Source organism: Novacetimonas maltaceti (genome assembly GCF_002906255.1).
GTDB classification, from domain to species: Bacteria; Pseudomonadota; Alphaproteobacteria; order Acetobacterales; family Acetobacteraceae; genus Novacetimonas; species Novacetimonas maltaceti.
This window is the reverse complement of the sequence record NZ_POTC01000009.1, coordinates 1-57,671: the sequence shown is the minus strand read 5'-3', so window position 1 is coordinate 57,671 and position 57,671 is coordinate 1. Positions and strand designations below refer to the sequence as shown.

45 protein-coding genes are annotated in these 57,671 nt (G+C 66.7%); 21 read left to right on the top strand and 24 right to left on the bottom strand.

Features of this window, described 5'->3' with window-relative positions; genetic code table 11:
* Nucleotides 1-62: 62 nt before the first annotated feature.
* Nucleotides 63-1,085: an NAD(P)/FAD-dependent oxidoreductase gene (locus KMAL_RS05205; protein ID WP_110094696.1), complete on the bottom strand. Its 1,023-nt coding sequence runs from the start codon at nt 1,083-1,085 to the stop codon at nt 63-65.
* 224 nt (nt 1,086-1,309) lie between these two features.
* On the opposite strand from KMAL_RS05205, the gene tsaE reads away from it, so the two are divergent.
* The 5 genes from tsaE to trxA all read left to right on the top strand — a co-directional run bounded on the left by tsaE (nt 1,310) and on the right by trxA (nt 9,659).
* The gene (tsaE, locus tag KMAL_RS05200) at nt 1,310-1,849 is read left to right on the top strand and encodes a tRNA (adenosine(37)-N6)-threonylcarbamoyltransferase complex ATPase subunit type 1 TsaE (RefSeq protein WP_110094730.1); all 540 of its coding nucleotides are present in this window, start codon (nt 1,310-1,312) and stop codon (nt 1,847-1,849) included.
* Nucleotides 1,846-2,616: a nucleotidyltransferase family protein gene (locus KMAL_RS05195; protein ID WP_110094695.1), complete on the top strand. Its 771-nt coding sequence runs from the start codon at nt 1,846-1,848 to the stop codon at nt 2,614-2,616. Before tsaE ends, KMAL_RS05195 begins: the two co-directional genes overlap by 4 nt.
* Nucleotides 2,616-5,657 carry a double-strand break repair protein AddB gene (gene addB, locus KMAL_RS05190; protein ID WP_110094694.1) on the top strand — a complete coding sequence of 1,014 codons (3,042 nt, stop codon included), beginning with the start codon at nt 2,616-2,618 and terminating at the stop codon, nt 5,655-5,657. The genes KMAL_RS05195 and addB overlap by 1 nt, the downstream gene beginning before the upstream one ends.
* Before the next feature lie 2 nt (nt 5,658-5,659).
* Nucleotides 5,660-9,244, top strand: a complete 3,585-nt coding sequence (gene addA / locus KMAL_RS05185) for a double-strand break repair helicase AddA (protein WP_110094693.1) — start codon at nt 5,660-5,662, stop codon at nt 9,242-9,244.
* A gap of 85 nt (nt 9,245-9,329) precedes the next feature.
* Nucleotides 9,330-9,659 (top strand): thioredoxin TrxA, encoded by a 330-nt coding sequence (trxA, locus tag KMAL_RS05180; RefSeq protein ID WP_110094692.1) that lies wholly within the window; start codon nt 9,330-9,332, stop codon nt 9,657-9,659.
* Between the two features lie 300 nt (nt 9,660-9,959).
* Here trxA and hpnK read toward each other — a convergent pair whose 3' ends face one another.
* The 5 genes from hpnK to dxs all read right to left on the bottom strand — a co-directional run bounded on the left by hpnK (nt 9,960) and on the right by dxs (nt 16,450).
* On the bottom strand, nt 9,960-10,814 hold the full coding sequence (hpnK, locus tag KMAL_RS05175; RefSeq protein WP_110094691.1) for a hopanoid biosynthesis-associated protein HpnK: 855 nt from the start codon (nt 10,812-10,814) through the stop codon (nt 9,960-9,962).
* An 85-nt stretch (nt 10,815-10,899) separates the two neighbouring features.
* Nucleotides 10,900-12,324, bottom strand: a complete 1,425-nt coding sequence (hpnJ, locus tag KMAL_RS05170) for a hopanoid biosynthesis associated radical SAM protein HpnJ (protein ID WP_110094690.1) — start codon at nt 12,322-12,324, stop codon at nt 10,900-10,902.
* A gap of 95 nt (nt 12,325-12,419) precedes the next feature.
* Nucleotides 12,420-13,598, bottom strand: coding sequence for a bacteriohopanetetrol glucosamine biosynthesis glycosyltransferase HpnI (gene hpnI, locus KMAL_RS05165; RefSeq protein WP_110094729.1), 1,179 nt, complete (start codon nt 13,596-13,598; stop codon nt 12,420-12,422).
* A 69-nt stretch (nt 13,599-13,667) separates the two neighbouring features.
* Nucleotides 13,668-14,333, bottom strand: a complete 666-nt coding sequence (locus tag KMAL_RS05160; protein WP_110094689.1) for an ABC transporter substrate-binding protein — start codon at nt 14,331-14,333, stop codon at nt 13,668-13,670.
* Complete coding sequence (dxs, locus tag KMAL_RS05155) at nt 14,330-16,450, bottom strand: 1-deoxy-D-xylulose-5-phosphate synthase (RefSeq protein ID WP_408887892.1); 2,121 nt, start codon at nt 16,448-16,450, stop codon at nt 14,330-14,332. The genes KMAL_RS05160 and dxs overlap by 4 nt, the downstream gene beginning before the upstream one ends.
* 469 nt (nt 16,451-16,919) lie before the next feature.
* On the opposite strand from dxs, the gene hpnH reads away from it, so the two are divergent.
* A complete protein-coding gene (hpnH, locus tag KMAL_RS05150; RefSeq protein ID WP_110094688.1) occupies nt 16,920-18,101 on the top strand; it encodes an adenosyl-hopene transferase HpnH in 1,182 nt (393 codons plus the stop codon).
* A 189-nt stretch (nt 18,102-18,290) separates the two neighbouring features.
* Nucleotides 18,291-19,580 (top strand): hemolysin family protein, encoded by a 1,290-nt coding sequence (locus KMAL_RS05145; protein ID WP_110094687.1) that lies wholly within the window; start codon nt 18,291-18,293, stop codon nt 19,578-19,580.
* Nucleotides 19,581-19,810: 230 nt separating this feature from the next.
* Here KMAL_RS05145 and KMAL_RS05140 read toward each other — a convergent pair whose 3' ends face one another.
* Both KMAL_RS05140 and KMAL_RS05135 read right to left on the bottom strand, forming a co-directional pair.
* Complete coding sequence (locus KMAL_RS05140; RefSeq protein WP_110094686.1) at nt 19,811-21,784, bottom strand: lytic transglycosylase domain-containing protein; 1,974 nt, start codon at nt 21,782-21,784, stop codon at nt 19,811-19,813.
* A gap of 173 nt (nt 21,785-21,957) precedes the next feature.
* A complete protein-coding gene (locus KMAL_RS05135) occupies nt 21,958-22,848 on the bottom strand; it encodes a uracil-DNA glycosylase (protein ID WP_110094685.1) in 891 nt (296 codons plus the stop codon).
* 123 nt (nt 22,849-22,971) lie between these two features.
* On the opposite strand from KMAL_RS05135, the gene KMAL_RS05130 reads away from it, so the two are divergent.
* A complete protein-coding gene (locus KMAL_RS05130) occupies nt 22,972-24,906 on the top strand; it encodes a tetratricopeptide repeat protein (protein WP_239019952.1) in 1,935 nt (644 codons plus the stop codon).
* The gene (locus tag KMAL_RS05125; RefSeq protein ID WP_110094684.1) at nt 24,903-25,802 is read left to right on the top strand and encodes a 4-(cytidine 5'-diphospho)-2-C-methyl-D-erythritol kinase; all 900 of its coding nucleotides are present in this window, start codon (nt 24,903-24,905) and stop codon (nt 25,800-25,802) included. The genes KMAL_RS05130 and KMAL_RS05125 overlap by 4 nt, the downstream gene beginning before the upstream one ends.
* Nucleotides 25,803-26,013: 211 nt before the next feature.
* Here the strand turns inward: KMAL_RS05125 and KMAL_RS05120 are convergent, their stop codons facing one another.
* From KMAL_RS05120 to KMAL_RS05095, 6 genes are all read right to left on the bottom strand, one after another.
* The gene (locus KMAL_RS05120) at nt 26,014-27,006 is read right to left on the bottom strand and encodes an SDR family oxidoreductase (RefSeq protein WP_110094683.1); all 993 of its coding nucleotides are present in this window, start codon (nt 27,004-27,006) and stop codon (nt 26,014-26,016) included.
* Nucleotides 27,007-27,184: 178 nt separating this feature from the next.
* Nucleotides 27,185-27,763, bottom strand: coding sequence for a YqaA family protein (locus KMAL_RS05115; RefSeq protein WP_110094682.1), 579 nt, complete (start codon nt 27,761-27,763; stop codon nt 27,185-27,187).
* Nucleotides 27,764-27,828: 65 nt separating this feature from the next.
* Entirely contained in the window at nt 27,829-29,595 is a 1,767-nt protein-coding gene (locus KMAL_RS05110; protein WP_110094681.1) for an ATP-binding protein, read from the bottom strand.
* Nucleotides 29,564-30,283, bottom strand: a complete 720-nt coding sequence (locus tag KMAL_RS05105; protein ID WP_110094680.1) for a response regulator — start codon at nt 30,281-30,283, stop codon at nt 29,564-29,566. Before KMAL_RS05105 ends, KMAL_RS05110 begins: the two co-directional genes overlap by 32 nt.
* A 228-nt stretch (nt 30,284-30,511) precedes the next feature.
* A complete protein-coding gene (locus tag KMAL_RS05100) occupies nt 30,512-31,540 on the bottom strand; it encodes a cysteine synthase A (protein WP_110094727.1) in 1,029 nt (342 codons plus the stop codon).
* 142 nt (nt 31,541-31,682) lie between these two features.
* Complete coding sequence (locus tag KMAL_RS05095; protein WP_110094679.1) at nt 31,683-32,810, bottom strand: helix-turn-helix transcriptional regulator; 1,128 nt, start codon at nt 32,808-32,810, stop codon at nt 31,683-31,685.
* Nucleotides 32,811-33,078: 268 nt separating this feature from the next.
* On the opposite strand from KMAL_RS05095, the gene KMAL_RS05090 reads away from it, so the two are divergent.
* Nucleotides 33,079-34,299 (top strand): Hint domain-containing protein, encoded by a 1,221-nt coding sequence (locus tag KMAL_RS05090; protein ID WP_167400049.1) that lies wholly within the window; start codon nt 33,079-33,081, stop codon nt 34,297-34,299.
* On the opposite strand, the gene KMAL_RS05085 is transcribed toward KMAL_RS05090, so the two are convergent.
* Nucleotides 34,263-35,171 carry a DUF2272 domain-containing protein gene (locus KMAL_RS05085; protein WP_110094677.1) on the bottom strand — a complete coding sequence of 303 codons (909 nt, stop codon included), beginning with the start codon at nt 35,169-35,171 and terminating at the stop codon, nt 34,263-34,265. The two genes, KMAL_RS05090 and KMAL_RS05085, sit on opposite strands and share 37 nt — an antisense overlap.
* Before the next feature lie 299 nt (nt 35,172-35,470).
* On the opposite strand from KMAL_RS05085, the gene KMAL_RS05080 reads away from it, so the two are divergent.
* Complete coding sequence (locus KMAL_RS05080; RefSeq protein WP_110094676.1) at nt 35,471-36,487, top strand: aldo/keto reductase; 1,017 nt, start codon at nt 35,471-35,473, stop codon at nt 36,485-36,487.
* A 60-nt stretch (nt 36,488-36,547) separates the two neighbouring features.
* Here KMAL_RS05080 and KMAL_RS05075 read toward each other — a convergent pair whose 3' ends face one another.
* Both KMAL_RS05075 and KMAL_RS05070 read right to left on the bottom strand, forming a co-directional pair.
* Nucleotides 36,548-36,949 (bottom strand): hypothetical protein, encoded by a 402-nt coding sequence (locus KMAL_RS05075; protein WP_110094675.1) that lies wholly within the window; start codon nt 36,947-36,949, stop codon nt 36,548-36,550.
* A gap of 46 nt (nt 36,950-36,995) precedes the next feature.
* Complete coding sequence (locus KMAL_RS05070; protein ID WP_110094674.1) at nt 36,996-38,714, bottom strand: Na+/H+ antiporter; 1,719 nt, start codon at nt 38,712-38,714, stop codon at nt 36,996-36,998.
* Nucleotides 38,715-39,019: 305 nt separating this feature from the next.
* On the opposite strand from KMAL_RS05070, the gene KMAL_RS05065 reads away from it, so the two are divergent.
* Both KMAL_RS05065 and KMAL_RS05060 read left to right on the top strand, forming a co-directional pair.
* Nucleotides 39,020-39,937: a DnaJ C-terminal domain-containing protein gene (locus KMAL_RS05065; protein WP_110094673.1), complete on the top strand. Its 918-nt coding sequence runs from the start codon at nt 39,020-39,022 to the stop codon at nt 39,935-39,937.
* Nucleotides 39,934-40,263 (top strand): chaperone modulator CbpM, encoded by a 330-nt coding sequence (locus tag KMAL_RS05060; protein ID WP_110094672.1) that lies wholly within the window; start codon nt 39,934-39,936, stop codon nt 40,261-40,263. The genes KMAL_RS05065 and KMAL_RS05060 overlap by 4 nt, the downstream gene beginning before the upstream one ends.
* A gap of 107 nt (nt 40,264-40,370) precedes the next feature.
* On the opposite strand, the gene KMAL_RS05055 is transcribed toward KMAL_RS05060, so the two are convergent.
* The gene (locus KMAL_RS05055; RefSeq protein ID WP_110094671.1) at nt 40,371-40,796 is read right to left on the bottom strand and encodes a hypothetical protein; all 426 of its coding nucleotides are present in this window, start codon (nt 40,794-40,796) and stop codon (nt 40,371-40,373) included.
* Nucleotides 40,797-41,166: 370 nt separating this feature from the next.
* Between KMAL_RS05055 and budA the strand changes: the two genes are divergently transcribed.
* The 4 genes from budA to KMAL_RS05035 all read left to right on the top strand — a co-directional run bounded on the left by budA (nt 41,167) and on the right by KMAL_RS05035 (nt 47,571).
* Complete coding sequence (gene budA, locus KMAL_RS05050) at nt 41,167-41,955, top strand: acetolactate decarboxylase (protein ID WP_110094670.1); 789 nt, start codon at nt 41,167-41,169, stop codon at nt 41,953-41,955.
* A gap of 94 nt (nt 41,956-42,049) precedes the next feature.
* Nucleotides 42,050-43,741 (top strand): acetolactate synthase AlsS, encoded by a 1,692-nt coding sequence (gene alsS / locus KMAL_RS05045; RefSeq protein WP_110094669.1) that lies wholly within the window; start codon nt 42,050-42,052, stop codon nt 43,739-43,741.
* 160 nt (nt 43,742-43,901) lie between these two features.
* Complete coding sequence (dld, locus tag KMAL_RS05040) at nt 43,902-45,623, top strand: D-lactate dehydrogenase (RefSeq protein WP_110094668.1); 1,722 nt, start codon at nt 43,902-43,904, stop codon at nt 45,621-45,623.
* 253 nt (nt 45,624-45,876) lie between these two features.
* Nucleotides 45,877-47,571 (top strand): alpha-keto acid decarboxylase family protein, encoded by a 1,695-nt coding sequence (locus KMAL_RS05035; protein WP_110094667.1) that lies wholly within the window; start codon nt 45,877-45,879, stop codon nt 47,569-47,571.
* Nucleotides 47,572-47,828: 257 nt separating this feature from the next.
* Here KMAL_RS05035 and KMAL_RS17180 read toward each other — a convergent pair whose 3' ends face one another.
* Nucleotides 47,829-48,068 (bottom strand): hypothetical protein, encoded by a 240-nt coding sequence (locus tag KMAL_RS17180; protein WP_167400042.1) that lies wholly within the window; start codon nt 48,066-48,068, stop codon nt 47,829-47,831.
* A 40-nt stretch (nt 48,069-48,108) separates the two neighbouring features.
* Here KMAL_RS17180 and KMAL_RS05025 point away from each other — a divergent pair, with 40 nt between their 5' ends.
* Entirely contained in the window at nt 48,109-48,489 is a 381-nt protein-coding gene (locus KMAL_RS05025; protein ID WP_338043481.1) for a GNAT family N-acetyltransferase, read from the top strand.
* 161 nt (nt 48,490-48,650) lie between these two features.
* Here KMAL_RS05025 and KMAL_RS05020 read toward each other — a convergent pair whose 3' ends face one another.
* Nucleotides 48,651-51,302, bottom strand: coding sequence for an AAA family ATPase (locus KMAL_RS05020; RefSeq protein ID WP_110094664.1), 2,652 nt, complete (start codon nt 51,300-51,302; stop codon nt 48,651-48,653).
* Entirely contained in the window at nt 51,299-52,441 is a 1,143-nt protein-coding gene (locus KMAL_RS05015) for a metallophosphoesterase family protein (protein ID WP_110094663.1), read from the bottom strand. The genes KMAL_RS05020 and KMAL_RS05015 overlap by 4 nt, the downstream gene beginning before the upstream one ends.
* A 225-nt stretch (nt 52,442-52,666) precedes the next feature.
* On the opposite strand from KMAL_RS05015, the gene KMAL_RS17175 reads away from it, so the two are divergent.
* Nucleotides 52,667-52,831: a hypothetical protein gene (locus KMAL_RS17175; RefSeq protein WP_167400047.1), complete on the top strand. Its 165-nt coding sequence runs from the start codon at nt 52,667-52,669 to the stop codon at nt 52,829-52,831.
* Nucleotides 52,832-52,980: 149 nt separating this feature from the next.
* Here KMAL_RS17175 and KMAL_RS05010 read toward each other — a convergent pair whose 3' ends face one another.
* Nucleotides 52,981-53,991, bottom strand: a complete 1,011-nt coding sequence (locus KMAL_RS05010) for a phosphotransferase enzyme family protein (RefSeq protein WP_110094662.1) — start codon at nt 53,989-53,991, stop codon at nt 52,981-52,983.
* 48 nt (nt 53,992-54,039) lie between these two features.
* Complete coding sequence (locus KMAL_RS05005; protein WP_110094661.1) at nt 54,040-55,521, bottom strand: carbohydrate porin; 1,482 nt, start codon at nt 55,519-55,521, stop codon at nt 54,040-54,042.
* A gap of 290 nt (nt 55,522-55,811) precedes the next feature.
* Here KMAL_RS05005 and moaB point away from each other — a divergent pair, with 290 nt between their 5' ends.
* Complete coding sequence (gene moaB, locus KMAL_RS05000) at nt 55,812-56,360, top strand: molybdenum cofactor biosynthesis protein B (RefSeq protein WP_110094726.1); 549 nt, start codon at nt 55,812-55,814, stop codon at nt 56,358-56,360.
* A 42-nt stretch (nt 56,361-56,402) separates the two neighbouring features.
* Nucleotides 56,403-56,975, top strand: a complete 573-nt coding sequence (locus KMAL_RS04995) for a DJ-1/PfpI family protein (protein WP_110094660.1) — start codon at nt 56,403-56,405, stop codon at nt 56,973-56,975.
* 102 nt (nt 56,976-57,077) lie between these two features.
* Here the strand turns inward: KMAL_RS04995 and folE are convergent.
* On the bottom strand, nt 57,078-57,671 hold a 594-nt coding region (gene folE, locus KMAL_RS04990), incomplete at its 5' end, for a GTP cyclohydrolase I FolE (protein ID WP_110094659.1).

Sequence of the window (57,671 nt, the reverse complement as noted above, 5' to 3'; positions counted from 1 at the left end):
TCCATGGCGTGGCGGCATAACATTATGTGTCAAAACATGTATGCGCCGTGGGCCAGTCGTGCTCAGGCGGCGGGCACGCCCCGGCTGGTGGAATACTCGAAATGCAGCGCGGTGTCGGGATGGACGATGGGATGGATGGCGTGCGCGGCCATGGCGCATTCGCTGAAGCCCTGCAGGATCAGCTTCAGCTTCCCCGGATAGGACGCGACATCCCCTACGGCGAAGATGCCGGGCATGCTGCTTTCGCAGGTGGACGGCGTGACCGGGATGGTGCCGCGGACGGTGTCCAGCCCCCATTGCGCGATGGGGCCAAGGTCGGTCGCCAGCCCGAAGAACGGCAGCAGCGCCTGGCACGGGACATGCAGCACCTCGCCATCAAGGGTGATGAGGTCCACGCCGTCGAGCACGCCGTCATTCCCGTGCAGGCCGTGAAGCTGGTAGCCGACCAGCTTTTCGATCTCGCCGCGCTCCACGGCCTCGTCCATCTGGCGCAGGCTTTCGGGGGCGGCGCGGAAGCGGTTGCGGCGATGGACGATGGACACGCGCCCCGCCACGTCACGCAGCGACAGCGCCCAGTCCACGGCCGAATCCCCGCCACCGGCAATCAGGACATGCTTTCCGGCGAAATCGGCGCGGCGGCGGACGTAATACCGCACCGCGCCACTTTTCTCGAACGCCTCCAGCCCTTCGAGCGGCGGGCGGTTGGGGCCGAACGCCCCGGCGCCGGCCGCGATGATGACGGCATGGGCGCGAATCGTGTCGCCCGTGCTGGTGCGCAGGGTGAACGCCCCGCGCGTGCCCGACAGTTCCTCCACCCGGCGGCCCAGCAGGCGCGGGATGTCGAACGGCGCGATCTGCCGGTCGAGTGCCGCGATCAGGTCGCCCCCCGCGATGGCGGGGTGGGCGGGAATGTCATAGATCGGCTTTTCCGGATACAGCGCGGTGCACTGCCCGCCGATTTCGTCAAGCGCGTCGATCAGCACGCAGCCCAGCTTGAGCATCGCGCATTCGAATGCGGCGAACAGGCCGGCAGGGCCCGCGCCGATAATGGCGACATCGGTGGAAAGGCTGGCGGTGTCGGTCATTGCTGTCTGTCCTGCAATCCGTGTCTGTATCAGGGTCCTGCTGCGTTGTGCGTTGCATGGCACGCCAGCGCAACCCACAAAAACGGCACAAACCCCGCGAAAATGCGCCGCCGCGTCCGCCGTGGCGCCCGATGTGGCGGGGGAAACGGTGCGCGTGCGGAACAGGTGCGCGGGCCTGCGGCTTCGCCTTGTCTGCGGCCCTGTCATGGGCGCACAATGCCACCATGACACAGACGGATACGACCCCTTGCGCCGCGTCGGGCGTGACGCGCGTCCTCCTGCCCGACGATGCGGCGACGATGGCGCTGGGCCGGGCGCTGGCGCCACTGCTGCGCGCGGGCGATGCGGTGCTGCTGCGCGGCGACCTTGGCGCGGGGAAGACGACGCTGGCGCGCGCGCTGCTGCGCTGCCTGTGCGACGACCCGGCGATGGAGGTGCCCAGCCCGTCCTATACCCTGGTGCAGACCTATGACGCGCCGGGCGAGGGGGGGCAGGAAATGGAGGTGTCGCATTTCGACCTGTGGCGCCTCGATGGGCCGGGCGCCCTGGCCGAACTGGGCTGGGATGACGCGTGCGAGGGGATCGTGCTGGTGGAATGGCCCGAACGCCTCGGGGAACTCACCCCGCCCGGCGCGCGGTATGTCGACCTGGAGGTGCGCGCCGATGGCGGGCGCGACGCCTTCCTGCGCGGGTGGGGGGCACAGGCCGAAGCCGTGGCGCGGTCGGTCGAAGGCGATACGAAACAGGCAGGAGAGCAGGCATGAGTGTGGAGATGCCCGAAACGGCGATGATCTTTGCCGCCGGGATGGGACGGCGGATGCGCCCGCTGAGCGAGACGACGCCCAAGCCCCTGCTGAAGGTCGGGGGACAGGCGATCCTGTGCCATGCGCTTGACCGGCTGGACCGTGCCGGCGTGGGGCGCGTGGTGGTCAACGCCCACTGGCATGCCGACATGGTGGCGGCAGCGCTTGAGGCCCGGCGCGCGGCAGGCGATGGCCCGCGCACCATCCTGCGGCGCGAGGACGAACTGCTGGAGACGGGGGGCAGCGCCGCCGCCGCCCTGCGCGCGGGGCAGGTCGGGCCGGGGCCGTTCTTCCTGCTCAATGGCGATGCGATGTGGCTCAACGGCCCGCAGGCGGCGCTGCGGCGGCTGGCGGCGGCGTTCGACCCGGCGAAGATGGATGCGATGCTGCTGCTGGGTGCGATGACGCGCGCGGTGGGGGAGGTCGGGCATGGCGACTTTGCCGTGGACGCCCACGGCAGGCCGCGCAGGCCGAAGGCCGGGGAACTGACGCCCTATGTCTATACCGGGGTGCAGATCGTCTCGCCCGCGCTGTTCGACGGTGCGCCGGACGGGGCGTTCAGCCTGAACCTGCTGTGGGACCGGGCGATGGCGCGCGGGCGGCTGGGGATGATCGTCCATGATTCGCTGTGGTTCCACCTGTCGCGCCCGCAGGATATCGCGGCGGCGGAGGCCACGCTGCGCAGCACGCTCGACCCCGACCATGACGAAAGCGGGGTGCACGGCTGATGCCGCACCCCACCGCCGCGTCGGCCCCGGTCGTGACCATCGCCCATCACGTCCCTTTCCTGGACCAGTTGGCGGCGCGCTGGATGGCGGAGGTGGATGACGACCCGCAGCGCACCGGCGCCGGCCTGATCCTGCTGCCAAGCCGCCGTGCCGCGCGCGCGCTGACGGAGGCCTTCCTGCGCCGTGCCGATGGCCGCGCGCTGCTGCTGCCGCGCATTGCGCCCATCGCGGCGCTGGATGAGGCGGCGCTCGCCCTGTCGGGGGAAGCCGCGCTCGACCTGCCGCCGGCGGTGGAGCCGCTACGCCGCCTTGCGACGCTGACGCTGCTGGTGTTGCAGGGGGGCGCGGCATTTGGCGACGTGCGCACCGTTGACCAGGCCTGGCCGCTGGCGCGCGCGCTGGCCGACCTGATGGACGAGGCGGAATGGGCGGAATGTGACCTGCGCGAACGCCTGCCCGAAGCCGCCGATGGCGATTTCGCGGAGCATTGGGGCCTGACACTGAAATTCCTGTCGATCGTGACCGGCGTGTGGCCCTCCTGGTTGGAGGAGCAGGGCGTGATGAACCCCGTCGCCCGCCAGGTCGCGCTTTTGCACGCGCAGGCCGCGCACTGGCGCGAAAACCCGCTGCCGGCGGGGCAGCGGCTGTGGGCGGCGGGGTTTTCGGATGCCGTGCCCTCCACGGTGGCGGTGCTGCGCACGGTGCTGGACATGCCCGGCGGGCGGCTGGTGCTGACGCCGGTGGACATGAACATGGACGCGGACACATGGTCCGCCCTGCCGCCGGGGCACCCGCAGGCGGGCACGGCGCGCATGCTGTCCGACCTCGGGGTGGCGCGTGACGACCTCGTGGTCTGGGACGACCTGCCCGCGGGCTGCATGGCGGCGGCCCCGCCGGGACGCGCGACGCTGCTGTCGGACGCGCTGCTGCCCGCCCCGGCGCTGGGGCAGTGGCTGGCGCCCGCGCCTGCGCCGGAAGTGCAGGGGCTGTCGGTGCTGCATGCCGCCGACCAGCAGGAGGAAGCGGCCGCCATCGCCCTGATCCTGCGCCAGGCGATCGAACGTCCGGGGCAGTCCGCGGCCCTTGTCACGCCGGACCGTACGCTTGCGGGGCGTGTGGCGACCGAACTGGCGCGCTGGGGCGTCATTGCCGATGACAGCGCGGGGGAGGGGCTGGCGACCACGCCGCAGGCCACGTTCCTGCGCCTGATCGTGCAGGCCGTCGATGGCGGGCTGTCGCCGGTCGCACTTTTGTCGATGCTCAAGCACCCGCTGGCCGCCTGCGGGCTGTCGCCGGGGAACTGCCGTGCGTCGGCCCGCCTGCTGGAACGCGCGGTCCTGCGCGGTCCTGCGCCGCCACCGGGGATCGCGGGGCTGCGCGCCGCCCTGTCGCGCGCGGGGCAGGATGAACATGGCGCGCTGGCCGATGCGCCGGACGCGCCGCAGGAACTCTCCGCCTTCCTCGACCGGCTGGAACGCGCGCTTGACCCGCTGCTGTCGCGCGCATCCGGCGTGGCGGAGGTCGTGGACCTGCTCTCCGCCCTTGTGGAGTCGGCGCAGGCGCTGGCCGCGACCGATACCGGGGACGGGGCCACGCGCCTGTGGTCGGGGGAGGAAGGCAACGCGCTGGGCGCGCACTTGGCGGAACTGCTGACATGGTGCGACGTGCTGCCCGCGCAGCGGGTCGGCGCGCTGGACGGGCTTCTGGCCTCGTCTCTGGCGGGGGTGACGGTGCATGGCCGCCGCGCCCTGCGCGGGCGCGAACAGGTGGCGGTGCATCCGCGCGTCTTCATCTGGGGCCTGCTGGAGGCCCGGCTGCAGACGGCGGGGACCATCGTGCTGGGCGGACTGGTGGAAACCGTCTGGCCCCCTGCCACCGATCCGGGGCCGTGGATGAGCCGCCCGATGCGCACGCGCATCTGCCTGCCGTCGCCCGAATGCGCCATCGGGCAGGCGGCGCACGATTTCATCGCCTGCGCCTGCGCCGCGCCCGATGTGGTGCTGTCGGTGCCGGGGCGCAGGCAGGGCGCGCCCGCGGTCGCCGCGCGGTGGCTGGTGCGGCTTGACGCCTACCTGACGGGACGCGGGGCGCGGATTGCGGAGCATCCGGCGCTGTCGTGGCTGGAGCAACTGGACCGCCCGTCCGGGCCGCCCGCGCCCGTGGCCCCCCCGCGTCCGTGCCCGCCGGTGGCGATGCGCCCGCGCAGCCTGTCGGTGACGGAGATCGAGACATGGATGCGCGACCCCTATGCCATCTATGCCCGGCGGATCCTGGGGCTGAAGCGCCTTGCCGATCTTGAGGAACTGGCCGACGCCGCCGATTACGGGGAAATCGTGCATGACGCGCTGGACCGCTGGTTCACGCGCCATCCCGACCGCTGGCCCCCCGGCGGGGAGGCGCAGATGGTGCGCCTGTTCGCCGAAGTGCTGGAGGAGGCGCGCCTGCGCCCGGCGCTTGCGGCATGGTGGGCGCCCCGGCTGGAACGTATCGCGCGCTGGTGTGCGGCGACGGAATCCGCGCGCCGGGCCGCAGGCGTGCCCGGCACGGTCCTGACGGAGCTTTCGGGGCGGATGGAACTGTCGGGCTTTTCCTTCGGCACGTTCGTGCTGCGCGGCCGGGCCGACCGGATCGACCGTGATGCCGAAGGGGGGCTGAGCCTGATCGATTACAAGACCGGCACCCTGCCCACGCGCAACAGCGTGCTGAGGGGATGGCAGTCGCAACTGGTGCTGGAGGCCGCGATGATCGAGGCGGGCGGTTTCGCGCCCGAAGTGACGGGGCAGGTGAGGGAACTGGTCTACTGGCGGCTGACAGGCGGGCATGTCCCGGCACAGGTACTCGACATTGCGCAGGGGAAGATACTGTCGGACCTGATCGCGGAATGCCGCACGCGGCTGCGCGACCGGGTGGCGGAATATGACAACCCGCACATGCCCTACCTGTCGCATCCCCATCCGGGGCAGGAACCGCGCTTTGCCGATTATGCCCACCTTGCGCGGGTCGCGGAATGGAGTGCGGCGCGTGAGGAGGACATGGCATGACGATGACACCCGATGGGGCGACATCCGCCCCCCATGCGCCCGATGCCGTGGCGCCCGACGCCATCGGGCTGGCGAATGAAAGCCAGGCGCAGGCATCCGACCCGCAGGCGTCTGTCTTTGTCTCCGCCTCCGCCGGGAGCGGCAAGACCAAGCTGCTGATCGACCGCCTCCTGCGCCTGATGCTGCCACGTCCGGGCCATGATGCGCAGGGGCATGCGGTGCTGCTGCCGGGGTCGGACCCGTCGCGCATCCTGTGCCTGACCTTTACCAAGGCGGCGGCGGCGGAAATGGCCGTGCGGCTGCAAAAGCGGCTGGGCCTGTGGGTGACGCTGCCGGACCACGATCTTGACGTGGAACTGCGCCGCCTGTTCGTCCCGGCGGAGGCCCGGACCCGGCAGGTGGCGCGTGAACTGTTCGCCCGCGTGCTCGACCTGCCCGGTGGCATGCGCATCGGCACCATCCACGCCTTCTGCCAGTCGCTCTTGCGCCGTTTCCCGGTGGAGGCGGCGATCAGCCCGCATTTCACGCTGGTGGAGGAAACCGACGCCCGCCTTGCGCTTCAGGGCGCGGTGGAGGAAGTGGTCGGGCGTGGCGGGGATGCCATCGCCGCCCTTGCGGGGCAGGTGGGGATCGGGGATTTCACCGCGCTGGTCACGCGGATACAGGCACGCCTGCGCGAATTCCATGAGGTTGCCGAACGCTGGCGCACGGACCCGGCGGCGGTGGACGCGGCGCTGTGCCGGGTGCTGGGCGTGCGCGGTGATGGCGCGGACACCCTGCTGCGCGACGCCTGCGCCAGCATCCCGGCGGAGGATACCCTGCGCGATGGCCTGCGCACGGTGGCGGCCGAGGCCTCGCCCAAGGTGCGCGAGGAGGCGGCGAAGCTGCTGGCATGGCTGGGGCAGGACGTGGAGGCACGGGTCGCCGGGTGGGGGATGTGGCGCAGGGGGCTGGTGAAGCAGGACGGCGAACCCCGCAAGCGTGGCGGCGTGAACGCGACGCTGGACAGGAAATACCCGCATATCGGCGACGCCCTGATGGCGGAGGCGCAGCGCATCCTCGATGTGGAGGCGCAGTTGCGCGCGCTCATGGTCCGGGACCTCAGCCGCGCGCTGCTGTCGGTCGCGACCCCGGTGGTGGAGGGATATGCCGCGCGCAAGACCGGGCAGGGGCTGGTCGATTATGACGACCTGATCGAACGCACGCTCGGCCTGCTCGACGATCCGGGGGCGGCGTGGGTGCTGTACAAGCTCGATGGCGGGATCGACCACCTGCTGCTCGACGAGGTGCAGGACACTTCCCCCCAGCAATGGGCGATTGCCGGTGGCCTGACGGCGGAATTCTTTGCCGGTGTGGGCGCGCGCGAACATGACGGCCCCCCGCGCACGATCTTTGCCGTGGGGGATTACAAGCAGTCGATCTACTCCTTCCAGGGCGCGGACCCGGCGGCCTTCCGCTACTGGCGTGAACGGTTCCGCGACAAGGCGCACAAGGCGGGCACGCGCTGGCGTGAACCGGCGCTGACGGTGTCGTTCCGCTCCACCACGCCGGTGCTGGCGCTGGTGGACCAGGTGTTCTCCATCCCCGCCGCCGCCCGTGGCGTGGCCGAACCCGACAGCGGCATTCCCGCCCATGTCACGGCACGCCCCGGCGGCGGCGGGCGCGTTGAACTGTGGCCCGTCACGCCCAAGGGCGAGGATGGGGAGGACCCCGACCCGTGGAAGGCCCCCACCGAAAACGAGGGGCAGGCCACGGCGCAGCAGCAGCTGGCCGATACGCTGGCGGCGTGGATCGCGGGCGAACTGCGCCGTGCGCCGCCACCGGGGCAGGCGCCGCTTGCGCCCGGTGACGTGCTGATCCTCGTGCCGCGCCGCTCCGCCTTTGCCCGCGCGCTGATCCGCGCGCTCAAGACGCAGGACGTGCCGGTGGCGACGCTGGTGCGCACGGTGCTGACGGACCAGCTGGCGGTGCAGGACCTCATGGCGCTGTGTGCCGCGCTCCTGCTGCCGCAGGACGACCTGACACTGGCCTGTGTCCTGACATCGCCGCTGGGCGGGCTGGATGATGACAGCCTGATGCAGCTGTGCATGGGGCGGCAGGGACGGCCCCTGTGGGCGGTGCTGCGCGCGCGCCATGGCGAACGGCCGGAATGGGCAGCGGCGTGGCGGATGCTCGATACCCTGTTCCGCAAGGTGGACTACGCCTCCCCCTATGCCCTGCTGTCGGAGGCGCTCGGCCCGCTGGGCGGTCGCGCGCGGCTGCTGGCGCGGCTGGGGCCGGAGGCGGTGGAGCCGGTGGGCGAACTGCTCTCCGCCGCCCTGCGCTTCGAGGAGGCGCATGCCGTGTCCCTGCAGGGCTTCCTGCACTGGCTCCACGCGTCGGAGGAGACGGTCAAGCACGAACCCGACGCATCGGCCGACATGGTGCGCGTCATGACCGCCCATGGGGCCAAGGGGTTGCAGGCGCGGCTTGTCATCCTGCCCGACACGGTGGGCACGCCGCGTTTCGACCGTGGCCTGTTGTGGGCGCGCGACGATGCAAGCGGCCTGGACATCCCGCTGTGGGTTCCGCGCACCGAACTGGGCACCGGGGTGACGCAGGCCCTGCAGGACCGGCTGAAGCTGGCGGCGGCAGAGGAATATAACCGGCTGCTGTATGTCGCCCTGACCCGTGCGAGCGAGCGGCTGGTGGTCTGCGGGTGGGAACCGCGCCGGGGCGTGCCCGAGGATTGCTGGTACGACCTGTGCCGCAAGGCGCTGGAGGCCGGGGGAGCCAGGACGGAGGAATTCACCCTTGGCTGGGGCGGGGAGGCGCTGGTGATCGAGGAGCCCTATGCCCCGCGTGCCGAATCCGCCCCGCAGTCCCCGCCGCGCGTCGATGCCGCCCCGCCGCGCTGGATGGGCACGGCGCCGGACTGGACACCCGTGCCGCCGCCGGTGGAGGGGCCGCTGGCGCGCCCGCTGGCGCCCAGTCGGCCCGATGACGTGGCCCTTGGCCCGCAGCCCGCCGTGCGTTCTCCGCTGGAGATCGCGCAGGCCGGGGCAGGCGGGCGCAGTGCGGGGACCCGCCGGATGAATGCGCTGCGACGTGGGCAGATGGTGCATGCGCTGCTGCAGTACCTGCCCGACTGCGTGCCGTCCGAACGCGCGGAGGTGGCGCGCCGGTGGCTGTCGCGCCGGGGTAGCGGCCTGTCGGCGGCGCAGTGCGAACGGATCGTGAATCAGGTGATGGCGGTGATGGACATGCCCGTGATGGCGCCGCTGTTCGCGCCCGGCAGCCGCGCGGAACAGCCGCTGGCCGGTGTCGTGGGGGAAACGGTGGTCGTGGGGCAGGTCGATCGCATGGCCGTTACCGACAGCGCGGTGCTGCTGTGCGATTTCAAGACCAACCGCCAGCCCCCCGCGCGCGTTGAGGACACGCCGGTGCTGTACCTGCGGCAGATGGCGTCGTACCGTGCGCTGCTGCGCATGCTTTATCCGGGGCGGGCGGTGACATGCGTCCTTGTCTGGACCGAGGACGTGCGTGTCAGTGTCCTGCCAGATGCGCTGGTCGCGGCCAGTGCGCCAGCGCGGATTGCATCGCAGTGATGTCTTGACCCCGCGCCCAAGGGTCGCCATGTCGGGTGGTACCGATCATGTCGCGGCCCGTGCCGCGACCAACAGGAGTGATGCAATGAGCGAGAACACCGTCGCCGTAAAAGATAGCGAATTCAAGCAGCAGGTGCTGGAGTCCAGCGAACCCGTGCTGGTCGATTTCTGGGCCGAATGGTGCGGGCCGTGCAAGATGGTCGCCCCGGCGCTGGAAGAAATCGGCGCGGAGTTCAAGGGCAAGCTCAAGGTGGTGAAGGTCAATATCGACGAAAACCCCGAAACGCCCAACACCTATGGCGTGCGTGGCATCCCCACCATGCTGATCTTCAAGGGCGGCAAGGTCGTCGCGGACAAGGTCGGCGCCGCCCCCAAGGTGCAGCTCAAGGAATGGGTGAAGGCCAGCCTCGCCTGAATATCTGCGGCCCATCCGTAACGCCGTGGCGTGGATGGGCCATCCGGGCGCTGCCCGGACCCGGCAGGGAGCATGCTCCCTGCACCCTGATTCGTTTTAAAGTCATGGTTTCCAAAGGGTAATACCCTTTGGTGGGGGTTCGGGGGCAAAGCCCCTGAGGGCGGTGGCGCATGCGATACCCGGGCGCTGCCCGGACCCGGCAGGGAGCGCGCTCCCTGCACCCTGATTCGTTTAAAAGTGATGGTTTCCAAAGGGTAATACCCTTTGGTGGGGTTTCAGGGGCAAAGCCCCTGAGAAACGCTACGTCCCGCGTGCGACATCGGTCCATGTGGTGGGGGTCGCCCCCGCATGGCGCAGGCCCGCGCGCAGGCCGGGACTGCACAGCGTTTCGAATTCCGCCACATGTTCATAGGTCGGCATCAGGCGCTGCAGCAGTTTGTTCTTCGCCGTGGCCGGATGGAAATAGATTTCCGACAGCCCGTCAGGCAGGTGCGCGGCCAGGGCGGAGACGCGCTCCGTCGTCATGTGGCCGCTCCATGCCAGGCCAAAGCACCAGTCATTGGTCACCAGTCCCGCCTTGTGCGCCTGATGCCGCAGAAGCCGCGTCCAGCGCCGCAGCGCCGCATCGCCCAGCGTGTCGGCATAGGTGCCCGCCGCGAACAGCGGCTGCGGCGGTTCCAGCGGCACGCGCACCGCGCGCAGCCCATGGCGCAGGCCGCTTTCGATCATGTAGCGCCCGACCGTGGGATGCAGGTGCATGTGCTTGTGCGCGTTGGCATGGTCCAGCGCCAGCCCCGTGCGGGCAAAGGCGCGGAACTGGGCCTCGATTTCGGCGGCGAGTTCGCGTCGCACGGCCGGGCGGAAGAAATATTCGACCCCCAGCTTCAACTGGTCGGACGGGAACTGCCCGTCCTGCGGCACCAGCAGCGGGATGTCCGCGGGCGGCAGGGTGGCCGGTCCCTCGATTGCGACAAGGTGCAGCCCCACGCGCAGGTCCGGCAGGCGCTTCGCCCGGCGGATCGCATCCTCCGCCGCGGGACCTGCGACCATCAGGCTTGCGGTGGACAGAAGGCCGTCGCGATGCGCGATCTCGACAGCTTCGTTCACCTCTTCCGACAGGCCGAAATCATCGGCGGATATGATGACGCGTTTCATGACAGCAGGGAACCGGATGTAGCGATAATACCAGAAAAAACGCCGGAACCCGCAGGTCCCGGCGCATGGAAAGGCCCGAGGGTGATCAGGCCGCGCGACGTTCGCGCAGGAACTGGAAGAACTCCACCCCTTCGCGCAGGCGGCGCTTCATCATCTGCGGGCTGCGGACCATCTCGTTCAGGATCGAGGCGATCTTCGGCGCGCGGAAATAGAACTTCCGGTAGAAATCCTCGACACTGTTGAAGATTTCGGTGTGCGACAGGTGCGGGTAATGCAGCGGCGCGATCTGCACGCCGTTTTCATCGATCAGTTCCGCGTTGCTGGCATCAAGCCAGCCGTTCTCCGTCGCCTGCTTGTGCAGGAACGTACCCGGATAGGGTGCCGCCAGCGAAACCTGCAGCGTGTGCGGGTTGATTTCGGTCGCGAACTTGATGGTTTCCTGGATGGTCTCCTTCGTCTCGCCCGGCAGGCCGAGGATGAAGGTGCCATGGATCTTGATGCCGAGTTCGTGGCAGTTCTTGGTGAACTCACGCGCGACCTCGACCCGCATGCCCTTCTTGATGTTGTGAAGGATCTGCTGGTTGCCGCTCTCGTAACCGACCAGAAGCAGGCGCAGGCCGTTGGCCTTCAGCACCTCGAGCGTCTTGCGCGGCACGTTCGCCTTTGCATTGCACGACCACGTCACACCCAGCTTGCCGAGTTCCCTGGCAATCGCCTCGGCGCGCGGCAGGTCGTCGGTGAAGGTGTCGTCGTCGAAGAAGAATTCCTTGACCTGCGGGAAATACTGCTTCGCCAGGCGGATTTCCGCGGCCACATGCTCGGGGCTGCGGGTGCGGTAGTGGTGGCCGCCAACCGTCTGCGGCCACAGGCAGAACGTGCAGCGCGACTTGCACCCACGACCCGTATAGATCGAGATGTAGGGGTGCATCAGGTAGCCGATGAAGTAATCCTCGATCTTCAGGTCACGCTTGTAGACCTCGGTCACGAACGGCAGGCTGTCCATGTCCTCGATCATCGCGCGGTCGCGGTTGGAGACGATCTTGCCATCCGGGTCGCGCCAGGTGATGCCATCGACATCCTTCCAGTCGCGGCCTTCTGCGATTTCCTTGATGGTGTAGTCGAATTCGTTGCGCGCCACGAAATCGACCGGCGGCGCGTTCAGCAGGCTTTCTTCCGGCTGCACGGCGACCTTCGCGCCGACCATGCCGATCTTGACCGCCGGATTCGCGTCCTTGAGCATCTGCGCCACCCGCACGTCGGAGGCGAAGGACGGGGTGGAGGTGTGCATGATGACGAGGTCGCGGTTGCGCACGTCCTCAAGGATCGGTTCCATGCCCATGCGCGCCGGCGGTGCGTCGATCAGGCGGCTGCCTTCGACCATGGCGGCAGGCTGCGCCAGCCACGTCGGATACCAGAACGACTTGATTTCCCGCTTGGCCTGATAGCGGGAGCCGGCCCCACCATCGAATCCGTCGAAGGAAGGCGGCTGGAGAAACAGGGTCTTCATCATGTTACGCGAATCCTCGGGTCTGAAAGGGGCTCACTCCCCCGCGCGACCGCAGTTGCCTTGACTGGTTTGGTTTGGCCTGCCCGGCCCCGGCGGCGTCAGTCGCCAGGGGAAGCAGGTTGTGATCGGGGTGTCATAGCGGAATGTGGCGAAATGTGCATAGTCTGTCCGCGCCATGCCACGCGCGTGCCCGTGACGCTGCCGACCATGATGCCCGCCGACAGCCAGTCGCGCAGCGGCAGCAGGAACAGCGGGACAAGGCTGCGCTGCGCCAGCGCGCGGTCCATGACGAAGGCGCAGATGGCGCGCGCCACCCATACCGACACGAAGAACACCCATGTCCATGTCGCATGGGGGGCGAACACCACCACCATCGTGGCCCAGAACAGCGGCAGCTGGATGGCCGACGCGGCATAGCCCAGCGGCTCGAGCGTCTTGACCGTCCGGCCCCAGCGCAGTTCGTGGGCCAGCACCTCGCGCAGGGAATGTTCCCCCACGGTGGTCCATGTCATGCACGCGGCAATGGCGATGTCCTTGCCCTGTTCGCGCACATACCGGCCCAGCATCGCGTCATCGGCGACATGCGGGACCAGTGCCTCCAGCCCGCCGATGGCCTGCAGCATCGAACGCCGCAGCGCCATGGTGGCGCCAAGGCAGTCCTGCCGCCCAAGGTAGCGCGACAGCATGACGCCGGGCAGGAAATTATGGTTGATCTGCCCCGCCGCCAGCAGGCGCGGCAGCGTGGGCGACGCGGGCAGCCCCGCGTAAAGCGTGGTGACGAGGCCGACATTCGGCGGGACCAGCGCGCCGACGACATGGCGCAGGTAATCGGGCGCCACATGGATGTCCGAATCGGAAATGACCAGTACATCATGCCGCGCGCGCGGCATCATGTTGATCAGGTTCCCGATCTTGCGGTTGATCCCGTGGAAGGTCGGGTCGATGACCAGTTCGATATCCAGCGCCGGGTGGCGTTCGCACAGGCGCCGTACGATGGGGATGGCGGCGTCATCTTCGGACTGTACGCCAAAGATGATCTGCATGGCGGGGTAATCCTGCGTGCAGAAGCTCTCCAGTGCTTCTTCAAGCAGGGGTTCATCGCCATGCAGCGGCTTGAGTACCGTGACCGGGGGCATGGGCACGGCCTGATCGGCGCGTTTTTCCTGCACGCGGAAGCGTGAAACCAGAAAAGTGCCTAGCGTCGCCTGTACGCACCCGGCCACCGCGACAGCCGCGGCCAGACCGGATGGTGAGACAAGGGCGTTAAGAACAGACATCATCTTTCCGGCTGGGTCGCGCGTGCATGATATAACATCGGTGATCCGGTCCGTAACCCGAAGCCTGGGTCATCCGGCCGAAAAGACCTTGATCTTCTTCTGTAACAGATCGATCAGGTTTTGCACATTCCCGCCAGCCAGTGCGGAGCGGAAATCGGAATGCTGCATGCCGACCTGGCTGATGTTGCCATTGAGCAGCACGTCAACCACCTGGTACCCCTTCGCCCCGTTCATGTGCATGACGTAATTGACCGCCGTGCCGGACGGGTCGTCCGATGACCCGATCTGGGTATCGACAATCTTGTTGCCGCCCACGGGCGCGTCACGGACTGCGGGGTTGATGGTGAAGCGGGCGTCGGTGCCGGGCTTGAAGCTGGAGAGGTTGCGGGCGATCGTGAACTGGCGGAACGTGGACAGCAGCACCTGCTTCTGGTCCGGCGACAGCGTGGCGTAGTGCGGACCGATGGAGGAGGACAGGATCGCCTCCAGGTCATACACGCGGTCGATGACCGGGCCGAGTTCCTGCGCACGCTGGTCGAACGAACCGCTGTTCTTGGCCTCGATGCGGGTCAGTTCGGCGTAAAGCGCCTTGATGGGGGCCTGCGGGTCGGATGCGGCCGCGGCCGCATGCGCCGAAGGAGTGAAGGACGGCAGGGCCGGGAGCGCCGACGCTGCCACCAGCCCGGCGCACAGCGCCAGAGACGTTGTTTTCAGGACATGTTTCATAATGATCATGATTTCGGTCCGATTGCCGTCTTTAGCAAGGGCTGGGTCATGCTGATTCCGACACCCAGCGCTTCCAGCGCGGTATTGGTGATCGCCTGCGCATCGAGGCCTGCCTCGTGATACTGGGCGGTCTGGGTGTTGTGGTCGATGAAGCGGTCGGGCAGGGCCATGGGGCGGAAACGCACGCGGTCCAGCAGGCCGGTTTTCGCAAGGTGCATCATCACGAACGCGCCGAACCCGCCGGGGGCGCCTTCCTCGATGGTGATCAGCACGGCATGGTTGCGCGCCAGCTGCTCGATCAGCGCGGTGTCCAGCGGCTTGGCGAAGCGCGCGTCCGCCACCGTGGGCGACAGCCCCTGCGCCGCCAGCATGTCGGCGGCCTTCAGCGCCTCGGCCAGGCGCGGGCCGAGCGATAGGATCGCGATCCCGCCGCGTTCCGGCCCGGACTGGCGCGTCATCTCGCGCACGATGCGCCCGCGCCCGATCTCCATCACGCTGCCCGCCGCCGGCAGGTCGAGGCCGAACCCGCCGCCGCGCGGGTAGCGCAGGGCGATCGGCCCCTCGTCAAACGCCGCCGCCGTCGTGGTCATGTTGAGCAGTTCCAGCTCGTCACTCGGCGCCATGATGGTGATGCCCGGCAGGCAGCCGAGGTAGTTCAGGTCGAACGCGCCAGCATGCGTCGCGCCGTCCGCGCCGACAAGGCCCGCGCGGTCGATGGCGAAGCGCACCGGCAGGTTCTGCAGCACCACGTCATGCATCACCTGGTCATAGGCGCGCTGCAGGAATGTGGAATAGATCGCGCAGAACGGGCGCATCCCCTCGGTCGCAAGGCCGGCGGCGAACGTCACGGCATGCTGTTCGGCAATGCCGACGTCAAAGAAGCGGTCGGGGAACGCCTTGGCGAACTTGTCGAGGCCCGTGCCCGACGGCATCGCCGCCGTGATCGCCACGATCCGGTCATCCGCCTCCGCCTGGCGCAGCAGCTCGCGCGAGAAGACGGACGTGTAGGACGGCGGCCCGGCGGGGCCTTTCTTCTGCTCGCCGGTGACGACGTTGAACTTGGCGACGGCATGGTACTTGTCACCCGCCGATTCGGCAGGGGTATAGCCACGCCCCTTCTCTGTTATGACATGCAGCAGCACGGGGCCGAGGTCGTCCGCGTCGCGCAGGTTGCGCAGGATCTGGACAAGCTGCGTCATGTCATGGCCATCGACCGGGCCGACATAGTAAAAGCCGAGTTCCTCGAACAGCGTGCCGCCGGTGATGATGCCGCGCGCGTATTCGTCGGCCTTCTTCGCCGTGCGCTCCAGCCGGTCGGGCAGGCGCTTTGCCATCTTGGCGGCAAGGTCGCGCAGGCTGAGGAACTTGCGCGAGGACATCAGCCGCGAAAGGTAGCTCGACATCGCGCCGACGGGGGGCGCGATCGACATCTCGTTGTCATTGAGGATGACGATCAGCCGCTCCGCGCCCGGGCCGCAATGCGAGGCGTTGTTCATCGCCTCGTACGCCATGCCGGCGGAGATGGAGCCATCGCCGATCACCGCGATGACGTTGCGTTCGCGGTAGGAGGGGTCATGTTCGGCGCGCAGGTGGTGCGCCACCGCCATGCCAAGCCCCGCGGAAATGGAGGTGGAGGAATGCGCCGCGCCGAACGGGTCGTATTCGCTCTCGCTGCGGCGGGTGAAGCCCGAAAGGCCGCCCGGCTGGCGCAGGGTGCGGATGCGGTCGCGCCGCCCGGTCAGGATCTTGTGCGGGTAGGTCTGGTGGCCGACATCCCAGATCACGCGGTCATCGGGCGTGTCGAACACGGCATGCAGCGCGACCGTCAGTTCCACAACGCCCAGCGACGCGCCAAGGTGCCCGCTGGTGGTGGAGACCGTGTCGATCGTCTCCGCCCGCAGTTCGTCCGCAAGCGCCTTCAACTGCTCCACTGAAAGGTTGCGCATGTCATGCGGGTAGCGCACACGGTCCAGTTGCGGAAAACGCCCCAGCGTCGGGATCGCCCCCCATGTGTCCGCCTTGGGCGGGGTTCCGGCAGAAGCGTCGGCAGATCCCCCAGGAGTACCTGCTGGCGAAGCCGCAGACGGGGGGGCGTCGTGCTTGGGGGCTGCCTTCGGCTGGTCCATGATGGTCGCGTCCATTTATGCTTTGTCGGGATCTGTCCGGGGAAACGGGTCAGACCCTGAACCGGTTTCTTGGTCGGCCGCCTCATGCCCGGCGTCACGGGCCGCGCGCACGGGGCGGGCGGCGGTCATGGCGATCGGGTATCATGCGACATGGTCATGGTCATTCATGACGACCGCAAGGTGTTCGCCCCTTGCGCACGTTATGGCAAGGGTGGATAAATACTAAATCCCCGTGTGTTGTGAATTCGCCACACCCCATACGATAGCAATTGAATACAGGATGTTTTTTGTCCTATACAGCCGCCAAAGTGTTCATGTGTCGTAACAACTCCGCAACCTCGCCATGTTCTTGATGCACGGCTGACACCTGTCGGGGTTGTTTTCTTGCGATCGGACGTGTCCATAGTCCGGACTACATGATTTGGAATCAAGACCGGCGTCTGTCCGCCGGTGCAGGAGCAGAGGTTTCATGGCCGTTCCTATTATGCAGGCCGTCCGGGTGGGCGCCTACGTCGTCAAACAGCACCTGACGCGCCGCAAGCGCTATCCGCTCGTGCTGATGCTCGAACCGTTGTTCCGCTGCAACCTTGCATGCGCGGGCTGCGGCAAGATCGATTATCCCGCGCAGATCCTCAATCAGCGCATGACCGTGCAGGAATGCCTCGACGCGGATACGGAGGCAGGCGCCCCCGTCATCGCCGTGGCCGGTGGTGAGCCGCTGCTGCACAAGGAAATGCCGGAAATCATCCGCCAGCTGATCGCGCGCAAGAAATACGTCTATCTCTGCACCAATGCGCTGCTGCTGGAAAAGAAGCTCGACGATTATGAGCCGAGCCCCTTCTTCTCGTGGGATGTGCATCTGGATGGCGACCCGGCGATGCACGACGCCTCCGTCTGCCAGGAAGGCGTGTACGAACGCGCCGTCGCGGCCATCAAGAAGGCGAAGGCGCGCGGGTTCCGCGTGTCCATCAACTGCACCCTGTTCGATGGCGCGGACCCCAAGCGTGTCGCCGCGTTCTTTGACGAGGTGATGGCGATGGGCGTGGACGGCATCATGACCGCCCCGGGCTATGCCTACGAACGCGCGCCGGATCAGGAACACTTCCTGAACCGCCAGAAGACGAAGCAGCTGTTCCGCGACATCTTCCGCCTGGGCAAGGGCAAGAAGTGGCGCTTCACGCAGTCGCCGCTGTTCCTGAACTTCCTTGCCGGGAACGAGCAGTACCACTGCACCCCGTGGGGCAAGCCGCTGCGCAACGTCTTTGGCTGGCAGCGCCCGTGCTACCTGCTGGGTGAAGGCTACGCCAAGAGCTTTGAAGAGCTGATGGCCGACACGAACTGGGATTCGTACGGCACCGGCAACTATGAAAAGTGCGCCGACTGCATGGTCCATTCGGGCTACGAATCGACGGCGGTGATGGATGCGGTGCGTCGCCCGTGGCACATCGCCAAGGTCGCGCTGTTCGGGCCGGAAACGGAAAAGCCGATGGTGCCGGAAATCTCTCTGGCGAACCAGCGGCCCGCGGAATACGTCTTCACGCAGCATGTCGATGCGAAGATGGAGGAACTGGCGGCCCGCAAGAAGCCGGCAGCCCCCCCGCGCGTGAACAAGGTGTCCGCGCAGCCGGAAACGGCGGCCGCCGCCGACTGATCCCATGCCCCCTGAGGGCGTGGAGCAGGACGGAAAAAGTAACGGAATGGCGGGGCATGTCCCCGCCATTTCTGTATCTGGCGCATGAAACCGGCCGGCTGCGAATCGGGACCGATTCGGTCTGGGTTCGGGATGCGCATGATTTCGGGTGTCATCGACGCGCGCGATATGCTCTAGGATCGCGGCATCATGCTTGTTTCCCTGATTATCATATTCTGCCTTGTTCTCCTCAACGGTGTGTTCGCGATGGGGGAACTGGCGCTGATTTCCGCACGGCGCGCGCGCCTTGCGGTCATGTCGAAGGCCGGGGTCAAGGGGGCGGACCGGGCGCTGAAACTGGCGAACGACCCGCAGGGTTTCCTGCCGACGGTGCAGGTCGGGATGACCCTTGTCTCGATTCTGGAGGGCACGTTCGGCGGCACCAGCATCGAGGCGCGGATGACGCACTGGCTGCTGCATTTCCCGCGCCTTGCCCCGTTCGCCAGCGAGATCTCGATGACCGTGGTCGTCAGCAGCATCACCGCCATCATGCTGGTGGGGGGCGAACTGGTGCCAAAGCAGATCGCCCTGCGCCAGCCTGAACAGATTGCCGCCCGCCTTGCCCTGCCGCTGGAGGGACTCGCCTGGATTTCACGCCCGGTGGTCTGGCTGCTGGGGCGGGCATCGGAACTGGTGCTGCGCCTGATGCGGGTCAGCGCGAATGCCAGCACGGCCCTGACGGAAGAGGAACTGCGCGCCTACATCGCCGAGGGTGCGCAGGCGGGCGTGCTGGAGCAGGAGGAGCGGGACATGATCGAGCGCCTGCTGCGCATGGCGGACCGGCCCGTGCGCGCGATCATGACGCCGCGCACCGAACTGTGCTGGATCGAGCGCCATGTCCCACGCGCGGAGCTGCTGCGCATCCTGCGTTCCACCACCTATTCACGCATCGTGGTCTGTGACGGGGGCGTGGACAATCCGGTGGGCGTCATCCTGGCCAAGGACATGCTGGACCGCTTCCTTGATGGCAAGAGTCCCTCGGTCGAGGCCGGGCTGAGGCGTCCCATTTCCGTGCCGGATACGCTGTCGGCGTTCGACATGCTGGACCGGATGCGGTCGTCGCCGCTGGGACTGGCGCTGGTGCTGGATGAATATGGCTCGTTCGAGGGAATCGTCACTTCCTCCGACCTGTTCGGCGCCATCGTGGGTGAGCAGCACGAACCCGGCAGCACCCCGCCGCAGCGGATCGCCCATGACAATGTGCTGGTGCTTGACGGGTCGATGCCTGCTGATGAGGTCAAGCACAGGCTGGACCTGTCGGACCTGCCGGCGGAAGGCAGCTATCACACGCTGGGCGGCCTGATCCTCGCGCTGCTGCGGCGTGTGCCCGCGTGCGGCGACAAGGTCGTGTTTTCCGGATGGCTGTTTGAGGTGCTGGAAATGGAGGGGCGGCGCGTGGTGCGCGTGCGCGCCAGCCGTCAGGTGCTGGCTGAGAACTGAGGTCGTTCCGGGGGCATTGCCCCCGAACCAAAGGGCAATGCCCTTTGGGAAGGCTGTGTTGTCGTTAAGGGTTGGTTGTGACCCTCAGGGCGCTGCCCTGAAACCCGCCAAAGGGCATTGCCCTTTGGAAACCATGACTTGTCGGTGAAACGGGGGGGCTGCCGGGTCCGGGCAGCGTCCGGCCTTCGCCTGCCCGCATGGTCTTTCATGACGGGCAGGCAGAGAGGGGGTCAGTGGATCGTGCGCGACCCGTGTGCAAGGGTCTGCTCGGCGCTGAAGGCAGGCCATTCATTGCGGGCCAGCGTTTCCAGCGACGGGGAGGGCAGGCGGAGCCGGTCGGCATAGATCCACAGGTAGGTGAAGGCGCGACGGACATAGTCGCGGGTCTCGTTATTGGGCAACTGCTCGATATACAGCAGCGGGTCATCGGCCTCGTCCGTGCCGTTGGCGGCGCGGCGGGCGATGGCGGATGGCCCGGCGTTGTAACTGGCGAGCATGCGGATCAGGTCACCCCCGGCCGGTGCATGTGGCCCCGGATGCTGGGTCGAAAGCTGCGCCAGGTAAAGGACGTAAAGCTGCCCGATCTCCAGGTTGTGGCCGGGGTCATGCAGGGCCGCCGGACGCCCGGCATAGTCCATGCCGCTGTGGGTGACAAAGCCCGCCGTCACCGGCATCACCTGCATCAGGCCGTGCGCCCCGGAACCGGATACCGCATTGGCATCGAAATTGGATTCCAGCCGTGTCAGCGCATACACCAGCGCCGGGTCCATGCGGAACCCGTGGTCAGGATGCAGCGGCGGCAGGGGGAAACGCGTCTCGCGGTCCGACTGGTCCCCTGCCTGCGACTGGATCAGCAGCGCCATCTGCGACGCCAGTTCCTTCATGCCCATGGCGTCCGCCACAAGCTGGAGGGAGCGGCATAGCGCGGCGTCGTTCTGCACATCGGGCCACAGGCGGCGCAGGGTGGCCTCCGCGCGCGCGTTCTCGCCCACCTGCGCCAGGGCGAAGGCCCTGCGTCCGGCAGGCGTCGCGGCGACGGCCTCCACGTCGATTTCACCCAGCACCGGGGTGCCTTCATGCAGTGGGTGCCGGTCATCGGCCAGCGACATGGATGCCCCGTCCCCGATCGTGCCGGAGTGGGTGGGGGCGGCATGACGCAGGCCCAGCGCCTGGCTGGCCAGCATGCCATAGAATGTGTGCGGGGCGGCGGCGGCGCGATGCAGCCACGGCTCATACGCCGCGACATCGCCCACCGCGCGGTGCGAACGCGCGGCCCAGAAGGCGGCGCCCGCACGGATGCTGCCCGGTGTCAGGGGCGCGCGCGACGCGGCCTCGAACATCGGTTCGGCCTGGTCGGGGCGTCCCTGCCGCCAGGCCGCGAGGCCCGCGACATAGCCCGCAAGGCCGAGGCGGCCGGAGGATGTCTCGAACGCCTCACGCGCGATGCTCAGGGCGAGGCGGTTTTCACCCGCGCTGAACAGGGTCATCGCGACCTCGGTCCGCAGGTGGGCGGCATACAGGTCGTTCAGGCCCGGCGTGGTCTGGATCAGGTGCAGCGCGCTGCGTGCGCCCTTGACGCCCTGTGACGCGCGTTCACGCACCGTATGGTCCAGCAGGCTGTTGCGGGTGAAGACCCGCAGGGAGGGGTCGTCCTCCTCCGGCAGGTGGACGTGCGCGGGGGCCCGTACGCTGCCCAGCGCGATGTCGGGCGGCGCGGGCGGCAGCGGGGTTCCCCGCGGCGTCTGCGCCGCAAGCAGGGCGTGGATGGCCGGGGAATCCGACAGCGAAGAGAACGTCCGCAGCCACATGCGCAACTGCCCGGCACTGGGATGATAGGCGGGGTTCAGGTAGCGCGCGGCCAGAAGGTCGCCAAGCAGCAGGTCGTCATGGATGCTGGCGGTCTGGCTGATGGCGGCGTCGAAATGGCCCTCGCGCTGCAGGGCGAAAACCTTGCGGATGCGGGCCGCGTCGTCAGGCGCAAGGAGGCGCGGCAGGCTGACGCTGCCCCCGCCCCTGGTCGGGAAGCGTGGGAGCGCAAGCGCTGTTTCCTCGTTGTGGCCGCTCTGGGCTGATCCATCCGGATCCAGCGCCCTGTGGTCCACCGATTGGGCACGAAGCGGCGCGAAGGCTGCTCCTGCCAGGAATGCGGCACCCGCCAGAAATGCGGTTACCGCGGTGGGGGGGGTATGATTTATCCCTCGCATGGCTCGCGGGGTTTAGGGCCTTGCGCGCAAGAAAGCAACCCGATTGCGTCGGACGCTTATCAATAAGATTTCACAACAGTTATGGGAACCGAAATATATCCTTGAAAACACGACCTGAAATGCAGGTTGATATACCTGCTGTTAACGAATGGACATCTGTTAATATATCATGATTACGCGTCATGATTGTATCCGTCTTCCTGCAACGTTTTGCGTAACTCCAGCATGTCTTTCCACGCATCACGGCGTGCTGTCGGACTGGCGCGCAACTGCTGTGCGTGGCGCATCGGCAATGCGGGGATAACGTGCGCTGTGCCTGAATTGTTGCCTGTTTCGGACAGGTTTGGCGGCACGGTGATGTCGCGCCACCGCCCGCGTGCGCGTGCCGCCGTAATGCGCTCGCCCGTCAGCAGGGCTACGGGGATGTTGCCCATCAGGATCAGTCGCCGTGGCCGGGCCAGCACAATCAGGCGTTGCAGGAATGGCAGGCATGATTTCAGCTCCATGGCCGAGGGCGGACGTCCCCCCGGTGGCCGCCAGGCGATGACGGGGGCAAGGAACAGGTGATCGCGCGACAGGCCGATGGAGCCGAACATCCGGTCGGTCAGGCGCCCCGTCTCCCCACAGAACGCCACGCCGCTGCGGTCCTCGTCCGCGTCGGGGGCCTCGCCCACCACCATGACATGCGCGCCGGGCCTACCCTGCGGGGCGACGGTATGGGTCGCGGTGTCACGCAGGGCGCAATGCCCGAACGCGGCCATCGCGGCGTGCAGTTCCTCCACCGTGGTGGCGCGCGCGGCGCAGGCGCGCGCATCGGCGGCGGCCCGTTCGGCCATCGTCGCGGCGGATGGCGGCGGGGCGGGGCGTGCGGGCGCGCGCCGCGCGGGGCCGGAGGCCGGGGAAGGGGGCTGATGGGAAAAATGATGTCCCTTGTCCGCCTCACGCTGTATGGGGGGGGGTGGTTTGGCCTGCGGCGTGGCCAGACGGTCCACGGGGAAAGGGGACAGCGCCTCGTCCGCGCCCCATTCCACATAGAGTTGCAACAGGGACAGGGAATCGCTCATCGGATGGATACATCCCGGACAGGCAGGGCATTTGCAGGGGCAGGCGGCGGCACGGCGGCCATGGGGCCCGCGCACGGGCGCGGGATTTGGCATCGCGCCGCACACACGCTAGATTCTGGTTTCATGCTGTCCTCCCGTTTCTGGCGCGTGGCGCTGCTTGGCGCTGTTGTACCGCTGCTTGGCGTTATTCCCAACCGCCAAACGCACGCCGCCGCCCCTGCGTCCCCCCGTTCAGGCCCGGCGTCCACCCCCACCGTGACGCAGAGCCTTGCGACAAACGTGCTGGTCGCCACCATCGCCGCGAGCGAGGGCGACAATGCGGAGGCCGCGCGCACCTTCACCCGCGCGGCGCAACTTGCGCCATCATACCGGCCCTTTATCGAACGCGCGTTCCTGTATTCCATCCTGGCCGGCAGTCCCGACGCCGCCCGCCTTGCGCGCCAGCAACCGCCCGGCGTGGTGCCCGAACTGGTGATGGGCAACGCCGCGGCCGTCGCGTCGGACTGGGCCGGGGCGCTGGAGCATTATGAAAAGGCCCCCGACGATCCCATCATGACCATCGTCCGCCCCCTGCTGCGGGCGTGGGCGCTGCAGGGGATGGGGCGCACGGATGACGCGCTGGCGGCGCTGGCCCGTGCGCAGGGGGATCGGCTGCTGGGCGGGTACTACACGCTGCATGCCGCCCTGATCGCGGAAATGGGCGGGCAGGCGATGCGCGCCGATACGCTGTACCGCCGCGCGCTGGACATGTCGGGCGGCGACCTGTTCACCACGCGGGTCCTGACCCACTGGCTTTACCAGCAGGGCAAGGCGGCGCAGGCACGTGACATGATCGCGGCCAAGATCGCCTCCATGGCGGCGCTGGAACCCGCGCGCCCCGCGCTGGTCGCGGCATTGGGACGTCCGGTCGTCACCACGCCGCAGCAGGGCATGGCGCAGGCGTACGGCCTGCTGGCGCTGCTGATGGACCAGCAGAGTGCCGCGGAGACGCCGCCCCCCAAGCCGGGTGAGGGCCACCGCGAGCACGAGCACGACATCACCACCCTGCGCAGCACGGAGCAGATGATGCTGCGCCTGTCGCTGATGCTCGACCCCGCGAACACCGAGGCGCGGATTCTCCTGTCCGCCCTGTTCCATGCGGAGGACGAGAACCAGCAGGCGATCGACGTCCTGGCGGAAGTTGCGCCCACCGACCCGATGGCCGTCGTCATCCGGGCGGAGGAAGGCGAGCTTGACATGACGCTCGGCCGCCGGGCGGAGGCGGAGCGCATCATCCGTGGCCTGCTGCGCGATGCGCCCACGGACCGGACCCTGTGGTGCGACATGGGCGACATCATGCTGGGGCAAGGCAAGTGGCGCGAGGCCCTGTCGGCCTATACCCACGCGCTGGCGCTGTCGGGCACGCTGGAGGGGGATGACTGGCGCGTGCTGTTCGGGCAGTCGATCGCCTATGACCGTCTTGGCGACTGGAAACATGCGAAGGCGGGCCTGACGCAGGCGCTGCGCATGGCCCCGAACGAGGCGGAACTCCTCAACGACCTTGGCTATTCCATGGTCGAACATGGCGATGACCCGGCCACGGCGGAGGGATACCTGCGCCGCGCGCTCGCCCTGTCGCCCGATGACGGGCAGATCCGTGACAGCGTCGGGTGGATCGAACTGCGCCTTGGCCATGTGGCGGAGGGACTGCCGCTGCTGGAACGCGCGGCGGAGCAGATGCCCCAGGACCCGGCGATCAATTACCATCTCGGCGTGGCCTACTGGGTGTCGGGCCGCAGGCTGGAGGCGGTGGATGCGTGGCAGGACGCCGCGCAGTTCCATCCCGATCCCCCGGACCAGCGCAAGATTGCCGCCGCCCTTGCCTATGCCGCGTCGCAGGCGGCGGCGCATCCGCCCGCCCATGCCACGATCCCGGCCGACCTGCGCATCATGCCCGTCGCCGCGCCGGCGCCTGTCGCGGCGTCTCCGGCGGCGGCAGGCACGGCGGCATCCCCCAATCCCAAGACCACGGGCCCTGACAGGCCAGACGGCGACACGAAGGACGGAGCACACAAGTGACGGCAACCCAGAGCGAATCGGCACATGCGAAAATCAACCTCTACCTGCATGTGACCGGCCGCCGCGCGGATGGATATCACCTGCTGGACAGTGTGGCAGTCTTTGCCGGCGCGGCGGATGTGCTGGAGGTGGAGGTCGCGCAGGCGCGTGGCGCGGCACTCGACCTGCGGATCGACGGGATGTTTGGCGCGGGGCTGCGTGGCGATGATGCCACCAACCTTGTCATCCGCGCCGCCGACGCGCTGCGGGCACGGGCCGGGGCGGGTGCGGATGCGCTGCCGTCGCTGGCCGCCGTGCTGCACAAGGATTTGCCGGTGGCGTCGGGAATCGGCGGCGGGTCGGCCGATGCCGCCGCGGCGCTGCGCAGTGTGATGAAGTCATGGGACATGACGGTGCCGCGTGCCGAACTGGTGGAAATCGCAACATCGCTGGGTGCTGACGTGCCGGTCTGTCTGGATCAGGTCCCCACGCGCATGAGCGGGATTGGAGAGATCCTGCGTCCCGCGCCGGTCCTGCCGCAATGTGGCATGATGCTGGTCAATTGCGGGATGAGCGTCTCCACCCCGGCGGTGTTCCGCGCACGGCAGGGGGGATTCCGCCCGGCCCCGGACCTGCCGGCACGGTGGGAGACGCTGTCGCAGATGGTGGAAACGCTGTCGGAACTGAGCAACGACCTGGAAGACGCGGCGTGCGCGGTGTGTCCCACGATTCGCGAGGTCCTGTCGGTCATGCGCGCTGCTCCCGGCTGCCGCTTTGCCCGGATGAGCGGGTCGGGCGCGACCTGCTTCGCCCTGTTCGATTCGCCACAGGCGGCGGAACTGGCGCAGGATGCAGTGGCGCGACCGGGCTGGTGGGTCTGGGCGGGGGACCTGTATCGCGACGGGCGTGCCGCCTGAAGCACCCGGGCGGCTTCCCGGACCCGGCAGGGAGCGCGCTCCCTGCACCCTGATCTGCTTAAAAGTCGTGGTTTCCAAAGGGTAATACCCTTTGGTGGGGTTTCAGGGGCAAAGCCCCTGAGCCTGCGGGCTTATCGGCACATGAAGCACCCGGTCGCTGCCCGGACCCGGCAGGGAGCATGCTCCCTGCATCCTGATTCGTGAAAAGAACCTATCCCCGGCGACGGCAGCGGACGGCGAGCATCAGCGCGAATCCCGCTGCGGCGATGGCGGTGCCCACCTGTGCATGGCGTGATGTCAGCAGGGGCGGGACCCCCTTGCGCGTGATCATGTCGAACCGGCCGTGCGCTGCGTACGCACCGGCGACCGTGCCGAACAGGTCGTCGGGTTCGTTGCCTTCCACCGCGACCTTTTCCATCTGTTTCGCATAGCCCCCCTTCGACAGCCAGCGATCCGACAGGCCGGGCAGGAAGGTGGAAAGCACCCACGCCTTGATGCCCGACGTGCCGACCCAGATGTCGCGATATTTCCCGAATGCGGCGCGGCAGATCGCCTCCGCCGCGATTTCGGGTTCATAGACGGGGCCCATCGGCTTCAGCCGCTTGCCGGTATGGTTGCGCGTCCATGAAAAATGCGGCGTGTTGATCGACGGCAGGTGCACCAGCGCGATGTGGATGCGGTCCCCGTCATGCAGCAGTTCGGGGCGCAGGCTTTCGGAAAATGTGCGGATCGCGGCGCGCGCGCCATTTTCAATGGATTGCAGCGGCGGCGGACGCAGCCCGGCCAGCGCGACAAGGTTGACGATCGTGCCATAGGAACGCCGACGCATGCGCAGCAGGGCGGAGCGCGTGCCATTGACGGTGCCAAGGTACGTGACCTCGGTCGCGCGGCGGATCTCGTCAGGGGTGATCGCGGCCAGTTGCCCGCGCACGCCGGCCCCGGCGCAGTTGACCCAGATGGTGATGGGGCCAAGCGCCTGTTCGATTTCTTCTGCCGCCGCGTCAAGGGCGGCGGCGTCCGCCACGTCGGCGCAGGCGATGTGCGTGCGCACGTTCAGCGCCTGCAGTTCGGCCGCCGCATCGTTCAGCCGGTCCCGGTTGCGCCCGACCAGGGCGATATCGCATCCGGCGCGGGCAAGCGTGCGGGCGGTGGCGCGACCGATGCCGGCCCCTGCACCGGTAATGACAGCAACCTGTTGCGGCATGAAGAATGGCTCCGTTTAGGTAATGGATGCTTCCCCCTGTCCGTCGCCGTGCCAGACGGGGCGGTGGCGTGGGATGATCCGGTTGATGGCGTCCGTTGCGGGCATGTTATCACGCGTTCACGCCCGAAGCCTATCCGGCATAGGGCATGGCGGCTGCGATATCGTGGCCGTGCGCGTGTCAGACATATTTCAGTGCGACGAATCCCCCCACGACCAGCGCGGCAAGCGCCCCGGCCACCAGCGGCAGGCGGCGTTCGATGAAGGCCTGCACCGGCGCGCCGAACCGCCGCAGCAGCGCCGCGACCAGAAAGAACCGCACCCCGCGCGTGATTGCGCATGCCACAAGGAACGGCCCGATCGGCAGGTGGGATGCGCCGCTGGCGATGGTGACGAATTTGAAGGGGATCGGCGTCAGCCCCTTGATGAGGATGATCCACACCCCCCATTCGCGGAACCGTGCCTGCAGTCCCGCCAGCGTCGCCTGCGCGTGGTAGAAGCGGACCACCGGCATCGCCACGTAATCCAGCAGGAATGCGCCGACATACCACCCCGCCACCGCGCCGCACAGGCTGGCGGCGGTGCATATCGCGGCCAGTCGCCACGCCTGTTCGCGCCGCGCCAGGACCATCGGGATCAGCAGCAGGTCGGGCGGCAGGGGAAAGACGCTGGCCTCCGCAAAGGCGATCAGCGCCAGCCACAGCGGGGCATGGCGGCTGGCGGACAGGCGGAGCGTGCGTGCGTAAAGACGGTCAAGCATGGATCGAAGGCCCGCGACGTACGGCAGCCGGGACGGGAAGGGCAATGGCGTGCCGTTGCCCCACCCTAGCAGACAAGTGTGACGGTCACACGCAATCCGTGCGGGCTGCAGTTGCCAAGGCGGATGTCACCGCCCAGCCCCCAGATGATGTTGCGCGAAATCGACAGTCCCAGCCCCGTGCCGCCGGTTTCGCGGTTGCGGCTGTCCTCCGCCCGGACAAAGGGGTCGAACATGCGTTCGAGGTCGCCGGGCGGCAGGCCGGGGCCGTCATCCTCGATCCACAGGCGCGTCACCATCTCGTCAGGGTCGTTGCGGCCGCCCGGTTCGGGCGGGAACAGGGTGACGCGCACGTTGCCGCCATACTTGATGGCGTTGGTCACAAGGTTGTTGAGCGCACGTTTCAGCGCGACGGGGCGCGCATGGATCGTCACGTCGGGCGGGTCGGTGGTGAAACCGATATGCTCGGCAAGGTCGGGATGGGTTTCGACCGCCTCGTCAAGGATGGTCTGCAACAGGATCGTCAGGTTCAGCGAGCGCATCGGTTCGCGCTGTTCCGCGTCACGGCCGAAGGACAGGGTGGCGGCGACCATGGCCTCAAGCTCGTCAAGGTCGGCAAGGAAACGCTGCTGCATCTCCTCGTCCTCGATGAACTCCGCGCGCAGCTTCAGGCGCGTGATCGGCGTGCGCAGGTCGTGGCCGATGGCCGTCAGCATCAGCGTGCGGTCCGACAGGAAGCGGCGGATGCGCCGGGCCATCGTGTTGAACGCCATGGCCGCGCGCGCGACCTCCAGCGGGCCGTCCTCTGGCATGGGCGGCGCATTGACGTCACGACCCAGGGCCTCTGCCGCCGCACCGAGTGTCCCGACCGGCGCGATCAGGCGGCGCACCCCCCACAGGATCAGCACCCCACCGGCCACCGTCATCAGGATGAAGGCGATCGGGAAGGTGGGGGAGCGAAAGACGTTGGGCCTGCGCATGACGTAATGGATCGTCAGCCACCGGTGTTCGTCCGGCAGAAGGAAGGCGATCGCGCGCTGGCGTCCCGTGCGGTTGGAAGGGGAGACCATGACCTGCTGCGGGCGCAGGTTTGGCGGCAGCGGCGGTCCGCCGCCCCATTGCGGCCCACCGCCCCACGGGGGACCGCCCCATGGGGGCCGGCCGCCGCCAAACGCCTGCGGGCCGCCATCACGCCCGCGCCAGCGGGGCGAAGCAGGCCTGTTATCCGGATTGCCATCCCCCGGATGAGTGTTGCCGGGGCTGTCATTTCCGGCGGTGGCGTTCCTGTCTTCGGGCGTCCTGCCCTGAACCTGCTGGTTGCCCGGCCCGCCATACGGTCCCTGCTCAGGCGGGCCGCCGCCCCATGGCCCCTCCATCCGTCCCATGCGGTGTTCGCCCTGGAAGGGACGCATCAGGCTGTCGATCATGTCCGGTTCAGGGCCGGGCGTCAGTTCGGCGTGGAAACCCGCCGGCATGTGCAGCGAGGCCAGTTCCGCATCGCGGTGGTCGATCGCGGTTTCCACGATCCCGCGATACAGGGTCGCGACCTCGGAATGGTATTTTTCCTCCAGCATGCGGCGGTCGAAATCCAGCCGGTCGAGCGCATGGATCGCAAGGCCGGCCGCCTGGATCACGCCCAGCCCGCAGATCAGCAGCAGGCTGGTCCGTGCGGCAAGCGATGGCGGGCGCAACCGCCCCAGCAGCGTGCGCACGCGCCCGATGCGTCCCGGCGGCGGGGCATCCGTCGTGGGCACGATATCGTCGGGGTGGATCAGGGGCGGGGGGGACGCGCCATGCAACGGGTCAGGTCCGTTCGATTTCCGCCGCCAGGACATAGCCCCCGCCGCGCACTGTCTTGATCAGTTGCGCATTGCGCCCGTCATCCTCCAGCTTGCGCCGCAGGCGGCTGATGGCCACGTCGATGGCGCGGTCGAACGGTCCCGCCTGCCGTCCGCGCAGCATGTCGAACAGCATGTCGCGCGTCAGCACCCGGTTGGCGCGTTCCAGCAGGGCAAGCAGCAGGTCGTATTCCCCGCCCGTCAGCGGCACCTCCGTCCCCGCCGGGTTCAGCAGGCGGCGGCGCACGGTGTCGAGTTCCCATCCCGCAAAGCGCAGGGTCCGGCGCGCGGCGGTGCTGCGCGGGTCGGGGTTGTCGTTCACGCGGCGCAGCACGGCGCGGATGCGCGCCAGCAGTTCACGCGGGTTGAAGGGTTTGGGCACGTAATCGTCCGCGCCGAGTTCAAGCCCGATGATCCGGTCCGTATCGTCGCCCATGGCCGTCAGCATGATGATCGGCACATCCGCCTGCGTGCGCAGCCAGCGCGCGACATCCAGCCCGCTTTCCCCCGGCAGCATGAGGTCGAGGATCACGAGTTGGTAATGCCCGCCGGTCCATTTGCGACGCGTTTCCTGCCCGTCGCGCGCGGTGGTGACGCGCAGTTCGTTGCGTTCGAGGAAGCGGGCGAGCAGCTCCCTTATCTCGCGGTCGTCATCGACGATCAGGATATGCGGCAATGGGTCCATGGCATGGCATCCTAGAGGATATGCAGCGGCTTCACACCTGCTGTTTCACTCCGTTGCAATATGGCGCGCGGGTGGGAAAAAACACCATGGCGAAGGGGCCGGGCGCCGGGATTCCCGGCCTTGCCCGGCCGTTTCCGGGTGTCGCCTTTTTTCAGGAAGGCGACATCTTTACGAAGCGTCCCGGAAGAAGCTTCGCCAGAAACTTTTACGAATGCGACAACCCCTGCTTCATTTATCCAGCCATGACGGCACCGGCAGGTGCTTGGAGCGCAGGAATTCCGGGTTGAACAGCTTGGACTGGTACCGCGCGCCGCCATCGCACAGGATGGTGGCGATGCGGTGGCCCGGCCCCATGGCGCGTGCGACGCGGATGGCGGCGGCGACATTGATGCCCGCCGACCCGCCGACCGACAGCCCCTCGTGGATCAGCAGTTCATAGATCTGGGCCAGTGCCTCGGCATCGGGGATGCGCTCGGCATCGTCGAAATGCAGCCCCTCCAGGTTGCCCGTCACGCGCGACTGCCCGATTCCCTCGGTGATGGAGGAGCCGGAGACCGAAAGGTCCCCCGACTTGACCCAGCCATACAGGCCCGAGCCTTCGGGATCGGCCAGCACGACACGCGGGCGTGCGACACCTTCGGCGCGCGCCCTGTCCTCCAGCCCCAGCGTAACCCCCGCCAGCGTCCCGCCCGTCCCGCACGAGCAGGTGAAGGCGTCGATGCGCCCGCCCATCTGGTCCCAGATTTCGGGCGCGGTGGTGTGGCGGTGGCCTTCGCGGTTGGCAAGGTTGTCGAACTGGTTGGCCCAGACCGCGCCCGTCTCCTCCGCCAGCCGGCGCGAGACGTGGACGTAATTGCCGGGGTCACGGAACGGCTTGGCCGGGACAAGGCGCAGGTCCGCGCCGATCATGCGCAGGAAGTCGATCTTCTCCTGGCTCTGCGTCTCCGGCATGACGATGATGGAGCGGTAGCCGCGCGCGTTGGCCACCAGCGTCAGGCCGATGCCGGTATTGCCCGCCGTGCCCTCGACCACCGTGCCGCCGGGTTTGAGCACGCCGCGCCGCTCGGCGTCGTTGATGATGGCAAGGGCCGCGCGGTCCTTGACCGATCCGCCGGGATTCATGAACTCGGCCTTGCCGAAGATGTCGCATCCCGTGGCCTCGGACGCGCGATGCAGGCGGATCAGCGGCGTATGACCGATCGCGTCGGTCATGCCCGCGCTGGTGGTGGGGTGGAAGGAGGCGGGACTTTCGGCCATCAGGACGGAACCTTCGGATCTGTTGGGTGCGACGGGATGCGGCCCCGCCATCGCGACGGGGCGTGCCCATGGGGCCAATGTGCCCCAATGCCCGCCCGAAACCAAGATGCCCGCCGCGATATGCCGCGAACGGGAATGCGGTTCATGATCGTGGCGGCGGGCATGCCGTGGGCAGGTCGCGCACGAAGGCGACAAGCCTGCCCTGGCTGTTCACGTCGAGCTTTTCATAGACGCTGCGCAGCATGGTGCGGGCATAATGGTCGGAAACGCCGATGTTCCGCGCCGCTTCCTTCAGGGCGAACCCGTTGGCGACCTGCTGCACGAGGCGGGCTTCGCTGTGGTTCAGGCCCAGCAGGCGCAGCGCGTCGGTCACGTCGGGCATGTCCGACCCCGGCCTGTGCAGCGCCAGCAGCGCCATCGCGCGCGCGGGGCGTGATCGTGTGTCCCGCCCGTCCGGCAGGAACGGGATCGCGCGTGCCAGCAGCGGCCGGCCCGACGGGCACGTCACCATGACGAAGCGTTCGGGGGGGGCGGCGTCGGGCGCGGGATGCAGCGCGTCATGCACCAGCGCGTCCAGTTGGCGTGCGCTGGCGCGGTGCGAACAGGTGATGCGCCCGTCGACATGGATCACCCCGTCGCCCAGCATGCGTTCCATGGCGTCATTCATGAACAGGACACGCCCGTCCTGCCCCACCACGGCGGTGGGATTGGGCAGGCGGGCGCACAGTTCGCGGAACCCGTGCGCCAGCACATTCGCCTGCTGCCCCGCGATGGACATCGAAAGCGCACGGCACACATGCTGCCCCAGCATCAGGCGCAGCCTGCGCTGTGCATCGGTTTCATGCGGCTGGCCAAGCGGGCGCTGGATCGAAAAGGCGAAATGCGGGCCGCTGGGGTCGGTGAAGTAAAAGCGGTTGGTCCTGCTGGCGTCGAACCTGTTCAGGAATTCCTGGTAATAGGGACTGCGGGCCATTTCCTCGTCACTGAGGAAGGAAATGTCCGAAACCTCCCCTTCCGGCAGGGGGTGTCCCGCCAGATGCGTCCGGTACGGGTCGTGCCGCCACATGTGGTTGTAATAGATATGGTCGGATTCGGGGACATGGGCGGACCCGAACCGGAGGCTTGAATCGTGCAGTTCCGTCGGGACGATCGCAGCCCCCACCCCGCCAATCAGGCGGGAGAGCGTATGCAGGGTGGGTTGCCAGAGACTGCCGTCAAGCGCGCAGCAGTAGATGTCGCCTATGACCGCATTTACGGCATCGGACAGCATTTGGCGGCACCTCTGCGGGGGGAAATCAAAGCCATGCGAATAAACGTATACACAATACAGCTTTTCACGTCGGTGTCCAGCCACATCCATGGGCTATCGCATACGGGTTCAACTGCGCATCCTGCATCCGGATAAAGGCGGTTTTATGGCGCGGCGCGGGACACGTTGGTGTGAGGGTTTCGCCAGTGCGGCGGGGGTGGCCCGGTTCCGGTCCCACGCACGCGCCACGCCGGCCGCCGTGAATGCAGCGACGAACGTGGGGAAGGTCATGACGTTTATCAGTCCGGCGATGGGGCAGCCGTTGCAGGTGCCCGGTGGGGGCGGCAGGTGTCGTGACCATGGCCGGCGCGACGGGATGGCGACGCATTGCCCGCCCCCGCCACCGGCCGTGCGGCCGGGCGCCATGGCGCGCATGGGCGAACTGGCCACAGGTTTCATTCCCGGCACGATGCTGCGCACGCCATCGGGGGATGTCGCGGTGGAAAACCTTGGGCCGGGGGACTGCGTGCTCTCGGCGTCGGGGGAGGTGCGGCGCATCCGCTGGATCGGCCTTGTCGCGGCGCACCCGCCCGCTGTCGCGCGGGCGGGGGCCTACCTTGTCCATGTCGCCGCCCATGCCTGCGCGCAGGGACGCCCCGCGCGTGACCTGCTGGTCCTGCCGGACATGGCCGTGGGGCAGTCCGTGCATGACGAGGTGCTGATCCCCGCGCGGGAACTGACCAATGGCGCGACGATCGCCACCATCCCCGGCGGGGTGATGGAATGCTGGGGGATCGTGCTGGACCGTGCCGCCGTCGTGCTGGCCAATGGCCTGCCGGTGGGGGTGGGCGTCGGCATGGCGCGGGCGCGCGCGGACGGCCTGCCACGGGTCCTGGCGCGTGGCCCGGTGGTTGCGGCGCGGCGCGCGGCCCTGGTGGGCCGGGCGCAGGACATGGGCTGGCGTGTCAGCACCTGCATGGACGTGCATGCGATGGTTGACGGCCGCCGGCTGCATGGCGACGTGAAGGGCGGGGTGGCATGTTTCATCTTTCCCGCCACCGCCCGGCATGTGCGCGTGATGTCACGCACCTTTGTCCCGGCGGACTGGGCCGCCTGTGACGACCGGCGTGCGCTGGGCCTTGCGGTGCGGCGGATCAGCCTGGGCGACGGGATGCGCATGGCGGCGCTTGACCTTGCCGACCCGCGCCTTGCCCCGGGCTTCCATGCGCCGCTGCATCCTGACGCCACGGACGGGGCGGAGGGGCATGCGTGGCGATGGATGAAGGGGCGGCTGTCGCTGCCATGCGCGCTGTGGCATGCGAACAATGCACGGGCGCACGGGCGGGAGGTCATGCTGCGTATCGAATTCGATGCCACCGCCAGCCAGTGCTGGGTCCTGCCCGTGGCGCCGACGCGCATCTTCCGCCCGGACGCCGCCGCAACGCGGCCCGCGCGCAGCCATGGCGGCCAGGCCTATGGCGCGTTTGGCGACGCCCCGTCCGCGTCATAGAGGACCTGCAGCACGACACACCACGGGTAACGCGGATCGACACTGCCGCCGCGACGGCTGGACAGCCGCCCGTGCCGGTCCACCGGCACATGCGTCATGGACACGGCGTCATCCACGTTGCCGCCGATGATGCTGATCTGGTGGCCGAAGGGCGGGGCGTTGTCATCCATCGCCACCACAAGGCCGCAATGCGCGGGGAAGGGGTTGGCCGTGGGCAGGTTGGCGAAACGCACCGCCCGACTGGCCCCGCGCCCGACGCAGATCAGGTCGCCAAGCCGCGGGGCATAGGTGTCGGGATTGCGCGCCCGCACGCCTTTTTCCGTATGGGCGGCGGCGGCGTTGATATAGGTCGCGTGGTTGGGGGAATAGGCGAAGCGGTCATTCGCCCCCGCCACGCGCATCACATAGGAAATGAACGCCGCCGACCAGGCATAGGTGCCGTCATGGACGAAATCCGTGACCTGCCCGTTTTCATCATGCTTGCCGGTCCATGCGCTTTCCTTCTCGCCGGGGTCCTGGCCGATCCACCAGTATTCGCCCACGCGCTGCCACATCCCGGCGGTGCGTTCGGGCTTGACCGCGGCGATGGTGGGTTCGGGGCGCTGTTCGGGGTCGTCGTCGCTGACGGGTTGGCCGAACATCCGCCATTCGCGCAGGGCGATGGCGATGGTGTTCTGCCGCGTGAAGGGTTCAAAATTTCGTGTGGCGAAATCGGGCACGTGCGTATCGGCCGCCAGAGGCCCCGCCCCGTTCGGGTATTGCGCGACCGGTGTGCGCGCAGGATGCGGGCGGGGGGTATGGGCACAGGCCCCAAGGGCGATGAGGGGCAGCAGAAAGGCAATCTTGCGCGGCACGCGGGGTTTCTCCTCCATCGGGTACGGCGCGGCGGCGTCGCCCGTTCTCCTTCCTGCATACGGCGCGATGCCCGATGCGAAAAGGGGGCAGGCACCGGCCGGGTGGCGGAAACCACCGCCTTGCGATCATGCGTGAAAGGCCCAACTCTGTAACACGGGGCGCGTCGGGTGAAATCCGGCCCCGCGCCATGGGGCAGGGTTCCGCCGGGCCGCCCGCAGGGAACCAGCACGGGATCACCGCGCCCTGGCAATGCCGCTTTGCCGCGGTCATTGCGGCAGGGTGCGCCAGTCCCGGCATTGCATGAAAGGAACACCGCATGACAGGCGAAGCAGACAGCGTGGCGAATACGGCGGATACGCTGACCATTCCCGGCCTGAAGCGGCCGGTGGCGCGTATCGCGCTGGGCACGTGGGCGATTGGCGGATGGATGTGGGGCGGCCCCGATGACCGCCAGGCCATCGCCACGATCCACGAGGCGCTCGACGTCGGGATCGACCTGATCGACACGGCCCCCGTCTATGGCTTCGGCCATTCGGAGGAAGTGGTGGGCGAGGCCCTGTCCGGCGGCCGCCGCGACAGGGTGGCGATCGCGACCAAGGTCGGCCTCGACTGGCATGACGACCACAAGCCGTTCCGCAACACGTCCGCCGCGCGGATCAACAAGGAAATCGAGGATTCGCTGCGTCGGCTGCGCACGGACCATATCGACCTCTATCAGGTCCACTGGCCCGATACCGCTGTGCCGATGGAGGAGACGGCCCGCGCATTGGAAAAGCTGGTGACGCAGGGCAAGGTGCTGGCCCTTGGCGTCAGCAATTTCAGCATCCCGCAGATCGAGGAGTTCCGGAAATTCGCGCCTCTGTCGGCCATCCAGCCGCCCTATAACCTGTTCGAGCGCGAGATCGAGCGCGACATCCTGCCCTATGCCATCAGGAACCGGCTTGCGGTGCTGGCCTATGGCCCGCTGTGCCGGGGACTGCTGTCGGGCCGCATGACGCCGGAGACGAAGTTCGGCAGCGACGACCTGCGTGGCAGCGACCCGAAATTCCAGCCGCCGCGCTTTGCGCAATATCTGGCGGCGGTGGACGCGCTGCGCGATTTCGCGCGTGAACGTTATGGCAAGTCGCTGCTGGCGCTGGCGATCCGCTGGGTGCTGGACCAGGGGCCGACCATCGCGCTGTGGGGCGCGCGCAAGCCGGAGCAGATCGCGGGCGTGCGCGATGCGCTGGGCTGGAGCCTGACGGAACAGGACCGCAAGGATATCGACGCGATCCTTGCGCGCACGGTGCGTGACCCGGTGGGGCCGGAATTCATGGCGCCTCCGGGCCGGTAAGGCCCGCAGGGGGCCGGGCGCCGTCCCTGTTTGCGCAGGTTTGCGCAGGGGCGGCGTCCGTTACCTGATATTGTCGTCGCCGCCCATGTCCCCCCCGGCCGAGAGCGACAGCGAACGCCATGCCCCGTGCGAGACCATGCACTGTGCATAAAAACGCCGGTGGTCGGTGCGGTTCATCGACATCTGCTTGGCCGTGGTGGTGGCGTACATCCCCATGGCCGACGTCGTCTCGCACACCTGCGCGGTCTTGATGTATTCGGGGCTTTTCTTGTCCTGAACCGGCTCATACCCCGTCACGTTGCCATAGGGGGAGGGCGCATGCGGGCGGTGCGGGATGTGGAAACTGTGGTCGCGCGCCTGCGCGCCCCCCGCAAACGCGACCGTTGCGGCAAGCATCGCCGCCATGGCGGGGGCCAGTCCCCCCATGCGGCGCAGGCGGTGGAACAACTGGGTCTTGGGCATCCACGGGTCTCCTTTTCGCTCCCGGCGCAACCGGCCGTTCCCGGGGTCAGTGCGCGGTGGCATCCGTTTCCTCCCCCGCCTGCCGGGGCAGGGAGTGTGCCTCGATCTGGAGTTCCTGCTCGATGAAATCAAGCTCCTGGTTGATGGTGGCCTCCGTCTCGTCATTGATGCGGCGCTGCATCACGCGCAGGTGCAGGCGTTCGCGCATGTGGCGGATGACATGGAAGCGCAGGGCCAGTTCCGCGCGTTTTTCGCGGATGGCCGTCGCCCGGATGCCGCTTTGCGATGCCGCGGAATTGTCCAGCCGCTTCAGCGTGTCCTGATATTCGTGCAGAAGGCGTGAAATCGCCTCCTGCTTCAGGTCCACCGCCTCCTCGTCCGTGTCGTGGTCGATCTCGTGATGCGCCAGCGCCGCCTGTTCGGCATGCAGCGTCTGCACCGCCGTCTGCGCCAGTTCGATGCGCATCGCGTCGAGTTCGCGTAAGGAGGGATCGTCCTCGTCCATCTGCATGCCCGCCATCAGCGCCGGCATCGTCGCGCTGGCCAGCACGAGCGAGCATATGATGACCCCCGCCGCCAGCGTGACAAGCAGGTCGCGCCCCGGAAAACCGGCCGATGTCGCGGTCGCGATCGGCAGCGACAGGATCGCCGCCAGCGTGATCGCCCCGCGCGTGCCCGCCACCGTCATGATCAGCACCGTGCGCGCCGACGTGATGACCGTCTGGCGGTGGCGCACATGCGCGAACAGGCGGCGCGCGGTGATGGAGATCCAGATCCAGATGAAGCGCATCGTGCTCATGGACAGCTGGATCGCGATGATGGCCAGGATCAGGAACCACGGCGACACGCCCCCCTGGCGGGCGATGCGCGCGCCCTCGGTCACGAGGTCGGGCAACTGCAGGCCCAGCAGCAGGAAGATCACCGCGTTGAAGGTGAAGTTGACCATGTCCCATACGGTCGTGGCCTTCAGGCGGGTTTCGGTCCGCGCCTCGTTCATCACGCCGGTGAACTTCACCGTCATGCCCCCCGCCACGGCGGCAAGGATGCCCGAGCAGTCCGCCGCATCCGCGATCAGGTAGATCGCGAACGGCAGCATCATCGCCAGCGTGATGTGCGTCGGCGGGTCGTCATAGCCCCGCACCAGCAGCACATGTTCCGCCCGGCACGCCGCCCATGCGATCAGCACCCCCATGACGATGCCGCCCGCCGACATGAACATGAAGCTGCCCAGCGCCTGCTGGAAGGAGAAGATGCCCGTCATCGCCGCCGCCACCGCGAATTTGAAGCACACCAGCCCCGATGCGTCGTTGAGCAGCGCCTCTCCATGCAGGATATGGACCACGCGGGCAGGGGCGCGCCCGCCCTCGATCATGCTGCCGACCGACACCGCGTCGGTGGGCGACATCACGGCGGCCAGCGCGAAGGCGGCGGGCAGGGTGATGGGCGGGATCATCCAGTGGATGAAATACCCGCACCCCAGCGTGGTGAACACCACAAGGCCGAGTGCGAGCGTGATGATGACATTGCGCAGCTCCCCGAACTCACGCATCGGCATGCGATAGGCGTCGGCATACAGCAGCGGCGGGATGAACAGCAGCAGGAACATGTCGGGGTCGAACCCGATCTTCAGCCCCGCAAGCGCTGCGATGGCCCCGATCGCGATCTGGATCAGTGGAAGCGGGACGGGAATGCGGCCGATGCGTGAAATCAGGCTGCTGATTCCACTGACGGTCAGTAATGCCAGCGTAAGAAAGACGACATGCATGTTGGGGGGATATCTTCTGTATTGGTATTTTTATTGATACAATAAAATAATACCGTTGCGAAGTAAAACAACAAAAGATTTATTTTCCCTGCGGCCTGAGATGTTATTTTCATCTACCTGATATGCACCCGGCAGTATTCTGCACCATGGGCATGCGCTTTTGCCCGCGCCCTTCATTGACCGGGGCGCATGGGCTTCCCATTATCATGATATGAATGGCCATCAGGCAGGCAGGGCGGGGCCGGCCTGCCGCGCGGCCCACACCGAAACATGCTTGGCCCGACCCGGAGGAATGACACCCAACCGTGAGTAAAGATCCATACGAGGTACTTGGCGTGGCGCGCACCGCCAGCCAGGACGAAATCCGCAAGGCCTACCGCAAGCTGGCCAAGAAGCACCACCCTGACCTCAACCCCGGCGACAAGGCGGCGGAAGAGAGCTTCAAGGCGGTGGGGGCGGCGCATGCGCTGCTGTCCGATGAGGAAAAGCGCGCGCGCTTCGACCGTGGCGAAATCGACGCCGACGGGCAGGAACGCGGCTTCCCCGGCGGTGGGGGCGGGTATCGCCGCCATGCCGAAGGCGCGCAGGGCCATTTCTATGGCGGCGGCCAGTTTTCCGAAGATGACCTTGGCGACATCTTCGGCGGCATGTTCGGGCAGCGCGGGGGCTTCCGCCGCCGTCCGCAGGGCCCGATGAAAGGGGAGGACCGCCAGTACGCCCTGACCGTCAGTTTCCTTGATTCCGTCAATGGCGGCACGTCGCGCGTGACCCTGCCCGGCGGAGCGACGCTGAACGTGAAGATCCCGCCGGGGATCGAGGACGGGCAGGTCCTGCGCCTGCGCGGCAAGGGGGATGAAGGCTATCAGGGCGGGCCTGCGGGCGATGCGCTGATCACCATTTCCATCGCCCCCGACCCGGTTTACACGCGCGATGGCAATGACGTGCGCTCCAGCCTGCCGATCGACGTGAAGACCGCCGTCCTTGGCGGCAGCATCACGGTGCCGACGCCGGCCGGCCCGGTGAAGATGAACGTGCCGCCCCATTCCGACACCGGCAGCGTGCTGCGCCTGCGCGGGCGCGGGGTCAAGGCGCATGGCGGGCAGGAGGCCGGCAACCTGTACGTGAAGCTGCAGGTCACGATCGGCAAGACCGACAAGGCGTTCGAGGACTTCCTGAAATCATGGAACCCCGAAGGGAGCAATAACGGGGATGGCGCGTCATGATCACCTTTGAAACCCTGTGCGTCAGGGTGGGCGGTGTCCCGGCGGAGGAGATCCAGCACTGGATCGACAGCGAATGGCTGCGCCCGGAGGGCACGCGGGGCCATTACCTGTTCCGTGAAATCGACGAGGCCCGCGCCATCCTGATCCGTGAACTGCGCCACGACCTTGGCGTGAACGAGGAAGGGGTGCCGATCGTGCTGTCGCTGCTTGACCAGCTTTATGCGTCGCGCCGGCAGATGCTGCGCCTGCGTGAGGCGTTGAGCATCCCGCGTGAAAATGAACTGCGCAGCAAGCTGCGTGGCCTGCTGGCGATGATGCCCGACTGACCCTGGCGGCAAGCCCGCGAAACCCACGAAAAACCCCGGCCATGCACTGCATCGCCGGGGTTTTTTCATGTCCGGATGTCTGTGGGGACACTATACTCCCACGGGCATCAGTCCGCGCGGCTGAGCGGCAGGTTCATGACCTGTCCCGGCTTGGCGCCCTTCATCTTCAGTTCGGCGCTGTTCTCCGACGTCAGGGTGAAGGTGACTTCCGGGTCGTTGTTGACGGAGTGCAGCGTCGTGCCATTGACCTGCCGCAGCACGAAGGTGCGTCCGACAAGGCCGGTAAGCTTCTCCAGTGAGGCGGGCAGCTTCATGGTCAGCGGCGTCACGCCGCCTGCGGGCTTGCCTGCCGTGATCGTCACCGGCTCAAGTCCGAGGGACGACCACGGGCCAAGGAAGTCGGCCGTGGGACGGGCGGCCTGCGTGGCCTGGGGGGGCGCGGCGGGGGCCGGTGCGGCAAGGGCCTGCGCCCCGGCGCCAAGCAGCCCGGACAGCATGAGGGCGGAGGCGGCAATGCGGAGTGGCTTTGTCATCGGGTATCCAGTTTTCAACGTCGTTATTGCCCCAACAATGGCGGCCGCGCGGCCATCGGGCAAGGCGGCATGTCGGCCCCGTCGTGGCGCGGTCCGGGGGCGTCGCGCGAATATTTCCGCACCCGGTATCCGCAGATGGCGGGGGATTGCGAATATTTGCGTTTTACATGGTTTTTTCATGCGCGCTGCATCCGCAATGGCCGCCGGGGCGGGGAGGGGGCGTGGGATATGCCATATGTTTGATATATGGAAAATGGCATAAATATATATTGGACGATTGGGTCGGGCTGCCTCACCATCTGCGCACACAAGGAATTATCCGGCGCCCGACCCGCAGGCGGCCGCCGTGATCTGATGCGGGAGACATGGTTTGAAACTCAGATGCCAATCGGTCGGTGAGATCGATTCCCGGTCTGGCGCGCTTGGTGGCGGCGCCGACCTCGGCCCCCGTCGCAACCGGCTGTACCAGACGTCCACCATGGCGGCGCTGCTTGACGCGGTCTATGACGGGGAAACCACGCTCGACGAACTCCTGATGCATGGCAATTTCGGCCTTGGCACGTTCAACGCGCTCGATGGGGAGATGATCGTCAACGACAGCGTCATCCACCAGTTCCGCGCCGACGGGCAGGCCGGGCGCGTGCCCGGTTCGCTCAAGACGCCGTTTGCCTGCGTGACCTTCTTCCAGCCGGAGAAGGAATACGTGATCGACACGCCGTGCGACAAGGAAGGGTTCGAGGAGATCGTCAACCGCCTGGTGGACAATCCCAACCTGTTCGCCGCCGTGCGCTTTACCGGCCTGTTCGAGAAGGTGGAGACGCGCACCGTCTTCTGCCAGTGCCATCCCTATCCGCCGATGCTCGAGGTCGTCAGCCGCCAGCCGACGATGCAGCTTGGCTCTTCCTCCGGCACGATGCTCGGCTTCCGCACGCCGCCCTACATGCAGGGCGTCAATGTCGCGGGCTATCACCTGCACTTCCTGACCGAGGACGGCAGGCGTGGCGGCCATGTGACCGACTACCGCGTGAAGCAGGGACGCCTGGAGGTGGGGATCATCTCCGACGTGGAAATCCAGCTTCCGCGTACCGAGCAGTTCGCCAAGGCAAACCTGACGCCGGAAAACATCCACGAGGCCATTCGCGTGGCAGAAGGCGGTTAAGGCGGGGCGCGTCCCCATCCTTTACTGTATTCATCCGTAAATCGCGCCCTGCCACATGCAGGCCGGGCGCACCCGTTACAGGAATAACGGTCATATGACAGACAAGGCAGGATCGGCCGCCACGCAGTGCGGGGCCGAAATGATTGTGCGCAACCTGGTCGAACATGGCGTGACGCATGTTTTCGGCATCCCCGGGGCAAAGGTCGACCGCCTGTTCGATGCGCTGGTCGACTCCCCGATCGAAACGGTTGTCACCCGCCATGAACAGAATGCCGCATTCATCGCTGGCGGCATCGGGCGCATCACGGGCAAGGCGGGTGTCGCCATCGCGACCTCCGGGCCGGGGGCGTCGAATTTCGTGACCGGCCTTGCCACCGCCAATTCCGAAGGCGACCCGGTGCTGGCGATCGGCGGCGCGGTGAAGCTGGCGGACCGGCTGAAGCTGACGCACCAGAGCATGGACACCGTCGCCATGTTCCAGCCGATCACCAAATACAGCGCGGAAATCACCTCCCCCAACGCGGTGTCCGAAGTCGTCGCCAACGCCTTCCGCTTTGCCGAGCAGGGACGCCCCGGCGCCGCCTTCATCAGCACGCCGATGGACATCCTGTCGATGCCGGCCTCCGGCCCGGTGCTGGCGGGTCGTCCGCTGCCGGATGCGGGCGCCGCCGCCGACGAGGCCGTGGCGGAAGCCGCGGCCCTGCTTGAAAAGGCGCAGCGCCCGGTCATCCTGCTGGGTCTGCTGGCCAGCCGTCCCGACGTGGCGCAGGCCGTGCGCGGCCTGATCGCGCGCACCGGTGTTCCGGTCATCGGCACCTATCAGGCGGCGGGCGCCGTGTCGCATGACCTTGCCGACCGTTTCGGCGGCCGCGTCGGCCTGTTCCGCAACCAGCCGGGCGACCAGTTGCTGCATGAGGCCGATGTCGTCATCTCCATCGGCTACAACCCGATCGAATATGATCCGTGGCTGTGGAACGTCGATGACGCGCGCCGCATCGTCCATGTCGATGTGGTGGCCGCCGAACTCGATACCCATTACGTGCCGGCGGTTGAACTGATCGGTAATGTCGCGGCCAGCGTCGCGGCGCTGACGGCGAAGGTGGGCAAGCTGGCGCGCGCCACGACGCTGGAGGAAATCCTTGGCGACTACCATGCCAAGCGCCGTGGCGACCTGCTGGAGGCGCGCAGCACCAGCAAGACGGCGGTCCATCCGCTGCAGATCGTGCGCGAACTCGAAAAGGTCGTCACCCCGGATGTGACGATGTGCCTCGACATGGGGACGTTCCACATCTGGCTGGCGCGTTACCTGCTGTCGTTCCGTGCGCGCCAGATGCTGATCAGCAACGGCCAGCAGACGATGGGCGTCGGCCTGCCGTGGGCGATTGCCGCAAGCCTGATCAACCCGGCGCAGAAGGTCATTTCCGTGTCCGGCGATGGCGGGTTCATGATGTCGTGCATGGAGCTGGAAACGGCGGTGCGGCTGAAATGCAACATCGTCCACCTTGTCTGGGTCGACCAGCAGTACAACATGGTGGAGATGCAGGAGCGCAAGAAATACGGCCGTGGGTCGGGCGTTGATTTCGGGCCGATCGACTTTGCGATGTTCGCGCGTTCGTGCGGTGCGCAGGGGATCGCAATCCGCAGTGCCGATGAAATCGCGGGCGCGCTGCGCACGGCAATGGAGGCCGAAGGGCCGGTCGTCATTTCCATCCCGGTCGATTATTCGCACAACCACCTGCTGATGGAACCGCTGGCGCGGCTGGGCGAGACGTCCGCCGCCGCCTGATGCCGGGCTCCATGGACATGGAGCCTCGGCGTTTTATACCTGTCTGGACATGCGTCGGACGTGGCACACTGCACGGTGTGCCTGCGTCCGCGCACGGCCTGCGGCATGTCGCGGGAAGCGTGCGCGTGGCGTTTGTGCATGACAGGAGATTTCAAGAAGAATGCTGACAATGGCGCATGATACATCCGCAAGCCAGTTGATCGACACGTTCCGCACGATCGTGGGCAACGGGCATGTCCTGACCGATCCGGGGGCGACGCTGCCTTTCCGCCGCGGGTTCCGCTTCGGGCAGGGGCGCGCCCTTGCCGTCGTGCGCCCCGGCTCCCTTGTGGAGCAGTGGCGCGTGCTGCAGGCCTGTGTGAAGGCCGGCGTGATCGTGATCATGCAGGCCGCCAATACCGGCCTGACGGGCGGGTCGACCCCGGATGGCGACAAATATGACCGTGATGTCGTCATCATCAACAGCATGCGCATGCGCACCATCCACCTGATCGGTGGGGGAAAGCAGGTCGTCTGCCTGCCGGGCGCGACGCTGGACCAGCTTGAAGGCATGCTCCAGCCGCTGGGGCGGGAGCCGCATTCGGTCATCGGTTCGTCGTGCATCGGTGCGTCCGTCTTTGGCGGCGTTAGCAACAATTCCGGCGGCGCGCTGGTGCGCCGTGGCCCGGCCTATACCGACATGGCGCTGTATGCGCAGGTCGATGCGGCGGGTGAACTGCACCTGGTCAATCACCTCGGCATCGACCTCGGCACCGATGCGGAGGAGATCCTGGCCAGGGCCGAACGGGGCGAATTCCCCGATGCCAGCATCAACTGGAACGCCGGGCGCGGCCATGATGACGATTACGCCCGCCATGTGCGCGACATCGACGCCGATACGCCCGCGCGCTACAACGCCGACCTGCGCCGCCTGCACGAAGGGTCGGGCTGTGCCGGGCACCTCGGCCTGTTCGCCGTGCGCCTTGACACGTTCGAGGCGGAGAAGAACCCCGTCGTCTTCTATATCGGCACGAACCAGACCGATGTGCTCGAGGACCTGCGCCGCCATGTGCTGGGCTCGTTCTCGGAACTGCCGATCGCGGGGGAATACCTGCATCGCGATGCGTTCAACATCGCGGAGAAGTATGGCAAGGACACCTTCGTCATCATCCGCATGCTGGGCACGCGCCGCCTGCCCGCGCTGTTTGCGATGAAGGCGAAGTTCGACCGCCTGTTCGACCGCATGGGCTTCATGCCGTCGCACTTTACCGACCGGTTCATGCAGTTCCTGAGCCACTTCTTCCCCAATCACCTGCCGCGCCGCATGCGCGATTACCGTGACCGTTTCGCCCATCACCTGATGCTCAAGGTCAGTGCGTCCGGCGCGCAGGAGGCACGGGACTTCCTGACCAGTCATTTCGCGAAGAACGAGGGCGAATTCTTCGAATGCACCCCGGACGAGGGGGCGAAGGCGTTCCTGCACCGCTTTGCCGCGGCGGGGGCCGCCGTCCGGTACCGTGCGGTCCATCCCCGCACGACGGAGGACATCGTCGCCCTTGACGTCGCCCTGCGCCGCAATGACCGTGAATGGTTCGAGGTGCTGCCCGACGACATCGACCGCGAGATCATCGTCAAGCTGTATTACGGGCATTTCCTGTGCCACGTGATGCACCAGGATTACGTGGTGCGCAAAGGCAACGACTGCATGGACCTTGAACATCGCATGCTGCCGCTGCTGGACCGTCGCGGGGCGCGTTACCCGGCGGAGCATAATTTCGGGCACCTGTATGCAGCACCCGATGACGTGCGTGCGCATTACCAGCAGCTTGACCCGTGCAACTGTTTCAATCCCGGCATCGGGCAGGCGACCAAGCGCAAGAACTGGGTCGCCGAAAGCGTCTAGCGCCCCCGCCGGGCCAAAGGTTCGTTCACAGCGGTTGTTGGAGGGAATGTTTCGGGAGCCTGCCAAGGAAAGCAAAAGAAGTTTTTGGGTGCCGCCTTTTTTCAAAAAGGCGGCGTCTTCCGAAGTTTTTTCGATCAAAAGCTTCACCAGAAACTTTCATTCTTTTTGGTAAAGGTTTGTTCTGGGACATTCTTCCATGTGGTCGCATGATCCATCATGTGGTCATCCGCAATAAAAACGGAGGGACACGAACATGGCCTATACTGTCGGACATTACCTTGGCGACCGCCTTGCCCAGATCGGGCTGAAGGACCACTTCGCGGTTGCCGGGGATTACAACCTTGTCCTGCTTGACCAGCTTCTGGAAATTGACGGGCTGCGGCAGGTCTATTGCTGCAATGAGCTGAACTGCGGGTTCAGTGCCGAGGGTTATGCCCGCGCGAACGGCGCGGGTGCGGCTGTCGTGACCTTCAGCGTCGGTGCGCTGTCGGCGCTGAACGCGATTGGCGGGGCCTATGCCGAAAACCTGCCGGTCATCCTGATTTCGGGCGCGCCGAATTCGAACGATGTCGGCAGCGGCCATATCCTGCACCACACGATCGGCACGCCGGATTATTCCTACCAGCTTGATATTGCAAAGCGCCTGACCTGTGCGGCGGTATCCGTCACCTCCGCGACCGAGGCGCCGGCCCTGATCGACCACGCGATCCGTACGGCGCTGCGGGAAAAGAAGCCCGCCTATATCGAGATCGCGTGCAATGTCGCCGCCCAGCCCTGCGTGCGGCCCGGCCCGGCCAGCGCGGTGCTGGCTGAAATGCCATCCGACCCCGCGAGCGTGGCGCAGGCGGTGGATGCGCTGACCCGCTTTATCGACAGTCGCAAGAAGCCGGTGCTGCTGATCGGCAGCAAGCTGCGCGCGGCGGGGGCCGAGGCCGCCGCCATTCGCCTGGCGGACGCGCTGGGCTGTGCCGTGGCGACGATGGCCGCGGCCAAGAGCTTCTTCCCCGAAGACCATCCCGGCTATGTCGGCACGTTCTGGGGTGATGTCAGCAGCCCCGGCGTGCGGCAGATCTTTGACTGGTCGGATGGGATCATCGCGCTGGCCCCGGTCTTCAACGACTATTCCACCGTGGGCTGGACCGCGTGGCCGCGTGGCGAGAATGTCGTGGTCGCCGACGGGCGGCATGTGAGTGTCGAGGGCGTGGCCTATGACGGCATCCATCTGCGCGATGTGCTGGATGGCGTGACGAAGGCGTGGGATGGGCGTCCGAAAAAGGATACGACGGTCACGGAATTCCGCCGTATCCACAAACCTGCCGCCCCGGTTGCGTCGGCCGATCCCGCCGCCCCGCTGGTGCGTGCGGAAATGGCCCGCCAGATCAGCGGTGTGCTGACCCCGCAGACCAGCCTGATCGCGGAGACCGGGGATTCCTGGTTCAATGCCATCCAGATGAAGCTGCCGCACGGTGCGCGCGTGGAACTGGAGATGCAGTGGGGCCATATCGGCTGGTCGGTGCCCGCCACGTTCGGTTATGCCGTGGCGGCGCCGGAACGTCGCATCGTGCTGATGGTCGGTGACGGGTCGTTCCAGTTGACGGCGCAGGAAGTGGCGCAGATGGTGCGCCTGAAGCTGCCGGTGCTGATCTTCCTGGTCAACAACCGTGGTTACACCATCGAGGTGCAGATCCATGACGGGCCGTACAACAACGTCAAGAACTGGGATTATGCGGGCCTGATGGAAGTCTTCAATGCCGAGGACGGCAAGGGCCTTGGCCTGAAGGCGACGACGGGTGGCGAACTGGCGCAGGCGATTGAAAAGGGGCTGGCCAACCGTGAAGGCCCGACCCTGATCGAATGCACCATCGACCGCGATGACTGCACCAGCGACCTGATTTCGTGGGGCCGCCGCGTGGCCAACGCCAACGCCCGCCCACCCGAAGACCGCTAACCTATAGAAGTTTTCGGTAAAGCTGTTTCCAGAAAGCTTCAGACAACGCCGCCTTCCTGAAAAAAGGCGGCATCCGGAGACTTTGATTCTTCATCAAGGATCGAAAAACTGGGGGAGGGGGCCATGTGCCTCCTCTTTCTTTATGGACATGCAGGGTCACGGGACCATGCCCGATCCGTCCGCCGCGCGGTTCCGACGGGTCTATCGGCCTGATATGGAGGTCCATATGTTCGATGCCGGTCCCATGTCGTGCGCCCTTACTGCGTTTCCATTTCGCCATGTCCCCATGCACGCATCCTGTTCCACAGGGAGCGGAGTGCGTGGCGGCGGTTGTGACCGGTGTCTTCGGGGGCGTGCGATGGCGGGGCCTTCGTCGTCGTGCGTGCCGCAACCATGACGAGGATGACGATGACGATCGAAATCAGGGAAGCCTCGGTTTCGGATTCCCGTTGCGTGCTTGAAATGAAGCGTAAACTTGATGGCCAAACGCGCTTCATGATGTTCGAACCTGATGAGCGTTCTATGGACGTCGAGGCAATGAAGGCAGAAATAGCGCAGCTTCGTGCCGCAGACAACTCCGTCCTCCTGCTGGCTTTTGCGCGGGGGACGGGCGTGCCGGTTGGCTTTGTCGAGGTCACGGGGGGCAGTTTCCGCCGCAATCGCCATGTCGGCAGCCTCGTGATCGGGATATGTGCCGCCCATACCGGCATGGGCATCGGGACGGCGCTGCTTGGCGCGTGCGGGGACTGGGCGCGGGCGCATGGGCTGGGTCGGCTGGAACTGACGGTCATGGTGCATAATGACCGGGCGATCCGCCTGTATGAAAAAAGCGGCTTTGTGGTGGAGGGACGGCGCGTTGCGGCGTTGATGGTCGATGGGGTCGCGGTGGATGAATATGTGATGGGGCGGGTGCTGTGAGGGGAAGGGTCTTCTTTTTCTGGAGAAAAAGAAGCAAAAAGACTTTTATTAATTTACTTCATGAAAAATGCTATAATTCCGAACAAATTAGCTATTATAAAAAATATATGAAGTAATAAAAGTTTTTGGGTGCCGTCTTTTTTCAAAAAAGCGGCGTTCTTTTATGCGCCTGCGGTCTCCACGCTCAACCGCCGCGCGCCCAGCCCTGCAAACTGTTCCGACCGGCATGTAAGGATGATGATCTGCAACCGGCGCGACATTTCCGTCAGGATATCGAACATCTGCTCCATCCGGCCGCTGTCGGAAAATGTCAGCGCGTCATCCAGCACCACCATCGCCTGCTGCCCGCGCGTATGCAGCAGGTCCGCCATGCCCAGTCGCGCCAGCACCGCGATCTGTTCACGCGTGCCATCGGACAGGGTATCGAATTCCTCCGCCGTGGCGCGTGTGATGCCGGTGATCGAGAAATCGGTCCCCAGCGTCACCTGTGCACGGGGGAACAGTCCGCGCAGGGCAGGCTCCATCGCGCGCGTCAGCGGGGCAAGATACTGCTCCGTCGCATCCTGCGCCGTTGCCGCCAGCGTATCGGCCAGCAGCGTCAGGATCTCCACCTGTCGCGCGCATTCGGCACGTTCGCGCGCATGCCCGTCACGCAGGCGTTCATGTTCCGCGATCCGTTCATCCAGCCCGTCGCCCTCCGCGATGCCGATGCGGCCCGACAGGGCGGCGATGTCCTGGCGCAGTTCGCCCACCTCCGTGCGCCGGTTCTCCAGCGTGCGCTCAAGGCGGCTGATGCGGGCATCGACCATGGCCTCGTCCTCGTCGGGACGGTCGGCCTCGCACGCGCGCAGCGCGCCTTCGGCGGTGTCGCGGGCGGCCTGTGCCTCCTGATGGCGGGTGGCAAGGGTGTCATCCGGCTGTGCCATGCGTTCGCGCGTCAGTTCCAGCGTCAGCCGGTCAAGCTGCTGCTGCGCCTGTTCCAGTTCCGTGCGGTGGCGTGTCAGCATGTCGCGGGCCTGCCGGGCTTCGCCATCGGGGGACAGCAGGGCTGCGCGGGCGGCCTCCACCTGTGCTTCGGCGGTGCCCAGGGCGTCCTGCACCTCGGCCAGCGGGGGCAGGGCGGCGGCGTCGGGGTCCTGCGCGACAGAGGCGAGCAGCCGGTCAAGTTCCATGACCCGCGCCCTGGCCGCCGCCAGCGCCGCCGCCGGGTCGGTCATGTCGGCGGACAGCAGGTGGGCCTGCATCTTGCGGGCCTCGCTCACGGTGCGTTCGGCCTGCTGGCGCGTGACATGGGCCTCCAGCGCCGCGGTCATGTCCGCACAGCCCGCCTGCGCCAGAAGGGCGGCCAGCGCATCGCGCGCCTGCGTGCGGGCCTGCAGGGCGTGCGCGTGGTCGTCCGCGCCGGGTGGGGTGATACGGATGTCGCCAATGCCGGGGATGTGGAGGAGGGTTGCGGCGGTGATTTCAAGTTGCGTGCCCGACAGGGGCGCGCCGTTGATGCGGACCTGCCCCGCGATGTCGGGCCGCAGGCTGAATTCGATGCGGGCCGCCTGTTCGCTGTAACGTGCGCTGGCGCGGTCAGCCGTGCGTTCCGCCTGGCGCAGGCGGTTCATCATGGCGTCATCGACACGCAGCGTCGCAAGGTGAAGCTCTGCCTGCGCCACCTGTGCTGCCGCCTGTTCCAGCCGTGTGACAAGGGTGGTCGCGTCCGCCTGTTCACGCTGCCATGCGCTGGCCTTTTCGCGCTGGCTTGCGCGGCGGTGCATCTCCTGCGCGGCCTGCAGGCGCACCGTCGCGGCCTGCAGGTCATGCCGGCGCGCGGCCGTTGCCTGCTCCGCACGGTCGCAGCGCTGCTGCGCGGCGTCCATGGCCGCGCGCAGTTCGTCCGTGCGTGCGCTCAGGCGCTGGCGTTCGGCCTCCATCGTCGCGCGGCGGGTAATCGCGTCATGGGCAATGGCCAGCCTGCCATGTGCAAGCTGCACCTCCGCCCGCGCGGCCTTCAACCGGGCCGCGTGCTGGTGCAGGCGGTCGCGGTCGCGGCGGGCCTGCATGAGGTCGGCGGTTTCCTGCTCATGCCGGGTGGCGTCATCGGCATGGTGCAGCAGGCGGCGCTTTTCGGCCAGGGTCTCGATATCGTCCTCAAGCGCGCGGCGGCGCTCCAGCAGGCGCGTGATCTCCGCACTGGCGGCCTCTTCCTCCTCGATCGCGGCCTTGTAGCGTCCCTTCGGCCTGCCGCGCCCGTCGAGCAGGACGGCACGTTCGTCACGCACCATCGCCAGCAGCCGCGTGGCCTCCGCGCCGCCGGTGATGTTGCCGAGTTCCCCCTCAAGGCAGGCGGTCAGCGCGTCGCTGGCCCGGCCGGACAGTTCGGGCTGCTTCAGGCTGTCGCCCTGCGTGACCCACAGCGCGCTCCAGACGCCGCATGCCTCGCCACGGCCCTGCGCCTCCAGCCCCATGATGTCCTGCAGCTTCTCTTCGGCATCGGCATTGGAAAAAGTCTCGTCCCCGACCCGCAGGCTCATGCCCGCGCGTGACAGGAAGCGTTTTTCAAGGTGGCAGGCAATGTTGCCGATACTGAAATCCACATTCACGATTGGCCCCGCGGCCTGGTCGGAGAAGGGGCGCAGTTCCTTGACCTGCCTGCCGGTGCTGGAATAGCGCCACATGAACGCCGCCCGCAGGGCCGCCAGCAGCGTGGACTTGCCGAATTCATTGCGCGCCGCCAGCACGTTCAGCCCCGGCCCCAGCCCGCACAGCTGCGTGGGGGCCACGAATTTGCGCACGTTGGTGACATTCAGCCCATGCAGGATCATGATGCCGCTCCCTTCCGGCTGTCCCCCGCGCCGACCATCAGCGCAAGGCGTCGCAGGGCGGCGGTGGCGATGTCGCGCTGTTCCTCCGGCCCTTCGCCCGCGCGTTCCGACAGGATGGCGGCGGCCGCGCGCACCGCCCCGGTTCCGAACAGGTCGAGGTCGTCCGCATGGGGCAGCAGCGTGGGTTCCCCATCGACGCGCAGCAGCCGCAGGGCGGAGCCAAGCGCGTCGAGCATGTCCTGGTAGGCCTGCAGCCCCTCCAGCGACAGAGCACCGCGCACCGACAGCCAGACGAGCACGTGGCCTGCCTCCTGCGGGTCAATGTTGCGCAGGCGGTGTTCCAGGGCGGCGATATCCTGCTCCTGCGTCAGGGTGGCGCTGTCACGGTGCCAGACGAAGCGGCCGACCCGGTGGGACGTGACCTCCGGCCGGGCGTTGGGACCGGCAAGGTCCACCACAAGCGCATGGCCGCCGCCATCGCCGCCACGGTCGAACCCGTCGATTTCGGGCGTGCCGCTGTACCATGTCCGCTCGTCGATGCGCTGCTGCCCGTGCCAGTCCCCAAGGGCAAGGTAGGACAGGCCCGCGCGCCGGGCGCGGTCGATGGCGATGCGGTTCTGCACCTCGTCACTGCCGAAGTCACGCACCGACCCGTGCGCCAGCCCGACGCGGATGACGCCGGCGGGCGTTTCGGCCGAATCCATGTCCGCCGTCGGGTCGGTCGCGACATGGCGGCGTTTCAGGCCGCCGGGAATGACCCATGCGGCGCCGGCCGGGTCCATGGGGGCGGGCCGGCCATCAAGGTGGGCGACAATGTTGTCCGGCAGGCCGATGGCGTGCAGCCGGTCCCAGATGCCGCCGGGCACGTTGGGGTCGTGGTTGCCCGCGATCAGGTGCCAGCACAGGTCGGGAAACTGGCGCATGCGCTCGATCGGCTGGCGCAGGGTACGGTCCACCGGGATTTCATGGTCATAGATGTCGCCCGCCACGACGACGGCCTGCGCGCCGTGTTCGCGGGCCAGGCGCCCGATGCGGCCTATGACCTCCAGCCGCTGGTCCTGCAGGACGGATTGCGTGCTGTCATCGGCAAAGCGGAAGACCTTGCCGACCTGCCAGTCGGATGTGTGAACAAAGCGCATGGATGCGATTATCACCCGCCATTACCCGGCCACAAGGCGCAGCGGAGGGGGGATGCGGGAGTAAACGAAAAAGTGATCCAAAAGGTGCAGATAAATTCAAACTATGGCCTTGCTGCCTCAATCTGGTCATATATGACGATTAGGTAATAAATCATTCGATGCGACGGACCACTGTCGCGATGCCCCTGCTTCGGCACAGTTACGGAACCCGAAACGATGCCTTCAGTGACTGAGACGCTTATCAACACCTCTTCCCATTCCGGCGCGAACGGCCTGTCTTCCGACGATACGACCGCGCGTTCGCAGAATGTCCGCTCCATTCACCTCAGCCATCGCCGCGCGCTGCTCGATTATGCCCGCACGCTCGACTGCGCTGCTGAAACGGCCTGATTTTCCCCACGCCGGGGAAGCGCCCTGCCGGAGTATGAATACCATCCGCGCCCGGGCGGGTGAATGACATGGATCATGCTTGCGATCACGGGCATAGGATTGCCGGTCATCGCCGTTATCATGGACAGGGCTGGTGAAGCGGGCGCGGCCTATGCCCCGACCCGCCGGGCAAGGCGCCCGTCAAGGTAGTCGCGGCACAATGTCACGCACCGGGCGTTCCAGTCCGGGCCAAGGCTGCGCACCTGTTCCGTATGGGCGTGTGACGCCCCCCATGCCAGAAGCTGCACCCGGCGCTGCGTAATCAGCGCGGGCAGGACCGAGATGTCGGCGTCCCCCACATGGCTGACGGTTTCATACCCCCGCAGCCAGTGCGTGACCCAGTGCGGCATGCGGGGATGGTCCTCGAAGAAACTGAGCGCCGCGGCAAGGTCCTGCATGAACCAGCTGAAGCCGCAATCGTCAAAATCAATGATATGCGTGCGCTCCCCCGCGATCAGCAGGTTCGCCAGCCGCAGGTCCGCATGGATCAGGCCGAAACGCGCCGCATCCTCGCCATAGGCCGCAAGTTCCGCGCCAGCGCGCGCCATGGCATGGGCAACCGTGTCGCGTGCGCCTTCATCCAGCCCGTGCGCCGCCTGCCACTGTCCCCATGCCGCATCCGGCCCGACCATGGTGGCATGCGTCCACGCCTTGCGCCGGAAGTCCCGTGGCCTGTCCCATGCGCGGCTGTGGCGGTGCAGGTGCGCGGTGATGCGGCCAAGGCGCGCGAAGCTGCCGGGGTCGATGTCGGGCGTGGGTTCGACGCCGTCGATCCAGTCGAACATCACTACATGCCGTCCCGGCATTCCTGCGGTGCCGACATGATGCAGCCGTTCCCCATCCATCGCGCATATGGGACGCGGCACCTGCAGGCCCGCGTCATGCAGGCTGTCGAGCCATGCCAGTTCGCTGCGGATTTCCGTGGCGTCATGATATCCGGGACGGTGGACGCGCAGGACGCGGTGCCCCCCGCCCGGCAGGTCGATGCGGTAGGTGGCGTTTTCCGACAGGCACAGAAGGCGCGGCACGCCGCGTTCGGCCGGGGGATAAAGGGCCATGGCGGCATGGGCGATCGCGCAGGGACTGTCCGCGCGGGAAAGGGAAGGGACGACATCACTCATGATGCCGCCCTTCCTACAGCCTTGTGCGCGGCAGCGCGATGGGGCGCGTTACAGGATGCAGTTGAACTGCAACGCCATCACGGCGGCGTCGTGGTAGGTCGTGGTGCCGCCGGGGCGGTTGATATACTGGAAGTCGGGCTGGAAGCTCATGCCGCGTGCCGCATGGATGTTGTAGAACAGTTCATACACATCCTCATGCGTCTGGATGCCCCACGCCTGTCCCCACTGGTTCGACAGCAGCGGCTGCCCCGTCAGCATGGAGGCTTCCTGCTGCAGCACCGAAGAGCGGCTCATTTCGAAATAGTGGAACATCGCGCCCATGGTATCGAGCGGCCGGCCCCATTTCGCGCCGGTTTCGATCATGCCCGCCCACGCATGCTGCTTCATGGCCGACACCTTGCCGGAGGTATACATGTAACCCGCCATGCCGATCAGGCCGTTCGTCGGCCCCTTGCCATTGCGCACGAACATCTGGTCCGCCTGGAACCAGGCCGTGCTGACGCCCGATTCCTTGCGGAAGGGGCGGCCGGTGATCACCGCCGAATTGCCGTCGATGTCCTGGAACAGGTCGTTGTACTGCGAATTGTCATAGCCATAGCCCGCCTTGTAATGACCGGCGAGGTGATGGCGGCCGAATTCCGGCAGCCAGCCGATTTCCACCGGGGTGGAGAAATGCCCAAGCCCGCTCTGCGCCCAGGACCAGCCGGAGATGCCGCCGTTATAGGCATGGGGCGAGACGGCGAACATCGACGCCATGATATAGGTATCGACCGTCGGCATGACGCGCATCACGACGCCAAGGTTGCCCGACGGCCAGTCGCGTCCGCCGGGGACATACTTGCCGGGCGCGGGATTGCCGCAGATCGACACGTTCATGAAGTTACAGAACAGCGGTGACGCGGCGAAGAAGCTGCCGACCGGGATCCAGCCCGCGCTGATGTCGAGCCGGTTATGGAACAGCGACTGTTCGGCATACATGTAGACCAGATGGGCCACGACGTTACCACGCGCGCCATAGATCTGCTGCACCCCGCCAAGGGAATCGTGGATGTATTCGGTGCTGAGGTTCGTGCCATGGCCGTTGACGATCATGGTGTGGGTCCAGAAATTCTTCAGCCCCGCCAGACGGTTCCAGTCGATGTCGATTTCCACGCCCGTCTGCCCCGCGTCGGTGACGCCCTGCTTGGCGCCGCCGCGGAAGTTCCCGGCCAGCTCCTCATGCTCGTCCGCGGCGATGTGGATGCCGTGGCGCACCAGCCACGGCTGCAGGCCAAGCCAGCTTCCGAAGAAATGCTGGTCGCCATAGGGGGCGCTGAAGAACTGTCCCGGGTCCTGGGCCCAGGCGGACTGCGTGCGCCGTGCGTTGGCGGCCACCATCGGCTGGGTGCCGATTCCACCCATGCTGTCGCCCGGTATGGCCTGCGCCATGGCCGGGTCCCGACCGGCGACAAGCACAAGAAAAGACAGCACGATGGGGGCAAGAAAGAGTGGAATTATCCTGATCATCCGCGCATTCGTAGCATATTTCATATTGGAGATGAACCTTGGACAATAGATTTTATGAACATTTATTTAGTATGAAATAATATGATGCGTATTCTCATGCAACTGATGAAAATCAAAAATATTGCGTTGTTACAAAAGAGATAATTTTTTGTGCGATGCACAAACAATCAGTAAAGTTATTTCTGGACTTCCGCTTTAGGTGGTTTCTACAGGTATCTTTCCCGGTAATCTTTTCGCGATGTCATGGCGCGCCGTTCCCCCGCAATGACAGATCGAGATTGACGAATGGTGTGCACGGGGGCGAAGATCGCGCCATGTCACGACTGGATATGAACAAGCCCTTCCTGCCGGTCCGCATCGCGGTGATGACGGTCTCCGACACGCGTACCCCTGCGGATGACCGTTCCGGCGACATCCTTGCCGAACGGATCACGGCGGCGGGCCATCACGTCGCCGCGCGTGCGATCGAACCTGACGATGCGGATGCGATTGCGGCACGCCTTGCGCAATGGATCGCCGATCCGCAGGTTGACGTGGTGATTTCCACCGGCGGCACCGGGGTGACGGGCCGCGACGTGACGCCGGAGGCATTCGAACGTGTGATCGACAAGCGGATCGAGGGCTTTGGCGAACTGTTCCGCATGCTGTCATACCAGAAGATCGGGACCTCCACGATCCAGTCGCGCGCCTTGGCCGGGGTGGCGGACGGGACTTACCTGTTCGCGCTGCCCGGTTCCACCGGGGCGGTGCGCGACGGCTGGGACGACATCCTTGTCTGGCAGCTCGACAGCCGCCATGTGCCCTGCAATTTCGTCGAGCTGATGCCGCGCCTGCGCGAACACCTGCCGCCGGGCCATGACTGACACCCGCATGTCGCCCGCGACACCAAGGAAAGGGCTTCGGAAATGACGAAAAAACTCCTCCTCCTCGCCGGTGACTATGTCGAGGATTACGAGATCATGGTCCCGTTCCAGGCGCTGGGCATGCTGGGATATCAGGTCGACGCGGTCTGCCCGGACAGGAAGAAGGGCGAGCATGTCCTGACCGCCATCCATGACTTTGAGGGTGCGCAGACCTATAGCGAAAAGCCCGGCCACCGCTTTGCCCTGACCGCGACGTTCGCGGACGTGCGGCACGAGGATTATGCCGGCCTGGTCATTCCCGGTGGCCGCGCGCCGGAATACCTGCGCCTCAACCCGCAGGTCATTGCTCTGGTGCGTGCATTCGCGGACCGGCCGATTGCCGCGATCTGCCATGCGGCGCAACTGCTGGCGGCGGCGCGGATCATTTCCGGGCGCAGGGTTTCGGCCTATCCCGCCTGCCGTCCCGATGTCGAACTGGCGGACGGGATCTTTGCCGATATCGCCATCGACGCCGCCGTGACCGATGGCCTGCTGGTGACGGCCCCGGCCTGGCCTGCCCATCCGGCATGGCTGGCGCAGTTCGTCGCCGTGCTGGGCGCGCGGGTCGAGATCTGATCAACGGATAAAGGTTTTTGGTGAAGCTTTTCCCAAAAAGCTTCAGAGGGCGCCGCCTTTTTGGAAAAAAGGCGGCACTCCAAAAACGTCTTTGACTGGACTTTACACCCCGCCCGTAACGCCGGGACGGTTCAGGATCGACAGGAATTCCCGCCGCGTGTCGGAATTGCTGCGGAACGTGCCCAGCATCCGGCTGGTGACCATCGACACGCCGGGGCGGTGCACGCCGCGCGTTGTCATGCACTGGTGCGAGGCCTCGATCACCACGCCCACGCCGCGTGGCTGCAGGACTTCGTTGATGGTGTTGGCGATCTGCGCCGTCATGCGTTCCTGTATCTGGAACCGCCGGGCATAGGCATCGACCACGCGCGCCAGCTTTGAAATGCCGACCACGCGCTTGCGCGGCAGGTAGGCGACATGCGCCACCCCGATGATGGGCACCATGTGGTGTTCGCAATGGCTTTCAAAGCGGATGTCACGCAGCAGCACCATCTCGTCATAATCCTCGACCTCGGAAAAGGTGCGGGTCAGGAGGTCGACCGGGTCCTCGGCGTAGCCGCAGAAGAATTCCTCGTACGAACGCACCACGCGCGCCGGCGTGTCATGCAGCCCTTCGCGCCGGGGGTCTTCGCCGGCCCAGCGCAGGAGCGTGCGTACGGCATCTTCTGCCTCCTCACGCGTGGGGCGGGGGGGCGG

What these genes read in the sequence shown, in the direction of transcription:
- KMAL_RS05205 (WP_110094696.1), bottom strand. Translation starts at nt 1,085, where the DNA reads ATGACCGACACCGCCAGCCTTTCCACCGATGTCGCCATTATCGGCGCG.
- tsaE (WP_110094730.1), top strand. Translation starts at nt 1,310, where the DNA reads ATGACACAGACGGATACGACCCCTTGCGCCGCGTCGGGCGTGACGCGC.
- KMAL_RS05195 (WP_110094695.1), top strand. Translation starts at nt 1,846, where the DNA reads ATGAGTGTGGAGATGCCCGAAACGGCGATGATCTTTGCCGCCGGGATG.
- addB (WP_110094694.1), top strand. Translation starts at nt 2,616, where the DNA reads ATGCCGCACCCCACCGCCGCGTCGGCCCCGGTCGTGACCATCGCCCAT.
- addA (WP_110094693.1), top strand. Translation starts at nt 5,660, where the DNA reads ATGACACCCGATGGGGCGACATCCGCCCCCCATGCGCCCGATGCCGTG.
- trxA (WP_110094692.1), top strand. Translation starts at nt 9,330, where the DNA reads ATGAGCGAGAACACCGTCGCCGTAAAAGATAGCGAATTCAAGCAGCAG.
- hpnK (WP_110094691.1), bottom strand. Translation starts at nt 10,814, where the DNA reads ATGAAACGCGTCATCATATCCGCCGATGATTTCGGCCTGTCGGAAGAG.
- hpnJ (WP_110094690.1), bottom strand. Translation starts at nt 12,324, where the DNA reads ATGATGAAGACCCTGTTTCTCCAGCCGCCTTCCTTCGACGGATTCGAT.
- hpnI (WP_110094729.1), bottom strand. Translation starts at nt 13,598, where the DNA reads ATGTCTGTTCTTAACGCCCTTGTCTCACCATCCGGTCTGGCCGCGGCT.
- KMAL_RS05160 (WP_110094689.1), bottom strand. Translation starts at nt 14,333, where the DNA reads ATGATCATTATGAAACATGTCCTGAAAACAACGTCTCTGGCGCTGTGC.
- dxs (WP_408887892.1), bottom strand. Translation starts at nt 16,450, where the DNA reads ATGGACCAGCCGAAGGCAGCCCCCAAGCACGACGCCCCCCCGTCTGCG.
- hpnH (WP_110094688.1), top strand. Translation starts at nt 16,920, where the DNA reads ATGGCCGTTCCTATTATGCAGGCCGTCCGGGTGGGCGCCTACGTCGTC.
- KMAL_RS05145 (WP_110094687.1), top strand. Translation starts at nt 18,291, where the DNA reads ATGCTTGTTTCCCTGATTATCATATTCTGCCTTGTTCTCCTCAACGGT.
- KMAL_RS05140 (WP_110094686.1), bottom strand. Translation starts at nt 21,784, where the DNA reads ATGCGAGGGATAAATCATACCCCCCCCACCGCGGTAACCGCATTTCTG.
- KMAL_RS05135 (WP_110094685.1), bottom strand. Translation starts at nt 22,848, where the DNA reads ATGAGCGATTCCCTGTCCCTGTTGCAACTCTATGTGGAATGGGGCGCG.
- KMAL_RS05130 (WP_239019952.1), top strand. Translation starts at nt 22,972, where the DNA reads ATGCTGTCCTCCCGTTTCTGGCGCGTGGCGCTGCTTGGCGCTGTTGTA.
- KMAL_RS05120 (WP_110094683.1), bottom strand. Translation starts at nt 27,006, where the DNA reads ATGCCGCAACAGGTTGCTGTCATTACCGGTGCAGGGGCCGGCATCGGT.
- KMAL_RS05115 (WP_110094682.1), bottom strand. Translation starts at nt 27,763, where the DNA reads ATGCTTGACCGTCTTTACGCACGCACGCTCCGCCTGTCCGCCAGCCGC.
- KMAL_RS05110 (WP_110094681.1), bottom strand. Translation starts at nt 29,595, where the DNA reads ATGTCCTGGCGGCGGAAATCGAACGGACCTGACCCGTTGCATGGCGCG.
- KMAL_RS05105 (WP_110094680.1), bottom strand. Translation starts at nt 30,283, where the DNA reads ATGGACCCATTGCCGCATATCCTGATCGTCGATGACGACCGCGAGATA.
- KMAL_RS05100 (WP_110094727.1), bottom strand. Translation starts at nt 31,540, where the DNA reads ATGGCCGAAAGTCCCGCCTCCTTCCACCCCACCACCAGCGCGGGCATG.
- KMAL_RS05095 (WP_110094679.1), bottom strand. Translation starts at nt 32,810, where the DNA reads ATGCTGTCCGATGCCGTAAATGCGGTCATAGGCGACATCTACTGCTGC.
- KMAL_RS05090 (WP_167400049.1), top strand. Translation starts at nt 33,079, where the DNA reads ATGACGTTTATCAGTCCGGCGATGGGGCAGCCGTTGCAGGTGCCCGGT.
- KMAL_RS05085 (WP_110094677.1), bottom strand. Translation starts at nt 35,171, where the DNA reads ATGGAGGAGAAACCCCGCGTGCCGCGCAAGATTGCCTTTCTGCTGCCC.
- KMAL_RS05080 (WP_110094676.1), top strand. Translation starts at nt 35,471, where the DNA reads ATGACAGGCGAAGCAGACAGCGTGGCGAATACGGCGGATACGCTGACC.
- KMAL_RS05075 (WP_110094675.1), bottom strand. Translation starts at nt 36,949, where the DNA reads ATGCCCAAGACCCAGTTGTTCCACCGCCTGCGCCGCATGGGGGGACTG.
- KMAL_RS05070 (WP_110094674.1), bottom strand. Translation starts at nt 38,714, where the DNA reads ATGCATGTCGTCTTTCTTACGCTGGCATTACTGACCGTCAGTGGAATC.
- KMAL_RS05060 (WP_110094672.1), top strand. Translation starts at nt 39,934, where the DNA reads ATGATCACCTTTGAAACCCTGTGCGTCAGGGTGGGCGGTGTCCCGGCG.
- KMAL_RS05055 (WP_110094671.1), bottom strand. Translation starts at nt 40,796, where the DNA reads ATGACAAAGCCACTCCGCATTGCCGCCTCCGCCCTCATGCTGTCCGGG.
- alsS (WP_110094669.1), top strand. Translation starts at nt 42,050, where the DNA reads ATGACAGACAAGGCAGGATCGGCCGCCACGCAGTGCGGGGCCGAAATG.
- dld (WP_110094668.1), top strand. Translation starts at nt 43,902, where the DNA reads ATGCTGACAATGGCGCATGATACATCCGCAAGCCAGTTGATCGACACG.
- KMAL_RS05035 (WP_110094667.1), top strand. Translation starts at nt 45,877, where the DNA reads ATGGCCTATACTGTCGGACATTACCTTGGCGACCGCCTTGCCCAGATC.
- KMAL_RS17180 (WP_167400042.1), bottom strand. Translation starts at nt 48,068, where the DNA reads ATGAAGCGCGTTTGGCCATCAAGTTTACGCTTCATTTCAAGCACGCAA.
- KMAL_RS05025 (WP_338043481.1), top strand. Translation starts at nt 48,109, where the DNA reads ATGAAGGCAGAAATAGCGCAGCTTCGTGCCGCAGACAACTCCGTCCTC.
- KMAL_RS05020 (WP_110094664.1), bottom strand. Translation starts at nt 51,302, where the DNA reads ATGATCCTGCATGGGCTGAATGTCACCAACGTGCGCAAATTCGTGGCC.
- KMAL_RS05015 (WP_110094663.1), bottom strand. Translation starts at nt 52,441, where the DNA reads ATGCGCTTTGTTCACACATCCGACTGGCAGGTCGGCAAGGTCTTCCGC.
- KMAL_RS05010 (WP_110094662.1), bottom strand. Translation starts at nt 53,991, where the DNA reads ATGAGTGATGTCGTCCCTTCCCTTTCCCGCGCGGACAGTCCCTGCGCG.
- KMAL_RS05005 (WP_110094661.1), bottom strand. Translation starts at nt 55,521, where the DNA reads ATGAAATATGCTACGAATGCGCGGATGATCAGGATAATTCCACTCTTT.
- moaB (WP_110094726.1), top strand. Translation starts at nt 55,812, where the DNA reads ATGTCACGACTGGATATGAACAAGCCCTTCCTGCCGGTCCGCATCGCG.
- KMAL_RS04995 (WP_110094660.1), top strand. Translation starts at nt 56,403, where the DNA reads ATGACGAAAAAACTCCTCCTCCTCGCCGGTGACTATGTCGAGGATTAC.